Here is a 56391-nt window from a genome sequence, read left to right as displayed (position 1 = left end):
CAGGGTAGGCTCCTTGCCTCAAAAGCGATCAGATGGGGACTTCGGCGGCGAGCGTTTCACGCAGCGCCTCGACAAAACGCATGAACGACGGCAGCGAACCGGCGACGCTTTGGTACTTCTCGCGGCCGATCTGGCCATCGAGCGTCACGAGCAAGCCCGCGGCTCGCGCGAGTTCGAGGATGTCGTCGGCGGCGGTCGTCTTCGTTTCTTGTTCGGCTTGGGTGGACATGGCGGCGCTCCAGTAAGGCGTTGCGTGGCGAGCCGGGCGATGGTGGGTGGCAGGTTGCCGGCTGCACGGATGCGGTATCCGATGTCTCCAGTATTGGTCGCGCCGCGAGCGCTGCAAATAAGACCCGGCCGAAGTTCGCGTAGGCGAGCGGGTATCGCTGTCGGCATTTGCCTACAAAGCGGTGGCATGTTGCCTCTCATGGGCTGGGCTGTCATGGGCTGGGGCGCGTGGCCGATGTTCGTCATCTTCGCCTTTCGGCGGCGCGCTTACGTTGATCGGCATCAATGCGTCCGCGCGGCGCTGAGCGATCCTATCGACATGGCCCAGCACCGGCGCATGTTCGGCAGCGATCAACGGCCGAGGCTATTTCACCCAAGACGACGGAGCGTGCCGATGAAGTCCGACGATGAACTGCGGCAAGACATAGTGGAGGAACTGCAATGGGATCCCGCCGTTGACGAACGCGGTATCGCGGTCGTCGTTCACGACCGGCTGGCGACGTTGAGCGGTACCGTACCGAGCTACGCGCACAAACTCGCCGCCGAAAAAGCGGTGCAGCGCGTGAGCGGCGTGCGGGCATTCATCGTGCAGCTTCAGATCGCACCGCCGGCCCTGCACACAGATACCGACAATGCCATCTCCACTTCCGCCAAGACCGTGCTCGATGCCACCGACGGTTTGCCCCCCGGCGCCATCCACGTGACGTGCGATCGCGGCTGCCTGACGCTGACGGGCGAGCTGGAGTGGGGCCATCAGCGGCGCGCGGCGGAAATCGCGGTGGGGCGTTTGCGCGGTGTCGTCGGTATCGCGAACCGAATCGAAGTCCGTTCCGAGGCAAACGGGGCCGATATCAAGGCAAAGATCCAGGGGGCACTGAAGCGCCGCGCGCGCGCCGATGCGCGCCGCATGCAAATCGAAGTACGCGACGGTGTCGTGACGCTCTCGGGTTCCGTTCATTCGCTCGCCGAGAAACGCGCGGCCGAAGGCGTCGCTTGGCGACGCGCGGCGTACGCGAGGTGATCGACCGGCTGACGGTCGATTGAGCAAACATCCGCAACACGGAGAGTAACGATGATTCCCACTCGATCCCGAACGATGGCGTCAAGCCTATGCGCCATGGCTGCCATGCTGTTCGCCGCAACGGGATTCGCCCAGACCGATACAACGCCGGCCGAACCGACCGTGCTGATGCAGCACGGCATTCGGTACGTCAGCGGGGGGATCGGCCAGGACGAGGCGGCTGCGATGAAGAAGATGGCTGAGCAGTACAGCCTGCGCGTCATGGTGGCGGGTCAGGGCGGCGAGTATTTGTCCGACGTCGACGTGACGATTGCCTCGGCGGCCGGAAAGCAGATCTTTGCCGCGCGCACCGATGGACCGTTCTTGCTCGTGCGCTTGCCGGCCGGCCATTACCGCGTCAGCGCGACCAACGGCCAAGCGACGGCGACGCACGCGGTCGTCGTGCCGCCGCGCGGAACCGCCCGGCTCGACCTGCACCTGAAGCAGCCTTGACTCGAAGCAACGCAAACGCGGTCTCCCGTCGGTATCCGGCGGGCAATGCTCGATGAATGCAACCGACTATAAGGAGCAACACATGTATCACAACATCATGCTAGCCGTGGACGGCAGCGCATCGTCCAAGCGCGCCATCGAGGAAGCGCTGCGCATCGCCGCGCTTGCGCATGCAAAAGTTCATGCGGTCTACGTCGTCGACAAGTCGGCGCTATTCAACTATGGGGGATATTGCGATCCGCAAGCGTTGCTCGATGCGCTGCGCGGCGACGGTCGTTCCGCGCTGGGCCAGGTGCACGCGGCGCTCGTGGCGGCTGGGGTTCAGGGGGACGAGGAAATCATCGAAACGGACAACCTTTCCGACGACGTCGCCACGTGCCTCCAACGCCATTCGGAACGGCTCGGCGCCGACCTCGTGGTCATGGGCACGCACGGCCGGCGCGGCGTGCCGAGGCTCGTGCTCGGCAGCGTCTCGGAGCGATTCCTGCGGTTCTCGACGTGCCCCGTCATGCTCGTGCGCGCAGAAGCCGAGACCGAAGCCGAGCGCCCGGCATAAGGTCGATCCGTCAACCGATCAATCGACCGCGATCAACCCATCAACGCAAGGACGTGGCTGTGCTTCGAAATGCGGTTTGCAACCCGTAATCGAAGCCCAGCACGATCAGCGAGCACAGCAGGCCCATCGCGAGATTGGTGAGGCGGTGTTCGAGATCGGGATGGCGGCCGAGCCATGCGACGGCGAGAAAGGCGGCCTCGGCGACGACTTGCACGGCGAACATCGCGATCATCAGCAAATACTCATAGCCCATCGCGTTGAAGTTGGAAAAATCGACGCCGTGCAAGGCGATCCAATAGCCGACGCGATACACCTCGTACACGACGAACAGCAATGGAAATACATAGCTGGCGACGTAGGTGGGCTTCGTTGCATGCCGCAACTCGGGATGAAAATGGTGGATCTGCTGCATCGCGACCTCCTTCGGTGACGATCTCACTGTAGGTTAGTGCCGTTTTCGCGCTTTTGATATGTATCAATCCGCGCGGGGCGGTGCCGCGTACAGTGGATGTGGGTTTATCCCGGGTTTGTCCCTTCTCAGCCGCCATGGACCGCAAAAACGATTGGATCAGCACATTGCTTACGGTCAGCTTGCTCGTGCTGATTGCATTTCAATTGCTGACCTTGCGCGCCCCGGCGCAGCCGGTCGATTACAGCGACTTCCGTCGATTGGTCGCCGCGCGTCAAGTGGACGACCTCGAAATCACGCCGACGCAAATTACCGGCAGCGTCCGGATGCCGGGCGCCGGCGCGTTGCTGGCGGCGTCGGCGGCGAAGGCGCTCCAAGCGCAAGGCGCACCGTGGCGTTTCACGACGACCCGCGTGACCGACGATCGTTTGACCGACGCGCTCGCACAGTCGGGCATCCGCTACCGCGGTGCGAGCGACAGCACCTGGATGGGCACGGTGCTGTCGTGGATCGTGCCCGTGATGGCGTTCTTCTTCGTCTGGAGTTTGCTGATGCGGCGCGGGGGCGGCGGCGCCATGCAAGATTTCATGGGAGTGGGCAAGAGCAAGCCGCGCGTCTACGTACAAAAGGAGACGGGGATCACGTTCGACGATATCGCAGGCATCGACGAGGCTAAAGCCGAATTGCGGCAGATCGTCGAGTTCTTGCGCAACGCCGAGCGTTATCGCCGGCTCGGCGGGAAGATACCGAAGGGCGTGCTCATCGTCGGCGCACCGGGCACCGGCAAGACGCTGCTCGCAAAGGCCGTGGCCGGCGAGGCGTCGGTGCCGTTCTTTTCGATCAGCGGATCGGCGTTCGTCGAGATGTTCGTCGGCGTCGGCGCGGCGCGCGTGCGCGATCTGTTCCAGCAGGCCCAGCAGAAGGCGCCGTGTATCGTTTTCATCGACGAGCTGGATGCGCTGGGCAAGGTACGCGGCGCCGGTGTCAGTTCGGGCAACGACGAGCGCGAGCAGACCTTGAATCAATTGCTCGTCGAGATGGACGGCTTTCAGCCGAACTCGGGCGTGATCATCATGGCGGCGACGAACCGCCCGGAGATTCTCGACCCCGCGCTGCTTCGGCCGGGGCGCTTCGACCGCCATATCGCGATCGATCGTCCCGACTTGACCGGCCGCCGGCAAATCCTCGCGGTCCACGTCAAACACGTCAAGCTGGCGCCCGGCGTCGATTTGGCCGAGCTAGCCTCCCGTACGCCCGGCTTCGTCGGCGCCGATTTGGCGAATGTCGTCAACGAAGCCGCCTTGCACGCCGCCGAGCTCGAAAAGCCGGCCGTGGACATGTCGGACTTCGACGAGGCGATCGATCGGGCGATGGCCGGCATGGAACGCAAGAGCCGGGTCATGAACGCGCAAGAGAAGGTCATCATCGCGCATCACGAGGCGGGGCATGCGCTCGTCGCGCAAAGCCGAACCCATTGCGATCCCGTCAAGAAGGTGTCGATCATCCCGCGCGGCGTGGCCGCGCTCGGCTATACGCAGCAGGTGCCGACCGAAGACCGGTACGTGCTGCGCAAGAGCGAGTTGCTCGATCGGCTCGATGTGCTGCTCGGCGGCCGCGTGGCTGAAGAGATCGTATTCGGCGACGTCTCGACGGGCGCCGAAAACGACCTCGACCGTGCCACGGCGATGGCTCGCCATATGGTGGAGCGCTACGGCATGAGCGAACGCTTGGGTCTCACGACCCTCGGATCGACGACCTATCCCGTTCCGGGCGACGGCACCCACTACAGCGAAAGCACGGCGCGGCTCGTGGACGAGGAAGTCAGACGGTTGCTGCGCGAGGCGCATGAGCGCGTCGAGCGGACCTTGCGCGAGCGGCGCGAGCCGCTCGAACGGATTGCGCGCCGGCTGCTCGAGTGCGAGGTGCTCGATCATGAAACGCTCGTGCGGTTGATCGATGGCGAACTGCCCACCGAGTGCCCAGCACCCGTGACGGCATCCCTGACCGCCCCGCATTGATCTCGAAGGCCATTCGATAGTAAAACGAAAGGCAGGCGCAAGACGCCCGCGTTTCATTTGCTCAAGGCTGGGACGGCGCTTAGGCGCGGCGGCTGGCCAGATCGACGAGCGCGCCCCGCAGTTGCACGAACTCGCTCGCTTTATCGAGGAAGAGCTTTGCACCCAACTCCAGGCACGTCTTGCGCATCTGGGCATAGGCGGAATTACTCAGCACGATCACGGCGATCTGCGGTCGATGCTCTCGCACCCACTTCAGAATCGTCAGGCCGCTGGTGCCCGCTTTCAATTGCAAGTCGATGATGACGACGGCGGGGTCGTTCGCTTCGATCGCGGCCACGGCGATCGAAGGCTCCTCCGCTTCGGCTACGATATAGGCGCCGGGGACGGTCCGAACGAGGTCGCACAAGCGTTCGCGGATCGGCGCATAGTCCTCTACAAGCAGTACCTTCATGTCAACAACCATCTGTTCGGGTTCACGCTTGCAGTGTCCGTGAATCCCCGGTCCGTGAAAATCAGCCGTGGATTTGATTCGTGTCCGTCTTCGTCGGGGCGTGTCGGATAAGGCTTACAAGCCTACCCGGGCAAACGTTTGCATCGCCCATAGCAGCAATCGCCCGCGAGCGCTAGACTGACGTTTCGTTCGAGCATTCCCAACGCGGGGGCGGTCCGTGACTAGTCAGCCGACACCATCGAAAGGCCAGGGTGACGTACCGTTGCTCAGCCTTGTCACGCCCGAAGAGCGTTATCGGGTAATGATCGAGAGCATCAAGGATTACGCGATCTTTTTGCTCGACGTAAAGGGCCGCATCGCGACGTGGAACGCGGGTGCCGAGCGGATCAAGGGTTACCGCGCCGAGGAAATCATCGGACGTCATTTCTCGGTGTTTTATCCCGAGGACGTCGTGGCGCGCGGCTACCCGGCCGAGGAATTGCGGCGCGCGGCCGAGCTGGGCCGGTGGGAGGACGAGGGCTGGCGCGTGCGCAAGGACGGCTCGCGCTTTTGGGCCAACGTCGTCATCACGGCGCTGCGCGACAAGGCGGGCGAATTGCTCGGCTTCGCCAAAATCACACGCGATCTGACCGAGCGCCGGCGCAACGAGGAGCAATTGCGTCAGAGCGAAGAGCGCATGCGGCGCCTCATGGACGCGGTCGAAGACGCGATCTTCATGCTCAATCCGCAGGGGCAAGTCACGAGCTGGAATGGCGGCGCCACGCGCTTGCTCGGCTTTCATGCAACCGAAATCATCGGCCGGCACTTTTCGCGGTTTTATCCCATCGAGGGTATTTCGGCGGGCGAACCCGAGCGCGAATTGGCAGATGCCGCGGCGTACGGCCGTATCGAACGCGAGGGTTGGCGCCTGCGCAAGGACGGCTCGCGGTTTTGCGCGAACGTCGTCGTGACGGCGGTCTACGGCATGTCGGGCGATCTGATGGGATACGCGAAAGTCGTGCGCGACATCACCGAGCGCAATCAATTGCGTCAGTTGCAATATGCAAGCGAACTGGCGGCGCGAATCGAAGCCACGCGCGAAGACGAGAAAAAGCGTATCGCGCGCGAATTGCACGACGATCTCGGGCAACAACTGACGGCGCTGAAAATGGACCTGACGGCGCTCGCCTCCTCCGACGCGCCGCGCGACGAGGACGAGTGCAATGCATTGCGTCTGCGGGCCGAGGCGATGCGCGAAGCCGTCGATCATGCCATCGCCTCGGTCAGAAGGCTCGCCGCGGGGCTGCGGCCGGCCGTGCTCGACGACCTGGGCTTGCTGCCGGCGCTCGAGTGGCTCGTCGACGATTTCCGCCAGCGCACGCGGTTGAACATCGAGATCGTCAGCAATGCCGAGGACGTCGTATTCAACGATGCGGGGTCCACGGCGATCTTCCGCATCGTGCAGGAGGCCTTGACGAACGTCGTGCGGCACGCGCACCGGGCAACGATGGTGCAAATCGAATTGATCTGCACCGCAACCATGTGCGATGTCGCGATCTCCGATAACGGCTCGGGTATCGAAACGACCCTCGATGCGCAGGAGGGGCGCCCGAGTCCGTCGGGCCTCGCCGGGATTCGCGACCGCGTGCGCCGGCTCGGCGGCACGGTCGTGATCGGCAGCGTGGCCGGCGGCGGCTTCGGGATTCGGTTATCGGTGCCACGTGAAACGGTCGAGGTACCCGGGCTGAGTTGATATATATCAAGCAGGCGCCGCGCCTCCCGGCGCACTCTCCAATCAGGAGCCGACGCAATCAGTCGCCGGTGCCGTTCATGGAGAAGGTCGATGAAAGTCGAGGAATTCCGCAGTCCTCATACCGTTCATATACCGATGACACGAACAGTCAGGGATGCCGCCAAGCAAATGCGCGATCAGCACGTGGGCGCGCTCATCGTCACCGAGAACGGGCCACCGCTCGGACGCATCGTCGGCATCGTCACCGATCGCGACATCGTCATGAAGGCCGTCGTGCTTGGCGAAGAACCCGACGATCTGCTCGTCGCCGACATCATGCAGACGCACGTCCTTTCCATCGAGGGCAGCGCCGATATTGCCGATGCCTTGCAAACGATGGCGAGCCACGGGGTGCGGCGCCTTGCCGTGACGGGCTTGGCGGGCGAGTTGATCGGCGTCTTGTCGCTCGACGACGTGCTCGATGCGATGGCGCGCGAGTGGGCGTTGGTGGCGGCGGTCGTACGAGCCGAAGGCCTGCGCGAACGCACCGGCAGCGTGCAATCCGTGCTGCCGGCGGCGTGAGAAGCGGGGGCGCCGGCTCAACCGGCGCCCAGGACCGCACGGTCAAAACTCGTAGTTCACCGAAAGGTCGAACACGCCCGATGCGCGCGTTTGCGTGATGGGACTGTGCGCGGCCGAACCGACGAGTTGCTGGAAGGCCCCGTCGGCGCTGACGATCCAATGCTTGCGTATCGTCAGCGAGGCCGAGACGCCGAAGCCCACGGAGCGGATCCCGGGCGAGGCGTCGTATTGCCGATAACCGGTACGCGCCGACTGCCCCGCATTCACGCCGAACCAGCTATTCATATAGCGCGAATCGGCGATGGTCATCGTGGGACCGGCGAACCAAGCGAACGTCTCCGAACTGCCCGGCATCGGCATATAGGCGCCCAGGTCGCCGATCCATCCGTTGTCGCCGCCGAAACTGCGCCGCACGTCGGCGCGCAGTACGAGCGGAAATGATTTCGACAGGGCATATTCGCCGAGCAGCCTTAGGCTTGGCGCGGGATTGATATTGCCCATTCCGTGCAAATGCCCGAGGTCGTCCGCCTCACGCCGCCCCAAATTGTAAGCCGCGCCGATGCCCACGCGCCAATTCGGTCCCGTGAGAACGTTCATGCCGATGCCTTCCCCCGTCGATAGAAAGAAGCGGTCGCGATAACGGATGTCGATACTGGGACCGGCCAGCGCATGATAGCGATCCGAGCCGTCGTAAAGCGGTTGAAATGCGGCGGACGGACCGACGCGAATCCGCCAGGTGGGTAGCTTCGGCTCGAACATCTGCTCGAGCAGAATGCCCGGCGAGTATTGCCATTCGGCGAGGGGCGAAGGCGTCTGCGCGTGCGCCGGGGCCAGTACCGCGAAAAGCGCGCCGGCGAGGGCCAGGCGCGATGCCGCAAATGAGGTCGACATAGGTCTTTTTTCCTTGTTCGATATTGCTATCGATGTCGGTATCGGTACCGAGACCGTTAGAGGACGTCCAGCAAATCGTGCCAGACCTCGGAGCAAAGTGCATGCCCTTTTTTTGTTGCGGGATGCATGCGCGGGAGCGCATTTTGCATCGTTTGGCGATTGCGTCGAGACCAACCCGGGGAGAGAAGGACGTGACTGAGCGCGAGAATGCCCAGCCGAGCGACGATGTCGTGCTCTGGCGCACGATCCGGCCGGCGATGGCCGACCATCGCCGCGTGCTCGTCGTGGACGACTACCGCGACGCGGCCGAAGCGTTGCAACTTTTGCTCGACGCCGACGGTTTCGAATGCCGTGCGACGAGCGATCCGCTCGAAGCCTGCGCGATTGCGCGCGAGTGGCAACCGTTCGCCGTGCTGCTCGATATCGCCATGCCCGGCCTCGACGGTTTGGAGGTCGCCCGCCGCTTGCGCGCCGATCCCGCGACGACGCATATGTTGCTGATCGCCTGCACGGGCTACGCGTCGTCCCAGGACCGCGCCCGTGCCCGGGCGGTGGGGTTCGACGCGCACTGCGCGAAGCCGCTGACGCCGCAATTGATATTGCGGGTGCTCGAATTCGCGAGCGAGGGCCCGCATCGCATCGCCGACGATCTCGGCGATGTCTATGACGGCGCGTCCGGCCCCTCGCTTTGAGCGCTGCACCGCGCGCTTGCCAGCGGAAACGGGGCGTGCTCCAATTCCGGCGGTCGGCCAACCGGGGAGGGGACTGTGAGGCATTCGTTGCGTGCATGCGTCGCCGCCGCCGGCGCAATCGTATCCCTAGTCGTATCGTTATCCATCCATGCGCAAACCACGCGCGCCAATCATGGCAACGACCCGTTCTTCCAGATATCCGCCGCCATAGCGAATTGTCCGGTGCCATTGGGTCCTTTACAGACAGAGCAGGAATGGCTGGCCGATTCGCATTACAGAATCGAGCGCGGCAATAGCTGTTGGTGGGAGGGACGTTGTAGATTGCCGAACAGCTATCTTTACGACAAGGGCATCGAGGAGGCCGTCAAACGCCGGCTCTCCAACATCGAACCGGCGACGCACTGGCGCGAGCAGACCACGCTATGGCTCATGCTGCAGAGAAGGTTTATCTACGTGCAAGGCTGCGTCGCGCCCGGCTTCGATAGGCAAGCCTTTTTTTCGGAACTCGCGAAGACGGCCGAGGTGGAGCGCGTGATCGACGATACGACGCTCGATCCCACCGGCGACGCGTTGCCTTATCGCACCCTCGCCGCACCCGATAAGCCGGCTTATCCGCACGACGGCGGTTAATCGGCTATGCGACGAGCCTAGCGCTTGTGCGCAGTCGCGGCCCGCACGCGCTTGTAGCGCCTCATGAGCGGCGTGGCCGACATCCCATGCACGATGACGGACGCGGCCACCACGGCCAGCGCGTAGGGCGCGAGCGGCGTGAGCTCGCGCCTTGGCCCATGTTCGAGCGCGTACGCCAAGTAGTAGACGGTGCCGATACCGCGGATGCCGAACCAACTCATCATGTGCCGCTGGAAACCGCGAGCACGCGAACCGAGCAGCGAAAGCTCGACCGCGAGCGGGCGCACGAGCACGAACAGTGCGAGCACGAGCGCGGCGCTGCGCCAGGTGACGATCGGAGCGGGCAGCGTGCTGATTAAATTGCCGACGATGATCATCATCGCCATTTCGGCAATGCGTTCGAGTTCGACCGTAAAGCCCAAGACCGATTCGGCCATGTAAGCGTGCGCTTTGTCGGGGTGAGCCGCTGTCGCGGCGATGTCGGAAGAGTCGATGGACCCGATCGCATCTTGCGGCGAGCGTTCGCCCGTCGCGCGATGCTCGACGCGCCGCATCGCCACGCCGGCCGCGAACACGGCGAGAAAGCCGAACGTGTGCAGCCATTGCGCGATGCCGTAAGACAGTTCGATGAGCCCCAGCGCGAAGAAGCCCTCGAGTCCCAGCGCCTGCCCATGGCGCGTGCGCAGCCAGGCGACTGCGTGCGTGGTCGCAAAGCCCAGCAATGCGCCGATGCCGAGCGCTCCGCCCAGTCCCCACAGCGTGCCGATCGTCAAGCTCCGCGCCGGCAGCGCCGCGGCGCCCGAGCCACCGGCCGCGCATAACGCGAGCGCCAGCAGCATGAAAGGCAGTGCGACGCCGTCGTTCAACCCGCCCTCCCCGGAGAGGGAGAAGCGCACGAGATCGAGGTCGTTGGCGTCGCGCACTTGTACGTCGTGAGCGAGCACGGGATCGGTGGGCGAGAGCATCGCGGCCAGTACCCACGCCGGTCCCCAGGCAAGCCCCAGGCCCCAGCGGCATGCGAGCGCGAGCAAGGGTACGGTGACGATCATCGCGAGGAACCCGAGGCGCACCGGCAGCGACCAGAGCGACGCAAAGATCGGAGCGCGCAAGCGTAGGCCGATCGCGAAGAGCGATGCGAGCACGGCGACTTCGCTGAGCAGCCGAACGAGCGCGGTATCGTTCGCGATGTCGAGCGAGAGCATGCCGGCGCCGGGTGGACCGAGCAAGTAGCCGGCCGCGAGATAGAGCATGGCGCCTGTCAATGGCAGGCGCTTGAACAACGAACTCGCGATACCCATGCCGACGAACATGCCGCCGACGATGAGGAACCAGAGGGTCTCTCCCATATCGTCCCGATTGCGCCGGGCGTCAGCGTGGACGGCCGAACGCTTCGCGCAGTTTTCCCTTGGCGGCCTCCAGTACCGCGCGGCGCGATTTGGGCAGGTTCTTGCCCGCCCGGTTGATGTAGAAATTGAGCATCGACATGGCCGATTGGTACGGCGTGCCGCGCCGTCGCTTGCTCGCGAGCGACGAACGTTTGAGCGATTGCGCGATGTCCTCGGCGTTGCCGGATTTGAAGATGCCGCCCTCGAGATCGAGCGCGTCGCTCTTTTGCATGACTTCATGGGACCAGCGGCGCGGCTCGCGGCCGCCGCCGGCATGCGCGCGTGCTCGTTCGTGGTGGGCTCGGCTTTGCGCATGGCGCTGGCGCGGCGGGTGAGCGCCGCGGCGCCGCGTCGAAGAGTGAGTCGATGAGGAAGGCATCGGTTCTAGTCCGTTCGAAATGGGCTTGTGCCGTCGTGGCGACGCCCCGGTTCGACGCAATGCGCATGCCATGGACGAACGTCGCGCCACTCGCTTGGCATGAATGATGCGTCCCTTGCGACGCGCCACGAGCGGGATGCCGTATTGGCTCGCTCGCGGGCGGAGCCGTGTTTCGTAAATACAATTCGATGGAGAAAACCCATGGCGAATCAACCGTTTTTGTCGGACGTCCAGGCCATTCGCAAGCGTGCGCGCGAGCATATCGAAGAAGGGGCCGTGACCGCCGGCTATCAGGCCGATCGCGCAACGGTTTTGAAGTTGCTCAACGATGCGCTCGCCACCGAAATCGTGTGCACCTTGCGCTACCGCCGCCACTATTTCATGGCGAAGGGCATTCACTCAAAGGGTGTCGCGGACGAGTTTCTCGAACACTCGAACGAAGAGCAATCGCACGCCGACCAACTGGCCGAACGCATCGTGCAACTCGGGGGAGAACCGAACTTCTCGCCCGACGGTCTGCTCACACGCAGCCACGCCGAATACGTCGAGGGCACTTCCCTCGTCGATATGATCAAGGAAGACCTCGTTGCCGAACGCGTTGCGATCGACAGCTATCGCGAGATCATTGCGTTCCTCGGCGAGAAGGACCCCACGTCGCGCCGTTTGATGGAAAGCATCCTCGAAGTGGAAGAGGAGCATGCCGACGATATGTCCGATTTGCTGGCTGGTCTGCCAGAAGAGATCAAGCGCTAAGCGCCCGGCGCGATCGATCGGTTAGGCACCGCAATTGCTGCGGTGCATGCAGTTCTTCACTTCATCTAGAGGAGCTGCGCCGATGACTACCAAGACTAAAACGCTGGAAGGTTGCAAAGTCGCCATGCTGGCGATGGACGGCTTCGAAGAGGCCGAACTCGTTGAGCCGAAGCGCGCGCTCTCGGAAGCCGGCGCCCTCGTGCACGTGATTTCGAAAAAACCCGGGCAGATTCAGGGCTTTCGTCATACCGAGCGGGCCGGCATGGTGACGGTCGATGCGACGTTCGATCAAGTGCGCCCCGAGCAGTACGATGCCGTCGTGTTGCCCGGTGGCGTCGTCAATGGCGATGCGATCCGGACCGTGCCCGAGGCGCAGGCGTTCGTGCGGGCGCTCGACGAAGCGCACAAGCCCGTTGCCGTGATTTGTCATGGCGGATGGCTGCCGATCTCGGCCGGTATCGTCAAGGGCCACACGATGACGAGCTGGCCCAGCTTGCAAGACGACCTGCGCAATGCGGGCGCGACCTGGGTCGACGAGGAAGTCGTCGAAGACGGCAATTTCATCACGAGCCGCAAGCCCGACGATATTCCCGCCTTCAATCAAAAACTCATCGCGCGGCTCGAACATCGAGGCGCCGCGCAATGAGCGCTCGCGTGCGGGCCAGGCAGCGGAGCGATCGGTAGAGGTGCCTATGCGCGTGACCTTTCCTGACGACGATCCCGTTTTCGACGGCGCGCAAATGGTCGTGCGATTCGTTGCGGCGGTCGATGACGTGCCGGTGTCTTGCGCGATTACGGCCGAGGCGCTCGAGGATCATTTCGGCGCAGGCTCGACGTTGGAGGCGGAACTGTTGCGTGCCTACGCGCGGGGCCGCGACCGCATTCGCGCCGTTTGCACGCGTGCGATCGAGGAGAGCCGCGGCGCGGCTGTGGTGCTGCGCAGCGGCTTGTTCCGTATCGCGTCGGCATCGAACGGACCGGTGCTGAACGAGTGAAATAAGGAGGACATCTCATGTCGTTGATCGTCGCGGGTCGTTTTACGACGTTCGCCGATGCCGAGGCCGCGGCCAATCGGCTATTCGCGGCCGGCTTCGTGCAGGAGGACGTCACGCTGTTCTTCGTCAATCCGCGCGGACAGCACGCGCGTTTTCCGATCGGCGGCGACCGCTATGCGGACCCGCAAGCGGCGCGCGCCTCGAAAGGCGCGGGTAAAGGCGGCGCGATCGGCGCGGTAATCGGGGCGGTGATCGGCGTTGCGCTGTTCAGTGCGTTTTCGTCGCCGTTCCTCGTCCTCGTCATCGCGGCCGGCGTGGGCGCCTATATCGGTTCGCTCGCCGGCGCCATGTCGCACACGCGCGGGGGCGGCAAGCGAGCCGAAAGCGAGGTGCCTCACGAATCTCGCGACTCGGGCGTGCTCGTCGCCGTTCATGTCTCGCCCGACAATCAGCATGAGGCCGCGCGGGTGCTGCGCGAGGCGGGCAGTTTGGAAGTCGAGCGCGCTCATGGGCGCTGGCAGCACGGGCGCTGGGCCGACTTCGATCCGACCAAGGATGTCGAACCGATCCAAAGCGCGTCGAGCGCCGGCGATTCCGCGACGCCGGCCGAGGTACGCGCGAACCGTTAAACCTCCGACCTAATGGGCATAGTCATTGCAGTATGAAGCGAGCGTTGCCTCGAATGAATCACAACGCTAAGTGCCTGCCGCGGTGAACCAGCGCGGCGGCGACGCCTAAGCCGGCGCGCCGGCATTCATCAGGAGGACCTCATGCTTCGATATGCAGTCATTTTCTTTATCATCGCGCTCATTGCGGCCGTCTTCGGTTTCACCGGCATCGCCGCCGGCGCCGCGGAGATCGCGAAGATTCTGTTCTTCATCTTCCTCGTGATCTTCCTCGCGACGCTCTTGATCGGCGTATTCAGGTGACGCTCCAAGAGAAATAGCGACAGTTGCCGTGCAGGGATTACGAGCGGGTTGCAAGGAATGCCGATCCGTTGCGATCCCTGCATCGGCACTCCATCAGCATGGCGGATAAGCTCGAAACCTATCGACGAAAACGGCGCTTCGACGAAACACCGGAGCCTTCGGGTGCACGGAGCGCCGGCAAGGCAGCGGGCGAACGAGCCGAGCCCGCGCTGTCGTATCTCATCCAAGAGCATCACGCTCGGCACTTGCATTACGATTTCCGGCTCGAACTCGACGGCACGCTCAAGTCGTGGGCGATTCCGAAAGGTCCTTGCCTCGACCCGGCTGTGAAGCGGCTCGCGGTGCACGTGGAGGATCATCCGCTCGAGTACGGAACGTTCGAAGGCGAGATCCCGCAGGGTAATTACGGCGCGGGTACCGTCATCGTTTGGGATCGCGGCACGTGGGAGCCGGACGGCGGCGTCGCGCAGGCCCGCAAAGCGTACGAGGCCGGAAAGCTCAAGTTCACGCTGCATGGCAGGAAACTGAAAGGGGGATGGGCGCTCGTGCGCAGTCGCATGCGCGGCAGCGGCGACAAAGAACAATGGCTGCTGATCAAGGAGCGCGACGACGAGGCGCGCCCGGAAGCCAACTACGACGTGCTTGAGCAGCGGCCCGGAAGCGCATTGGAGAACGATGCGGCGAGTCGAGGTCGAGCCGCGAAGGGCGCTAAGCGATCTAAGCCAGCTATGCCAGCTAAGCCAGCGCCGCCCCCTGAGGCCGGCGAGCCGCGCGCGGATCGGCCCGACATCGTGGCGACGCGCACGTCGCAATCGCTGCGCGAGCTCGCGGCGTCTCCTTCGATCGAGGGTGCCGCGAAGGCACGTCTGCCGCAGACTTTGAAGCCGCAATTGGCCACATTGGTCGACGAGGTGCCGCGAGCCGGGGAGTGGTCGTACGAGGTCAAGTTCGACGGCTATCGCGTGCTGGCGCGTATCGACCATGGCGAGCCGGACCAGCCTGTGCGGATTTTCACGCGCAGCGGCCTCGATTGGACGGAAAAGTTCAAGCGTCAGGCCGACGCGTTCGGCGCATTGGATCTCGACACGGCATGGGTCGACGGCGAAGCAGTGGTGCTCGACGAGCGCGGCGTGCCGAGCTTTCAATCGCTCCAAAACGCGTTCGATGCGAATCGTCCGCAAGACATCGTCGTATTCGCCTTCGATCTGCCTTATCTGAACGGATACGACTTGCGCAATGTGCCGCTCGTGCAGCGCAGGGCATTGCTGCGCGCGGTACTCGAAGGGGCCGCCGACGGCACGCTGCGTTTTTCCGCCGATTTCGCGCTCGACCCGCACTCGTTGCTCGATAGCGCTTGCGAAATGGCGCTCGAGGGAATCGTGGGCAAGCGCATCGATAGCCCCTACGTCTCGACGCGAAGCGGCGCATGGATCAAACTGCGTTGCAGGCGCAGACAGGAATTCGTGATCGGCGGCTATTCGGAACCGAGCGGCAGCCGCACCGGGTTCGGCGCGCTGCTGCTCGGCGTCTAGGATGCGCAGGGCAAGCTGCATTACGCCGGCCGTGTCGGCACGGGCTTCGACACCGCCACGCTGCGTTCGATCAAGCACGAACTCGACGCGAGAGAAACGGCGCGTTCGCCATTTGCCGAGCCGCCGAGCGAGCGTAGCCGGACGAAGGTCCATTGGGTTCGGCCCGAACTCGTGGCCGAGTGCAATTTCGCCGAGTGGACGAGCGAGCGTATCGTTCGCCAAGCATCGTTCATTAGTTTGCGGCGCGATAAGCCCGCGCGAGAAATCGGGCGGGAAAAACCCGGCAAACCCGCTGCCGAAGGCGAGGGCACGCCGGCGAAAGCGAGCCGTGCAAAGCAGGCGGGCAAGATAGGCAAAACGACGAAAGCGACCGTAGCCGGCGAGGCGAAAATGAAACGCAAGCAGCAGGATGCCGAGCCCTTGAAGGAGGGCGAGCGTGTGGCGGGCGTGCGTATCTCGCATCCGGCGCGCATCATCGACAAATCGATCGGGTTCGAAAAGGGCGATTTGGTTCGCTACTTCGAGCGCATTGCACCGTGGCTGTTGCCGCACGTCAAGGACCGGCCGGTCGCGCTGGTGCGCGCCCCCGAGGGGATCGAGGGCGAGCTTTTTTTCCAAAAGCATGCCAACCGCTTATCGATACCGTTCGTGACTTCGCACGAGGGTCTGGATCCCGGCCATCCGCCGTTGATTACGCTCGATAGCGCGCAGGCACTGATCGGCGCCGCGCAAATGGGTACGGTCGAATTGCACACCTGGAACGCGGTGGCGTCCAACATCGAAAAGCCGGACCGCATCGTATTCGACCTCGACCCGGACCCTGCGCTCGGCTGGGAGCGCATGATCGAAGCTGCGCAGTTGACGCGCGAACTGCTGACGGAGCTTGGACTGCGCTCATGGTGCAAGACGAGCGGCGGGAAAGGGTTGCATGTCGTCGTGCCGCTCGCGCGGCATGCCGGATGGGACGACGTCAAGGCGTTTGCGCAGGCCGCCGCGCAACACATGGCCGCCACGCTGCCCGATCGCTTCAGCGCGAAGATGGGCGCGCAAAACCGCCGCGGCCGAATCTTCGTCGACTATCTGCGCAACAACCGCGGATCGAGTACGGTCGCGGCGTTTTCGCCGCGCGCCCGCCCGTCGATGGGCGTGTCGGTGCCGATCGCGTGGGACGAGCTGCCCGATACGACGGGCGGCGCGCAGTGGACCGTCGAGAACGTCCATGAACGGCTCCAATCGTTGGGCGCCGATCCTTGGGCCGACTATGCCGGTACGAAGCAGCGTATTACGCGCGAGATGCGGGAACGGCTCGGCCTAAACGGGAAATGACCCCGGCTTTCTAGCGCCGACAGGCGTGCTTCTTGCGCGACATCGGGTCTCCGGAACCGACTCGATTGGAGGCACAGATGGCGCAAACGGTGGGCGACTTCATCGTCGAAAGATTGCATGAGTGGGGCGTGCGGCGCATGTTCGGCTACCCCGGCGACGGCATCAACGGACTGTTCGGCGCGCTGCGGCGCGCGGGCGGCAAGATCGAATTCGTGCAGGCGCGTCACGAGGAAATGGCCGCATTCATGGCGAGCGCGCATGCGAAGTTTACGGGCGAATTGGGCGTGTGCGTGGCCACTTCGGGCCCCGGTGCGGCTCACCTGGTGACGGGCCTCTACGATGCCCGGCTCGATCATATGCCCGTGCTGGCGATCTGCGGACAGCAGGCGCGTTCGGCATTGGGCTCGCACTATCAGCAGGAAGTCGACATCGTGTCGATGCTCAAGGATGTCGCCGGATCCTACGTGGAGCAAGCGAGCGTGCCGTCACAAGTGCGGCATATGGTCGATCGCGCGGTGCGTATCGCACTCTCGCAACGTCGCGTGACGGCGATCGTGCTGCCGAACGACTTACAGGAACTCGAATACTCGCCGCCGCCGCGCAAACACGGCACGGCCCATTCGGGCGTGGGCTACTCGCGCCCGCGCGTCATGCCTGAACCCGCCGATCTCGCGCGCGCCGCGGAAGTGCTCAACGCGGGCAAACACGTGGCGATCCTAGTGGGCGCTGGTGCGCTGCACGCCACCGATGAAGTCATCGCGGTTGCCGAACGATTGAAGGCCGGCGTGGCGAAGGCCCTGCTCGGCAAAGCCGTGGTTCCCGACGAATATCCTTGGGTCACGGGCTCGATCGGCTTGCTTGGCACGAAGCCGAGCTGGGAGTTGATGACGCATTGCGATACGTTGCTGATGATCGGCTCGGGCTTTCCTTATTCGGAATTTCTGCCGAAGGAAGGCGATGCGCGCGGCGTGCAGATCGACCTCGGCGCCGACATGTTGAGCCTGCGCTATCCGATGGAGGTCAATCTCGTCGGCGATAGCGCGGAAACGCTGCGGGCGCTGCTGCCGCTGCTCGATCAAAAGACCGACGACGCATGGCGCAAGCGGATCGAGGGCTGGACTTCGGAATGGTGGGACACGCTCGACAAGCGCGCGAAGGAACCCGCGAAGCGCGGCGTCAATCCGCAGAGAATCTTTACCGAACTTTCGCCGAAGCTCTCGTCGGATTTCATTTTGACGAGCGACTCGGGCTCGTGCGCCAATTGGTATGCGCGCGACATCAAGATCCGGCGCGGGATGATGTGCTCGCTGTCGGGCGGACTGGCATCGATGGGCGCGGCAGTGCCGTATGCGATCGCCGCGAAGTTCGCCCATCCCGACCGGCCCGTCATCGCGATGGTAGGCGACGGAGCGATGCAGATGAACAACATGGCCGAACTCATTACGGTCGCCAAATACTGGCAGCAATGGAAGGACGGCCGGTGGATCTGCATGGTGATGAACAACGAAGACCTGAACCAAGTGACGTGGGAGCAGCGCGTCATGGAGGGCGATCCGAAATTCGAGGCTTCGCAAGACCTGCCGAACGTACCGTTTCACCGGTTTGCCGAATTGATCGGTCTCAAAGGGATTTACGTGGATACGCCCGAGGCGATCGGGCCGGCTTGGGACGAGGCGCTAGCGGCCGGGCGGCCGGTCGTGCTCGAAGTGAAGACCGATCCGGAGGTGCCGCCGCTGCCGCCGCACGTCACGCTCGTGCAAGCGCGCAAATTTATGCGGACGTTGATGGAAGGGGATCCGGAGGAGGGCAGCGTGATCGTCAACACGGCCAGGCAAGTGATGGCCTCGGTGTTGCCGGGTAAGAAGGATTCCTAACGTCCCGGACATGCGCGCCGCCGAATTGGCAACGCTTGGGTAGCGCGTCAGAAGGAAAGTGTGAGCGTGCCTTGGACGCTATAGTCTTGCGCATGTCCGGCGAATTGCCCGCGATAGCTGATGCCGAGCGTGGCCGCCCGGGTCAACGCGAAGTCCACGCCCGCGTCGACGCTCGCCGCATCCCGAGCGATCGGCACGCCCGCGACCGTGAAGGGGCTGCCGCCCGCGAACGCCAGCGTGGCGAGCGGCGTCGTGTTGCCGAAGCCATGACGCCAGCCGAGTTCGCCACGCACGGTGGTTTTCCAGCCGCGGAGCCGATAGACCTTGGCGCCCCTGAGGCCGAGCGCGCCGAAGACGAGACGGGTATCGCTGCCCGCGCTCGTGAGTGCGGCGGTGCTGCCGGTCTCGGTGAAATCGGCGGTACGAACGCCGATCGAAGCGAGATCGACGAACGGTTCGAGCGAAACGGAATGGGAGGCCAAGCGGTAACCGAGTTCGCCGAACCCTTGCAGCGTCGATGCGCCGTAATGCCCGCTCAGTTGCTGCGAAAAGCCGGGGAACGCTACCGTGCGATGCGTATCGACGTCGTGCCGGGTATAGGCGACCCCGAAGCGCAGGCCCAGCGCCCCCCATTGCGAGCCGCCGTAAGCCGCTAGATGACCGTCCACGCTTGCGCCCGACGAATCGCGCGGGCCTGCCTCGAAGCGCGAATGGCCGGCGCCCGCCAGGACGCCGAAGCGCCAGGTGCGCATCGCCGGGAGGTCGGCGCCAATGAACAGGCCGCCGAGCGACCGTTCGAAGGTCGTCGCATTGCCGTCGCCGTTCCATTGATTCCATGCGCCGAAGCCTTGCGCCCAGAAACCGAGGCGACCGAGCTCCGCGCGCACGGGCGCATCGTCCGTCGCCATCTCGGCCGACGTAGCCACGCTCGAATCGGCTTCGGCGGCCAAGGACGAACGCACGCGCGCGAGAGCCGCATCGCGCGGCGCGCGGCTGTCATCGATCATCATGCTCTTTTGCGAGGCGTAGACCTCGCCGGAAATCGCATCGAGGGCAGCACGCGCACTCACCGCGTCAGGCTCGGATGCGATCGCGTCATAGAGCGCGTTGCCTTGGCCTAGGCTTTGCACGCCGCTGCCCGCCGCGCACTGGTTGCGGGTTTGCGCGGCGCTGCAAAACGATGCGCCGTTGCGCGTGCTGTCGAGGTAGACGTGATTGGCATCGTAGGCGAGCGAGAGATCGACGAAGGGCAGGTCCCGCGTGAGCGAATCGAATGCGCCGGTAACGCCGCCTTTTGCGGAAACGATGGTCCATTGACTGCCCGGCGTAAAGATACCGGGTCCCATCAGCACCCGGACGGTGCCCCCGTTGATCGTCGCACGGCCGCTCGCCGAGACGAGGTCGCTGCCTCGATCGGGCAGGATGTCGGCGGCGTAGATCGAGCCGGGATCGAACGTGATGTCGCCGTTGACATGCAGCGTGCCGGGCGAATGGCCGGGGGCGACGGTGCCGCCGGAGGCGATCGTCGTGGTCCCGACGACGCCCGTCCCGGCGAGCGTGCCGCCCGAGTGTACCGCCATCGTGCCGCCGAGCGTGCCGTCCACCGCGAGCGTCCCGGCCGAGACAATGGTCGTACCGGAAAACGCCGAGGAGTTGCCGGCGAGGTCGGTCGAGCCGGAGCCGATTTGCTCGATCGAGCCGGCGCCTTTGACCTTGCCGTCGAACACCACGGCATCGGAGCGATTGAACGCGAGCGTACCGTTATCTGCGACGTTGCCCGAGATCGACCCCGAAGTACCTCCGTTGCCCAGTTGCAGCGTGCCCGCGGAGATCGTCGTACCGCCTTGATAATGGTTATCGCCGGTCAGCACGACTGTGCCGCCTCCTGCCTGCGTGACGCTGCCCGAACCGCCGATGGTGCCGCCGAGCGTCCAAGTATCGGCGCGATCGAGCACGAGGTGGCTGTCGTTGTCGATATTGCCTTGGACCGAACCTGCCGTGCCTCCGTTGCCGAGTTGCAGCGTGCCCTCCAAGATCTGCGTGCCGCCGGTATATGCGTTGTTTGCCTCGAACATTAGGGTGCCGGCGCCGCTCTTTTGCAGCCCTCCCGCGCCGCGGACGGTACCGCTCAAGACGAGATCGGCGTCGGTCTTGAACTGTGCGTTACCGGCGCCGAGCGTGACGCTGCGCGCGGATGTGACGGCGGCGGTGGTTTGGAGCGTGCCGCCGTCGACGACGAGGGCACCGGAGGCTGCGCCTAAGTTGGCGTCCGATGAGATCGATACGGTGCCGCCCGTGACGAACGTACCGCCCGCGTAGGTGTTTTGACCGGCGAGGACGAGGGTGCCCGAGTCGGTTTTCTCCAAACCTCCCGCGCCGGTGAGCGGCGCTGCGATCGTCGCCGTAAGCGTACGGCTCAGCGCGCCGCCGCCTGTGCCGACGCGAATGAGGGTCTTCGCGTCGCCGAGCGCGATCGCGGCGCCCTCGAGGCGGTAACCGTCCGCGGCGAACTGCATGCCGTCGATCGAAATGGCGCCGGCGCCGGCGTCGACCTGCACGGTACCCGCGTGCGCCGCGAAGATCGCGAATTGGCCGTTTTTCCAATTGGCGTTGACCGAACCGTCGGACGTGGTCCAATTGTTGTTGGCCGCATCCCAGGTGCCGCTGCCGCCATCGACGGCCCCGTTGTTGTGAGTGGCGGCCGCGCCTCCGTCCCAGTAGTTGACCGAGGCCCCGCCGGTGCTCACGAGGTCGACTTCATGCGCGATCGACGTTTGCACCGACAGATCGCTCGCATTGATGCCGGCCGGGATGCCGCCGATCGACAGACCGTTATTCGTTAGTACGCCCGAGTAGTCGAACAAGCGATAGAGGCCCTTGCCGAACCCGCCGAGGTCGATGACATCGAGCGTGCCCGCGAGCGTGAGATTACCGGCCACGTTGAAGACGCCCGCCGAGTGGTCCGGCTGACCGAGTGCGATCGCCACGGTCGAGCTGTTCGACAGTGTGAGGTTGCCGCCGAACGTCAGCACGTCGCCTTGCCGCCCGGCGAGTGTGCTCGATCCTATGGCGACGTTGCCCGCGAGCGTGCCGGTGCCTTGCAGCGTACCGCCGTTGACGGCGACGTTGCCGCCAAGTATGCCGTCGACCGCGAGCGTCCCGGCCTCGACGGTGGTTGAGCCGGTGAACGCGGCGCTATTGCCCGTTAGCGCGACCATGCCGGAGCCTTTTTGGACGACGTTGCCCGCGCCGCTGATCGAGCCCGCGTAGTTGAAGGTATTGCCGTCGTTGAATTGGAGTGTGCCGTGGTTCGTGATGGCGCTCGTGAACGGCTCGTCGAAGCCGTCGCCGATCGCCAGCGTCCCGGCCGCGATCGTGGTGGTACCCGAATAGGTGCCCGAGCCGGTCAGCGTCAGCGTGCCGGAGCCGCTCTTGGTCAAGCCGCCGACGCCGGAGATCGTCCCGGATAAGCTCAACGGAGCGTCGGTTTGCACCGTACCGCTGCTTGCCCCGAGCGTGATGTCGCGCGCCGAGTCGAACGCCGTCGTGCTCTCGAGCGTGCCGCTGTTCAAGACGAGTGCGCCGGTCCCGAGATTGGCGTCGGCGGATACGGCGAGCACGCCGCCGTCGACGAGCGTGTCGCCTTGATAGGCGTTCACACCGGAGAAGACCTGCGTGCCCCCCGCGATGGTCACGCCACCGTTGCCCGATATAGTGCCCGCGTAGTTGCCGGCATCGGCGAACGTGCCGCCGCCCTGAGCGTGCGCGATGACGAGTGTCTTATCGCCCAACACGACGGTGCCGGTGGAGGCGCCTGAGAGACTTTGCACCGTTGCGCCGTCGGCCGCGATCCCTGCGACATCGAGCGTGCTATCGACGTGCACGTCGCTCGCGCGTGACAGATCGCCGTCGGCGCCTAGCGCGAGCGCGCCTTGCTCGATTGCCCATGAGTGGCTGTCGCTGACACTGCCTGTCACCGTCCACGTGCCGGCGCCGGTCTTTCGGTATTGCGCGAAGCCTTGATATTGCTCCCGGTTGGTCGTGTTATCGAGTGCGGTGACGATCTTGCCGAGGTCGAAGTTGCCGTCGGACGAGCCGCCCAGTGCGAGCGTGTTGCCGGTGCCGAGCGCGAGCACCTTTCCATGTACGACGTACCCGGCTTGCAGTTCGAACAGATTGCCGTTGCCGTTCAATTCGACGGAGATACCGCCCGGCGCCGTTTGCGATCGGTCGGACAGCAACCATCCTCCTTCGATGTCGCCGCCGCTGCCGTTGACGATCGTATTGCCGTTGCCATGCACTTGCAGGCCGACCGCGAGCGGTGCGGTGCCGGCCGAGCCGCCCGGGTTGACGAAGCCTTGATTCAAGAAGGTGTTGTTGCTGCCGTAGATGTCGATCGCATCGCCGCCGCGCCCGTCGGGAACGCCGCCTAGCCCCGGTGCGCCGTTGCCGCCGCCGAATCCGTTGTTGTAGCCTTGGCTGGCGTTCGCAATCGTCGCCGCGCTGCTCTCCACGACGATGCCGACACCGCCGCTGCCGCCCGACTGACCGCCTTCGCCTCCTTTGATCTCGGCGTTGGTCGTGCTCAGCGTCAGCGTCTTGCCTTGGAAAAATAAGCCCACGCCGCCCCCGCCGCCGCCCGTGCCCGATACGCCGTCGCCCCCGGCGCCTCCTGTGATGTAGATGCCGTCATCGATGAGCGTGTCGCCGGCAAAGACGAGCGCGGCCCCGCCGCCGCCCGCTCCCGCGGCCGTGCCGGTGCCTCCCAAGCCGCCGGCCAAACGAACGCTGTTCCCTGCCGTCAACGTCAAGTTGCCGGAAGTCACCACCTTCGCGGGACCGCCGCCGCCGCCGCCGATACTGGCTGCGCCCGCTACGCCATTGCCGCCGCTCAACGTGCCGCCGGCTGGGCTTTGTCCGGCCGCGCCGCCGCAGCCCGTGCCCCGCGGAGCGGTCTCGCAGTTCGTCGCCCCCGCGCCATTGCCGCCTTGCGCAAACGTGCCCGCGGCACCCGGAGTGGGCCCCGTACTTCCTCCGGCGCCACCACCGTTGCCGCCTCCGCCGTTCCCGCCGCTACCCGACGCGGCTCGCGCGCCGGCGCCGCCGCCGGCATCGACGACCTGCGCCGAGCACGGTTGGAGACAGGCCGAGGCGATCGCCCCGACGGCCGACAGCGCCATCACCCAGGTACTCAAGCGGGATCGCCGCCGGCTCCCGTGTACGGGCCCCACGTCCCTCGGGCTCATGACACGTGCCAACGCGGGGTCACGAAAAGTGCTCTCGTCTGCAATGGTCATCGTCGGGTCGCGGCTCGTTGTTGGAATGCGGTGGCGATTCGTCTCGCCCGCGCTCGCGGGCTATTTCATCGAGTCGTGCGTCGCTTTGATTGGGCGAATTATCGGTAATTGGCAAATATATAAACAACAAAAAGATGATCGTTTGATCGAAGTTTGATCTTTGATCTCACTATTTAAGTGGATGGCGATCGATGTCGCGATCTGGAGGGCTGTGCGCACGTATTGGAGAAAGTGGCGGGGCGCCATTGGGATTGATTTTCATTAATTGGGATGAGTTAAAAATTCAGTCGAATTTTATTTGACAGTCGTATTGCAGGCCGACAAGATTCAAAACGCAAAAAGCAGTGCAACGACGGTGCGATAGCGAGACGAGGCGGGGGTGGTTCATTCCCGCTAACCCGGTTGTGCCTTAATCACGGAGACGTGCATCATGTCGCGAGATGACGAAAGACATGTGTTGGCAGGCGGTGGCGGCACGATCGCGATCAGCCCCGGCGCGGCCACGAAGATCTACCCGCACCAAGGGCGTTATATCGTTGCGACGGTGAAGATGACGAGCCCCAATACGATTCCTGCCGGCGCGACAATAGATTTCTCGGGCAACGGCGCGGGGCCTAGCCAGCACTTCGAGCCCCTGTCTTATGAGCCGGATTGGACCGCGGTTCCGATCGATATCGCCGTTGGAGACAACACGACGGGGACGGCTAGGCTATGTATTCGTCACATGCCAGGCGACACGACGAACTCGATCGTCGTCAAAGCGAGGGCAGGGGCCGGCTGGGTGACGAAACCGGACGACGCCCCCACCGTCACCTACACGGTGCTGGCGACAGAGCCGGACGTGGCATGCACGGGACCCTCGCAAGTGCTGCTCCCTATTGCGAACGCAGACAATCTGACACCGAGCTCGACCCAGTACACCACTGCGTTCACGTGCAAAGTCACGGACGGGGGTGTGCCGGTGAAGGGCTACGTGATCGAGTGGCACGAGGCGGCCCGGGACTCGCTCGGACTCTTTAGCGTCCTGATGAACGCATACGTTTCGCCGACCGCGACGTATCAAGACAGTTTGCAGCAATCCAATAGCGGTTTGCTCGTCGACGACCGCGTCCAAGGCGGCTATTTCGTGCGGATGGAAACCGACGACACGGGGTCCGCCAATCTCTATTTGGTAGGCAAATCCACCCAGGGCGCAACGGCGGCGGGTATCCGCGCACTCTACAACTTCACGACCAGTGACGAGCATGCCAGGTCGTTTCTCGTGGTCGATCCAAAGCTAACGGCCCTCTCGGAACGCGCGCCGGAGGTGGAAGGGGTCGTGGGGAAAATACTGGACTACACGAAATTGCAAGACCCGCCCAATGTCGGCGTCTATATTCCGAGCTATTCGAATCCGCGCCCGAACGACCTCATTTACCTGCTCGTGAACGGACGGATCGCCGCGGGGCCGTTCTACAGTCCGATGCCGGACGGCGGACAGTGGAACGCTTCGTTCCTCGAGAGCCTTGGCTATAGCGATACGGGTGATCATGCGAACCAGCAAAACGAAGTGCTCTTTATCGTCTTCAACAGCGAATCTGGCGTCGTCAAGCCCAGTCTGATCAACGAATTTGCCGGCCGCGGCGATAACCAGTCGGGCCCCGCCATCCCCACCGGCGGTACGCTCGACGAAGCCGAACTGTACCCGCTCAAACACGTGATCAACGCTCAAACGCTGAATGGCCAGGTCGCGTTCAAGGTCGGGCTCAAGCAATCGAACTGGACCGCGAAAGCAGACGATCTATTGACCGCGACGGCAGTCTTAACCGGCTTTCAAGTCAATTCCGACGCCGCGCGCATGCCGGCTCGGATATCGGCCAATCCCATCAAGCTGGCGGACGAAGACATATCGAAAGGGTATGCCGTGTTGTCGTTTCCAAGCTCCGACCCATTCCGGGGCTGGGACACGATGGCCGACTATCCGTACACGAAAGGCCATTGCTATTTCGTGTACCAGGTGCAAAGGGCGGGTGCGCCGCTCCTGAGCTCCCGCGTGTGTAAGACCAGGCTGAATACGGCCGATATGAGCTAGCGCTTTGCGAACCGTGCGCGGCGAGAAACTCGGGCGCGGCGCAAAGAGGCGAAGATCGCACGATGACCGACGACAATGAAGGTGCGCCGTTGCGCGACGATATCGAACTGGACCCGCCGGCGCTTCCGCAAGCGGTAGGGGAAGACGGGCAATGGATCATTCGCGTGGACGACCTTTCTCCGGGCGACAAAATCGTCGTCCAGGTGCGGGACGGTCAACGTAACTGGCATCCGACACCTGGCGATACTCTGCGGGGATGCTTGAACGAGAGGCTCTCGGAAAACGTCGTTTATATCGATACGAATAACATAGGCGATGGTGCGTGGGACACGAAATTCGATCCCGCGGCGACGCCGGACGGCACGTATCAGGCCGCTTACGTGAAGACGAACGAAGTTGGCGATCCGGTTCGATCGCAGTCCGTAGCGGTGGTAATCTCCGGCTCCTCGGCGCCTTCTTATGGATTGACGCTCGCTTCGCTGACATCGGGCGGCGAACCGGCGGACGGCAATGCGAAAAATGCCGCCCAGGCCGTCGTCACCCAAAGCGGCCACGGACTTGCCCGGCCGATGACGGTGCGTTTCGTTTTCTTGGACGGCTCGGCCCGCTTCGATACGAGCGGGCCTGATGTCCAATCCGGATCGGACGAACATACGCTTGATGTGCTTACACATAAGGATGCGCAAGGCCGAGATATTGCCGAAGCACGGTTCTCCGATACGATCGCCGAGACAGTGACTGTCCAGGCGTGCGTGTACCGGCAACCGGGCGGCTCATCACGAACTCAGGACTTCGTCTTCAAGCCCGTATCGACTCGACGCTATATCGTCACGATCACCGATCGGCCTTCGTCGCTGTCCGATGGGGGATCAGGACGCGTATCGGGTACCGTGGTGGATGCGATGAGCCAGACCGTTGTCAACGGTACCTGTCATGCCGAATACGTTTGGCCCGTCGGCGGTGACGACAGCGCGCCCGTCACGAACGGGACGTTTCATGTCGACGTCTATGGCGAGTACGCGAGCGGGAGGCAGGCGCGACGCGGCGCCGTGACGGTGCGATACGGCGATGGTCACGATCAAGCGGGTATCTATGTCTTCCCCTTGCCGCCGATTTAAAGCGGGCCATCGTTAGCGGCTCAACGCCTCATGCCTCATGCGCTTAGGCGGAGGCGGCGTGGTCCCTGCGCCGCGCTAGCAGAGCGAATACGCCGAGACCGAGTGCCGCCAGCGCACCGAGGGCGGCACCGCGATGCGTGTCGAGCCAAAGCGACGCGCAGGTCGATTTCGCCTCGTGACTGAAAGAACCGCGCAACCGATGCATGCCGGGCACGGGATGCCACAGATCGACCGGCTGCTCGGGATCGGTTGCGCTATCGCGTTGCTGGGCGCGGAACGCACGTTTGGCCAGGTAGCGGTCGAGATAGCCCGGAGCGATTTTGTTGGCCGCGATCGCTTTGATCGAAGACAAGCCGACATGCAATTCCCGCCGAGGATGCTTTGCTGCCCAAACGATCGCGCGCGCGGCGACTTCCGGTTCGTACACGGGGGCGACCGGACGCGGCGCACCGGGCATGCGGCTGGCCGCCCAGTCGAATTGCGGCGTATTGAGCGCTGGCATCTGCACCATGGTCACGCGGACATCGCTTTTGTCGTGCAAAAGCTCGCAGCGCAGCGCGTCGGTGAAGCCGCGGATGGCATACTTGGCGCCGCAGTAGGCGGCTTGCAAGGGAATGGCGCGATAGGCGAGGGCCGAGCCCACTTGCACGATGACGCCCTTATCGCGTTCGCTCATGCGCTTGAGCGCGGCCATCGTGCCCCACACGTAGCCGAGGTACGTGACTTCGGTGATACGCGCGAATTCGGCGGGCGCCGTCCGCGAGACCGGGGCAAACATCGTCACCATCGCATTGTTGACCCAGACGTCGATAGGACCGAGTTCGCGCTCGACGCGATCGGCCGCGGCCTCCACAGCTTGCGCGGAACTCATATCGGTGACGATCGGCAATGCGCGCACGCCATAGCCGCTTGCAATGTCGGCGACTTCGGCGAGCGCTTGTTCGTCGCGCGCGAGTAGCGCGACGTCGGCGCCTTGGCGGGCGAAGGCGAGTGCGGCCGCGCGGCCCACGCCCGCGCTGGCTCCGGTGACGACGACGATGTTCGGCAGGCGGCGCGAACGCACCATGGCGGTCTCCGAAAAAGGAACGAAAGGACGCCGTGCTCCGGCCGCTCTGCGCCGCGGGCCCGGCGCCTGCTTCCTTGCATAGGCCGTGCCGGGTCCGGGAGGAACGCTTTGCGCGTTGCGGCATCCGCCTTGCTCGGCGATACGCTCAAGGGCCGCGTTTGCATGGGCGCCGCGCCATCAACCTCTCGTCTTTCCACCATGGGTCGGTACTGCCTGTCATGAGCGCTCTCTTGCTGTCTCGCGTGCAGTTTGCGTGGGTTATCGCACTGCATATCTTGCTGCCGGCTTTCACGGTCGGCCTTTCTTGTTACATCGCCACGCTTGAAGTGCTGTGGTGGGCAACCGGGCGCGATGTCTATCGGCGGCTGTCGTCGTTTTGGATTCGCATTTTCGCGGTGTCGTTCGGTATGGGTGTCGTATCGGGCATCGTGATGCCGTTTCAATTCGGCACGAATTGGAGCCGATTCGTGGCGGCCACGTCGAGCGCGATCGGTTCGTTGATGGCGTATGAAGTGCTGACCGCGTTCTTTCTCGAATCGGCGTTTCTCGGCGTGCTGCTCTTCGGCCGCAAGCTCGTACCGCAGTGGGCGCACGTGCTGTCCGCGATGTTCGTCGCGCTCGGTACGTTGATGTCTTCGTTCTGGATTTTGGCCGTCAACAGTTGGATGCAAACGCCTCGCGGCTATCGCATCGTCGATGGCAAGTTCGTGCCGGACAGCATGCTCGCGATTATTTTCAATCCGTCGTTTCCGTATCGCCTGGCCCATACCGTCACGGCCTTTCTGGTGACTACCGCATTCGTGATCTTGGGCGTCGGGGCGCACTACTTGTTGAAAGGGCGCTCGCGCGAAGAGGGGCGCGTGATGGTAAAGATGGCGCTTTGGTTTCTCGTGGCGATGGTGCCGGCTCAGATCGCGATCGGCGACGAGCACGGACGCAATACGCTCGAATACCAGCCGGCGAAGCTTGCCGCGATGGAAGGGCTCTGGGATACCGGCCGGCGTGTGCCTGCGAACTTGTTCTCCATTCCCGACGATGAGCAAGAGCGCAATCATTTCGAAATCTCCATTCCCGTACTCGGGAGCATCTATCTGACGCACGATCCGAATGGGCTCGTACATGGATTGAAGGACTGGCCGCGTGCGGACCGGCCGAACGTGCCGATCGTATTCTTCGCGTTTCATCTCATGGTTGGGGTCGCGATGCTGATGCTCGCGATCGTGATCGGCGGGCTCGTGCTTTGGCCGAAGCGAAGGCTCTATGACAGTGCGCGTTGGCTCGCAGTCTGCCGCATCGCGAGCCCGCTCGGTTTCATCGCCGTACTAGCGGGCTGGACGACGACCGAGGCGGGCCGTCAACCGTGGACCGTTTACGGATTGATGCGCACGGCCGATTCGGTGAGTCCCTCGCTGACGACCGGCGACGTATCGCTGTCGCTCGCGTTATACGTGATCAGCTATCTGTTTATTTTCGGCTGCGGCGGCGTGCTGATCGCGCGGCTGCTGCGCCTGGGACCGGACGGCAAGCAACCGGCGCCGGCCACGATCAATCGCCGCGCGGCGCGGCCGCTGTCCGCCGTGCAGCATGTCGACGATGCGGCGGAACCGACAGGAATGCCGGGCACGAACGGAGGCAAGAATGACGCAGCTTGACTTGGTGCCGCTGTGGGCGGCGATTCTAGGCTTTGCGGTCCTGATGTATATCCTGCTGGACGGTTTCGACCTGGGCGTCGGCATTTTATTTTTGCTGCGGAAGAACGAGGCCGATCGCGACGTCATGATGGCGTCCGTCTCGCCGGTTTGGGATTTCAACGAGACGTGGCTCGTGCTGGGGGGCGGGGGGCTGTTGGCGGTGTTTCCGGGGGCGTTCGCGATCATCGTGCCGGCGGTGTACTTTCCGGTGCTGTTGATGCTGCTGGGGTTGATCTTTCGGGGCGTCGCCTTCGAGTTTCGAGCGGTGCCCGGCGCGAACCGGCGGCTCTGGAATATCGCATTCGCCTGCGGCTCGATCCTCGCGAGCTTCGCGCAGGGCGTGATACTGGGGATGTTCGTGCAAGGGTTCAACGAGGCCGGCGGGCAGTTCGTCGGGACGAGTTGGGACTGGGTGCGGCCGTTCCCTATCTTTGCCGGTTTCGGGCTTATCGCGGGGTATGCGTTGCAGGGCGCCACGTGGCTCATCATGAAGACGCAAGGGCGGCTGCAAATTTGGGCGCGGCGCGTCGCGCAGCGCGTGATGGTGCTCGTATTCGTCTTCATCGGCGTAGTGAGCATCGTGACGCCGCTGTTTAGTCCACGCATTGCCGAGCGCTGGTTTACCTGGCCGAATCTTGCGTTTTTCGCGCCGGTGCCGCTCGTGACGCTGCTGCTCGCGGGCTTGCTCGTGCGCGGGGCGGGACGGGGGCGCGAGGTATTGCCGTTCGTGTGTTCCGTGGGGCTTTTCTTTTTATCGTTCTCGGGGCTCGTGATCAGCCTTTGGCCCATGATTGCGCCGCCGTCGGTCACGCTATGGCAAGCCGCGGCGGCGCCGGTGTCGCATGAGTTCTTGATGATCGGTACGGCGTTCGTTTTGCCGATTTTGCTGATCTATGTCGTCTGGTCGTACTGGGTGTTTCGCGGGAAGGCCAGCGAACATGGGGGGTATGGGCATGAGTGAGGGGAATGGTGCATAGACCTCCGCTATCGCCGCGCCGCTTGGGCGCGGCCGTCCGTTCACCCGTGTGAGAATCCGTTGCCGGTGCGCTCCAACGTAAACACTTGCTCGGCCCGTGTCCCATTACGTTCGGGGATATCCACCGTACCGTGATATGCCACGCGCCATCCCTCTCGCGTCGCGACGATCGGCAAGTTGCCTCCCACGCGGCTGTCCAAGTCGACGAGGCCGTCGGGATGCACGGGAATATTGTTTTCAAGTGTCGCGTTCGAGTTGATGATGTTGTCGCGCCACATCGACGCTTCGCGCTTCGCTTCCAAACCCTTCCCATCCGTATCCACCGTATTGTCCGACGCAGCCATGCCCGCGTTATCGACCGAGACGGTCCGCGCGTTCGCGCGGGCGACGGGGTCGGGGCTATCGGCGTCCTTCATCCCATGTTCGATCGCGGGCAACGGCGCCGGATCTTTTGCGGCGACCGCTTCGGCTGACGTCGCGCGTTTGGTCTTGCCGAACTCCTTTCCCTGCGTCTTTGCATCGGGCATCTGGCCGCCGGCGGCCGGCGTCTTCGCCGGGCTCTTCGCCGCGATTTCATTTTGCTGAGCTTGCGTCGGATTGTTCTGCGCGTTCTCTGCCATCGCTGATCTCCGGAATGATTGAACCGAACCTACGATCAATCGCGCAACGAGCGTGCCATCTCCCGAGCCAATGAAAGCCTATAGTTCCCCGCGAGCGCGCAGCGCCGCAATGCGGTCGGCGGTACGGCAAGCAATGGCTTGTATCGTCAGCGAGGGATTGACCCCGCCCACCGTCGGGAAGACGGACCCGTCGCAGACCCACAGATTCGGAATGTCCCAGCTACGGCAATCGGCATTGACGACGCTCGTGCGCGGATCGTCTCCCATCCGGGCGGTGCCGTTCAAATGGCACGTATCGTCTTCTTGGCGCCATACATCCCTTGCACCCGCCGCCTCCAGCGCCGTGCTCATGAAATCGAGCGCGTGCTCGACGAGCCGCTTGTCGTTGTCGCAGGGCGAATACGTGACGCGCGCGATGGGCAGGCCGTAGGCATCTTTCTCGTCGGCGAGCGTGACGCGATTCATCTCCTGCGGCAGCGATTCGCCGACGATTTTCAACCCCGCTTGGTGGTTGTACTTTTCCATTTCGTCGTGCAACGCATCGCCCCAAAGCCCGCGGCCCGTTTGCACGGCAGCCCACGCGTTAGGCAACGGGCCTTGGCTCATGTAACAGTAGCCGCCATGAAAATCCTTGCCCTCGTCTGTATAGTTCCAATGCTCCGTCATCGCGAGCGAGGGCGGCCCCTTGTACCATCGAACCTCCTCGTCCATCGTTCCCCACACGGCCTGATTGGCCTGGGCCATCAAGTTTTTACCGACGAGGCCCGACCGATTCGCGAGTCCCTCGGGGAAGCGCGGGGTGGCCGACATGAGCAGCAAGCGCGGCGTCTCGATCGCATATCCCGCCACGACGACGTGGCGCGCTCGCTGAAATTGCCAACGTCCTTCGCGGAAATATTCGACTCCTATCACGCGGTCGTTATCGTCGACGGCGATGCGCCCCACCATGGACAAATCGCGAATCTCTGCTCCGGCTTTTACCGCGCGCGGGATCCAGGTGACGAGCGCGCTCTGCTTGGCGTTCGTTGCGCAACCGGACACACAGAAGCCGCGGTAGACGCAAGGATGCGCTTTGCCGCGAGGCGCTGAAATCGTGGCGAGCGGCGTGGGACACCAGGGGATACCGAGCGCTTCGCAGCCGCGCGCCAGCACGAGCGCCGCGGCATTCAACTCGTGAGCCCGGTATGGATAACGAGGACGGTGCGGGCCCCAAGGGTAGTTGACAGGCCCCGAGATCTTGAGGGCATCTTCGACGTATGCGTAGTAGCGCCACATCTCGCGCCAATCGATCGGCCAGTCGGCTCCATAGCCGAGCGTGGAACGCGACTTGAACCACTCGGGCCGAAACCGCAGCGACACCATCGCGAAATGGACGGTGCTGCCGCCCACTGCCTTCCCGCTGTTATTGCTGCCGAGTTTGAGCGGTTGCGCGCCGTCGCAGATCCGTTCGTCGGTCCAGTAAAGCTTCGCTTGATGCGCTTCGTCGGAGGCGAATTCCTCGAGCGGCCTCCACCAAGCGCCCGCATCGAACGCGACGACACGGAAGCCGTGTTCCGCCAAGCGGCAGGCCAACGTGCCGCCGCCCGCGCCCGTGCCGACGATCGCAAAATCGATAGGCTCGTCTTGCGGATATTCGCGCATCGGCACCCACCCGCCTACCGTGAAGACGTCGGGTGCCCGTCCGTTTTTGCCGCGGGGCGTTTGGAAAGCATCATCGCGCACGGCGATTCTCCTCGAGCGCGCGCGCTTCGTTTCCGGGCGTCGCTTCCGCCGCCTCCCATGGATCGCGGCGATTCGCCTGCATCCGTACGTAGCCGCGCGGATTGGCGGGACCGCCGAAGCCGATCTCGTTCCACGATCGCGGATGCGAGTAATAGGCATTGGAGACGTCATGCAATGCGCGCAGTTTGAAAAAGACGCCGCAGGGCATGCCTTCCCAAGACGCATCCTTCAGTTCGCCTCGCTGCATTTTCGTGACCAGTTCGCGTTGGCGGATCTCGTCGATATCCGCGAAGCCGGCCCCGTAGGCGAGGCGGCTTTCGGCGTCGAGCGCGGCGAGGCCGATGCGCCAAGCCTCCCGAAGCGGCGGCATACGCGCATCGCGATAACCCTCGCGTTCGTCCTTGGCCAGCTTTGCGTCCACGAACGCGGCGACGGGCACCAACGGTTCGCGCCAACGAGGTATTCCGCCCTGAGCGCGGGTGTCGTCGCGCCGATACGCGCGGGGCACGAGCACGGCGCACAACGCGGATAACGTCCGCCATTGAACGTCGTTGCAATAACGCGGCACGTTCCGTGTGGCGAGACGTTCGTCGATGACGGTGCGAGTGACTTCGTCCCATGATGGCGTATCGCGCTTGAGCAGGACGTCGTAACCGGGATAGCGTGATGCGTTCGATTGGCTCATCGTTCGGTATCTCGTAGACGCAACGCCGCGAGGCCGGCTGTTGCAAGTGCGGTGAAGCTGGGCGGCGCGGGAAGCGGCGGCCCATTGAGCACGTTTTGCGACCAATTGCGCCAGCCGCCGCGTTGACGCGCCACGCCGCGCGCGTGAAACGCCACGCCGATCGCGCCGAGCATGGCGGTCGCGCGCAGCCAGACGCGCGTCCACCAATTGGCCCGTGGCGGGGCGAGGGCGGCACGCGCGAGCAACGCGGCGGCGGTCGGCGGAATCACCAAGGGAGCGTACATCGCGCGATGCTGGAAGGCGCCGCGGAAGTGAAGCAAAGCGACTTCGCCGATCGTGCCGGCCATGCCGACGGCCGCCAATACGGCGAGTGCCTGTCCCGCGGGCATGCCCAATAGCCTCGGATCGTGACCGGGCTCGTCGCGCAGCCGCTCTCCGACGGCGCCGAGCGCGCCCGACAGCAGCAGTGCAACGGGCGCACCGAGCGGCGCGCCGTAGAACAAGTTGTGCCAACTGAATCCGCCCGGCCGCTTGGTCACGTTGTAGAGGTGAAAGCCCGTTCCGGCGATACCCACGCCGGCAGCGGCCAGATAGATGGCATTGCGGATGGGATGGCGACTGCCGACGTGATCGGTGCCCCCATGCACCCCGGCGGCGAGCGAGAGCGTGCCGACGACGAGCGGCGTGTACATCGCACGGTTTTCGAACGAGCCGCGATAGTGTTCGATCGCGGAATCCGCGAGGGCCGACCAGGCGAGCAACGCGGAACTCCGATTGAATGCGCGCGCGGCATGAATATGCGCGTCGATTGGCGGTGCGTTAGCGAGTAGGCGCAGCGCTCGCGTGGGTAGCGCGCCCGGCGCGGGGCCGCGCATGGCAGCGGATTTCATCACGGTTGCCGCCACGGCGGCGCCGGCGGCGACCCCTAATGCCGAGACGAGAGCGCTGGCCATGCGATTCATCGATATTTGCCTCCGTTCATAGGGCGAAACGCGCGGCGTCGGCTCGCTTGAACTCCAAGCCGCAACCGGGGCGCGAAAGATCCGGTGCAATCGTGCCGTGGTCGGGCTTCGGCGCACCGTCGAAGAGCATCGACTCGATGCGGACATGATCGTGAAACCACTCGATATGGCGCAGGCAAGGCGCGGCGGCGGCCAAGTGGCGGTGCAAGGCGGGCGCGCAGTGCGCCGACAAAGGCATATGCCACGCATCGCAGAGCTGCGCGGCTTGCATGAAACCCGTCACGCCGCCGCAGCGCGTGGCGTCGGCTTGCAAAACGTCGAGCGCTTGCGCGTCGAGCAAACGGCGAAAGTCGTCGCTCGTATAGGCGTACTCGCCGGCGGCGATATCCATCGTGGCCGGCGCCGCATCGCGCACGCGTCGCATCCCGTCGAGGTCATCGGACGAAACGGGCTCCTCGAACCATGCCACGCCGTGTTCGGCGAATCGCTCGGCGCACCGCAGCGCGCCGTTCACGGTCAGCGCGCCATTCGCGTCGACGAACAAGGCGGCGTCGCCGATCGCCTCGCGTGCCGCCGCGACGCGTTGCGGATCGTGCTCGGGGTGCGAGCCGACCTTCATCTTCACCGCGCGACAGCCGTCCTCGTTCACCCAGCGCGCCAGTTGTTCGCGCAGCCGCATGTCGTCGTAACTCGTGAAGCCGCCGCTGCCATAGATCTGCACGCGCTCGCGCGCCATGCCGCCGAGCAGTTGCACGAGCGGCGCGTCGAGCAGCCGCGCGTTCAAGTCCCACAGCGCGAAGTCCAACGCCGAAATCGCGGTAGCCGCCAGTCCCGAGCGGCCGATGTTCCGCACGCGCCGCCATAACTGCTGTGTCAATGCGCGGATGCGACCGGCGTGCCGATGCAACAGCACGTCGGAGAGCGTGTCGCGAATCAGGGCGACGGCGCTGGCATCCGTGTAGGTGTAGCCGAGCCCCACGCGCCCACCTGCCTCGATCTCGACGACGACGAGCGTTGTCGAATTCCATTCGAACGTGCCGTCCGCCTCGGGTGCATCCGTTGGGATTTTGTAGGCATGGGCGTGCACGCTAGCGATCGGCGTGGCGTCGAGCGTGTCGCTCAAAACCGGCGGGGAAGTGCCGAGGCGGGCCTCGGCATGGTTCGAAGGATGGTCCGACGCAGACCTCATCGTCATGCGAGTCCTATTGGATCGAATAGGAAGGAGCGAGCGACGATCCGCATGGGTCGTTCCTCGCGGTACCGTTTGCTGCGGATCATCGAGCAAGCGTTATGCCGCGCTCTCCCATCCCCCGCCTAGCGCCTTGTATAGCGCGACGAGATCGGTGGCGACCTGCGTTTGCGCTTGTACGAATTGGGCCTGCACTTGCGACAGTTGCTGCTGCGCATCGAGTACCGTCAAAAAGCTGACGAATCCTTTCGCATAGCGTTCCTTGGCGAGATCGAATGCGCTGCGCTGCGTATCGACGGCCGTTGCGAGCGCATCGCGGTGCGTGAGGTCGCTGCGATAAACGGCGAGCGCGTTATCGACGTCGCGCAGGGCGACGAGCACGGCGCGGCGATAGGCGAGCGCGGCCTCGGCCTGGCGCGCGTCGGCCATATGCAAGTTGGCCACGAGTGCGCCGCCTTCGAAGATCGGCAATGAAACGGCCGGGCCGAAGGAATAGAACAGATGCGACCAGCGAGCCAAATCCGATGCGTTCGTCGCGCGCGTGCCGATCTGGCCCGTCAGCGTAATGTCGGGATAAAACTGCGCCACGGCTACCCCCACGGTTGCCGTCGCGGCATGCAATTGCGCCTCGGCCTGACGGATATCGGGGCGGCGCCGTGCGAGCGTGGACGGCAGCCCAATGGCGACGCGAGGCGGCAATTCCGGCAACGGCGCATGCTGCATCAACTGTGCGTCGAGCGCACCGGGTTCCGCACCGATCAGTAATGCCAACCCGTTCGCCGCTTGGGCGATTTGCCCATCGAACGGCGCAATGTTCGCTTCGGCCTGCGCGAGCGCCGCCGCGGCTTGCTTCACATCGAGCGTGCTCGCCAGCCCGACGGCAGCCTGGCTCTTGGTCAACGCCAGCGTGTCGCGCGCGTCGTTCGCGAGACGCTCGGCAATGTCGCGCGACGCCTGCGCCCCGCGCAATTGCAGGTACGTTTGCGCCACCTCCGCCTCGAGCGAGAGCAACGCGTCGTTGCGGCTTTCGCGAGCGGCATCGACGTCGGCCGACGCCGCTTCCACCGAGCGGCGCACGCGGCCGAACAAATCGAGCTCCCACGAGGCGTCGAATCCCGCTTGCCACAAGTTGATCGGCGAGGTGAGTTGCCCGAGCGTATCGTTCGCTCGCTGCTGCAACACGGGCCCCGAGCCGGGGGCGATGGCGTTGAGCGGAGAATCGGGCGCGCCCAATCGATCGACGCCGCTATACACGCCGTTCGATTGCAGCAACCCTTTGAGGCCGAGTTGTTCGCGTTGATAACTGGCGGTCGCGCGAAGATTCGGCAACCCTTGCGCCGCCGTCGATTGCATTTGCGTTCGGGCCTCGACGATACGCAGCACCGCCTGTTTCAGATCGAGATTGCCCGCGCGCGCTTGATCGATCAGCGCGTCGAGCGTGCTGTCGTGAAAGCTGCGCCACCAACGCGGATCGGGATCGCTATCGACGACCATGGCCGGTCCTTCGGACGCATGCGCCGCGCTCGCGCCGCCGGAAACTCGTGCCGGGTCTGGTGCGAGCGCGTGCCAGTTCGACGGCAGATGGGCCTGGGGCGGATGATAGTCGGGGCCGACGCTGCATCCGGCCGCCGAGGATGCGAGCAAGCAGGCGATGAGCCGTGCGGGTACCCCGGCACGGTTCGAAGTGAACTTAGACCTTCCCATCTCAATGCCCTCCCGCGCCGCCGGCCGCCTTCACCGGGGAGAAGAAGAACATCAGCGGTACGCATAAGGCGCACATGATGGCCAGCATCGCGAAGACATCGATATAGGCGAGGATGGCGGCCTGCGAAACGAAGGTCTGATACATGAGTCCGTTCGCCGTCTGCAGCGCTTGGGCGTGCGGCTGACCCATCAGCGACGAGATCGTGGCCGCGCGCTCGTTCAGCGCGTCGGTAAAGTTCTGCGAGAGCGGTGTCATATGGGACGCCAAATGCGCCATGCGCGCTTGTGCGCGTTCCTGAACGAGCGCCGTCGAAACGGAAATGCCGATCGAACCCGCGACGTTGCGGAACATCGTGAACAGCGCCGACGCATCGTTGTTGAGCTCGCGCGGTACGCTGAGGTAGGCGAGCGCCGTGGTCGGCACGAATAGGAAACCGATGGCGATCGATTGCGCGCTGCGCATCAGCGTCAAAGTCTTATAGTCGACGTTGGGCGTGAGCCAATGCGCGTAAGCCAGCGCGGCCGCGAGGAGGGCGAAGCCGAGGCCGATGAAGAACCGCGTCTCGATGTGCGGCATGAGCTTGCTGATGATCGGGATTTCGAGCGTGATCAGCAGCGCCCCGGGCGACAAAACGAGCCCGGCCAGCGTGGCCGTGTAGCCGAGCCGCTGTTGCGCGAGTTGGGGAATCAAGACCGAACTGCCATACAAGACCATGGCGAATGCGGCCATTGCGATGCAGCCCAGCGCGAAATTGCGGTCTTTCAATGGACCGAGACTCACGACCGGTTTGCGCGCGTAAGCCAACCAGACGGCGGCGCCCACGAGCCCCACCACGGCGAGCGCTGCGAATATCTGAATGAAACGCGAGGAGAACCAGTCCTCGTCTTCGCCGCGATCGAGCATGACTTGCAGGCAGCCTAGACCGATGGCGAGCAGGCCGATGCCGATGTAGTCGATGGAGAGCTTTTCGTTCGTGGTGCCGGCCCAGGGCGGATCGTCGACGAGTTGTTGAACGCCGAGCGTCGTGATGATGCCGAATGGAACGTTCAGCAAAAATACCCAGCGCCACGAAAAATGATCGGTGATCCATCCGCCGAGCGTAGGCCCGAGCACGGGCGCGACGACGATCGCGATCGCCGAGATCGAGAATGCGCGCGAGCGCTGGGCGGGCGGAAACGTGTCGAGGATGATCGATTGCTGGTTCGGTTGCAGCCCCCCGCCGAAAAAGCCTTGGGCCACGCGAAAGACGATGAGCTCGCCGAGATTGGTCGCGATGCCGCACAGGAACGAGCAGACCGTGAAAGCGGCGATACAAAGCAGGAAATAGCGTTTGCGCCCGAGCATCCGCGCAAAAAACGCGGAGATCGGCAGGACGATCCCGTTCGCGACGAGATAGGAGGTGAGCGTCCATGTCGCCTGATCGTAACTGGCCGACATCGTGCCCGCGATGTGGGGCAGCGCGACGTTGACGATGGTCGTATCGAGCACTTCCATGAACGCGGCCAAGGTCACGACGATCGCGATCAGCCAGGGATTCGCTTTGGGTTGCCAGTTTTGGTTGGGCATGGCTCGATCGGGGGGCGCGTTACTTGAGATAGACGGTCGGTTCGACAGAGAGGCCCAGCGGCAACGGATGATCGGCCGGCATCCCGCTGTCGATGACGATCTTAACGGGTACGCGTTGCACGATCTTCACGAAATTGCCGGTCGCGTTTTCGGCGGGGAATGCCGAGAAGCGCGAACCGCTGCCTTGCTGAATGCTGTCGACGTGGCCATGCAATTTAAGGCTCGGGTAAGCATCGACATCGATGGATACCTTATCGCCTGGGCGCATTTGATCGAGCTGCGACTCCTTGTAATTGGCGACGACCCAAATCTGCGGCGTGACGATTGAAAAAAGCGATGCACCCGGTTGTAAGTATGTGCCCAATTGCACGTTGCGGCGCGTGATCCATCCGTCGGACGGCGCACGCACTTCGCACCACGCGAGGTTCAATTGCGCCTGTTCGAGTTGGGCGCGCGCTTGATCGACCTGCTGCCGGCGCTCTTGCACGGCTGCCAGCGCTTGCCGGATTTGCTGCGAGACGAGCGCGGCCGTGGCAAGCTGAGCCTGCGCCTGCTTGACCGAGGCGCGCGCGGATGCCGCCCGCGCGTCGGCCGCATCGATGTTCTGCTGCGAGGTGGCTCGGATATCGACGTTGTGTTCCCGGTTATATGCGGCTTGCGCTTGCCGAAGATCGGCGCGGGCCGAATCCGTTTGGGCCTGTGCCTGCCGGTATTCGGCGGGATAGCGGACGCGCGCGATATCGAGTTGCACTTGAGCCGATTGCAATTGCGCAATGGCGAGACCGAGTTGAGCCTGCGCCTCGTGTACTTGGGCCGCGTATTCGCGCGGGTCGATTTGGACGAGCAATTGCCCCTTATGGACGTAGACGTTGTCGTTGACCGCAAGATTGACCACGTATCCGGCCACTTTCGGCGCGATTGCCACGGCATTGCCGTCCGTATAGGCGTCGTCGGTGCTTTCTTGATTGCGCGTCATGAACCACCAGACAAAAGCGACGATCGCAAGCAATAGGACGACGACCGCCAATATGATCAGCGGCTTTTTGCTGCGCGACTTGTGACCGTTCTGATCGTTTTCGCCGTGCTTCGCGTCGTCTTTGCCGTCATTTCGATCATTGCTTTGCTTCTCGCTGGTTGCTTGATTGCCGCCGTCATGCGCGCGAGCGGCGCGCGAATCGTCGCGCTTGGATTCGTCGGTTTCGGACATGGGAGGGTCGCCAACTCGGAACTCCCCGACCGTACGCAATGAGCGTTCCTGTCAATTAGACGCCGGCTACGAATCGAATCGATTCCTTGCAGCGCCGACAGGTTGATGACGAGATGTAAACCGAATCGATCGAGGTAGCCGCTTGGCATGGGCTTTGCGCCGACATGCTCGTTCCACGCAAAAGGGGAGGGCAAGTCATGTCAACCGGAAACGGCAATACCAGTCGCGAACCCAGTCACGAGGAAAAGCGCATCGATCATGGCGTGGACGAGACGTTTCCCGCCAGCGATCCGCCCGCGGTCGGCGGCGCGACGCGAATCGATCCGAAGCAAACGCCGAAGCCGGGAGAGGGCGGCGCGAGCGAAGACGGCGGCGGCAGCGACGATTCTCCGGGGAAGGGCAGCGCGAGCGGCAAGGCCAATCCAACCGGAGATAGCGACAACGGGATGAGCGGTATCGCGGGATGAGCGCGCGATAAATGAGCGCCGCACCGCTTCAGTATCTGCTGCATGCGGCCGGCCCCGCATCCGCGCCGACCTATCGGCTCGGATGGGTGTTGATCGCGCTCGTAATGGCCGTCATCGTCATCATCGCCGCGCTCCTGATCGGCGCAATGACCCGCCGTCGCACACCGCCGCCCGCCGGTACGTCCGCTTCGCTGCCGCCCGATGCGGGCGGCTTGAATTGGATCGTCATCGGTACGGGGGTATCGAGCGTCGCGCTATTCGGCGCGCTCGTCTACGCGATGGCGACGCTCGACTCCGTGGCGGCCCCGCCGCGAGAGACCGGGCTGACGATCGAGGTGACGGCCTACGATTGGTGGTGGAAGGTCGATTATCCCGACGCCATCGATCCGTCGCGCTCGTTCGTCACCGCCAACGAGATTCACATTCCGGTCGGCGTTCCCGTACGAGTCGAATTGCGGAGCGCCGATGTCATTCATACGTTTTGGGCCCCGAGGCTCGCGGGCAAAACCGAGATGATCCCCGGACAAACGAACGTTCAATGGATCGAGGCCGATACGCCCGGAATTTATCGCGGTCAATGCTCGCAGTTTTGCGGTTCGCAGCACGCGCATATGGCATTCGAAGTCGTTGCCGAGCCGCAGGCTCGATTCGATGCATGGCGCGATGCGCAGCTTCGCGTCGCGCAACCGGTGAATTCGCCCGACGTCCGCACGGGCCAGCGCGTGTTCGCCGATCGGTGCGCGGGATGTCATTCGGTGCGCGGCACGCCGGCCGACGGCATGCAGGCGCCCGATCTCACGCACTTGGCTTCGCGCCGCTTGATCGCGGCGGGCCAAATGACGAACACCGCCGAGCATCGGCTCGATTGGATCGAGCACGCGCAGCGCATCAAGCCCGACTCCCTGATGCCGTCGATTGCGCTGTCGGCCGCCGATGCGGCCGCGCTCGACGCCTACCTCTCCACCTTGCATTGAGCCACGAGACATGTCGCGCACGCCTATCTCCGCATTGCCCGGCGATCCGCCGGGAACGGTTCGCCTCGAACGGCCTCTGCGGCGCGGCGTGCTGGACGAACGAGGCAAGGCGCGGCTGCTCGAGATGTGGGAGACGCGCCCCGGTTGGCGAGGCTGGCTTTCCACCGTCGATCATAAGACGATCGGTTTGCGCTACCTCGTGACGGCGTTTTTGTTTCTCGTGCTCGGCGGTGTCGAGGCGCTGATCATGCGCGTTCAACTCGCTCGACCCAATGCGCACGTGCTGACGCCGGAACAATACGATCAACTGTTCACGATGCACGGCGTGACGATGATTTTTCTTTACGCGCTGCCCGTGCTGTCGGGTTTTTCGAACTACCTTTGGCCGCTCGTGCTGGGCGGGCGCGACATGGCGTTTCCACGGCTCAACGCGTTGTCGTACTGGGTCTTTTTATTCGCCGGTATTTTTCTATATGCGAGTTTTCCGCTCGGTCAAGGCGCCGACGCCGGCTGGTTCAATTACGTTCCGCTCTCCAGCCTCACCTACGATCCCGGGCCGAACATCGATGTCTACGCGCTCGGAATGATTTTGCTCGGCGTGTCGACCTCGGTCGGCGCGGCGAACTTCGTCGTGACGCTCTTGCGGATGCGCGCACCCGGCATGTCGATCGATCGCATTCCGGTGCTGGTCTGGGGCACTCTCACGATCTCCGTCGGCAATCTATTCGCGGTGCCCTCGGTGAGCCTGGCCTTTCTGCTGTTGTGGCTCGACCGGCGAATCGGCACGCACTTTTTCGATGTGACGGGCGGGGGCGGGCGGGCCTTGCTTTGGCAGCATTTGTTCTGGGTCTTCGCGCATCCTTGGGTCTATGTCGTCGTGCTGCCGGCGATGGGCATCGTTTCCGATGCGCTGCCGGTGTTCTGCCGGCGCCCGCTCGTCGGTTACGGCCCCGTTGCGATTTCGACCGTGGCGACGATGGTGATCGGCTTCGTCGTCTGGATTCATCATATGTTCGCGACGGGTATCCCGCCGCTCGCCCTGGCGTTCTTCGGTTCGGCCAGCATGATCATCTCGATCCCGAGCGCGGTCGCGACCTTCGCCTGGATCGCCACGATCTGGCTAGGCCGTCCGGTGTGGCGCGTCCCGTTCTTCTTTTTCGCGGGTTTCGTGCTGCTGTTCGTGATCGGCGGCGTATCGGGCGTGATGACGGCGGCCGTGCCGCTCGACTGGCAATTGACCGATACCTACTTCGTCGTCGCGCATCTGCATTACGTGCTGATCGGCATCAACGTTTTTCCCGTCGTGGGCGGCACGTATTTCTGGTTTCCGAAATTCACGGGCCGCATGATGAGCGAACGGGTCGGCAAGATCGCATTCTGGTTGATGTTCGTCGGCTTCAATCTCGGTTTCTTTCCGATGCATATCGCGGGGCTGCTGGGCATGCCGCGCAGAATCTATACGTACGCCTCCGACATGGGATGGAATTCGGTGAACATGCTCTCGTCGATCGGCTCGTTCGTATTCGCTCTCGGGATTCTCGTTTTCCTCGCCGACATCCTGTATAGCTTGAAGCGCGGCCCCGTCGCGGGGAACAATCCTTGGGATGCGCCTTCGCTCGAATGGTCCGTCTCCTCGCCGCCCCCGCCGTACAACTTCGCCGTGCTGCCGATCGTTGCGAGCCGTCATCCTCTATGGGAAGCGCGCATGCAAGAGGAAGCGGACAAGCCCGCCGCCGCTCGCTCGCATCTCGATGAGGGCTATCTGCTCACGCAAGGGCGCGAGGCGTTGGGGACGACGGCGCTGAGCGGCAAGCCCCACGTCATTCTGAAGATGCCGGAGGATTCGTACGCGCCGTTCTTCTTGGCTTTGTTTTCGGCCCTGCTGTTCGCCGCGCTTGGGATGCGATGGTGGGGGGCGTCCTTGGCGATGACGCTGGCATGCGGCCTCGCGATCGCGGTTTGGCTATGGCCCCGGCGCGCATTGATCCAGCGCGAACCGCAGCCGGTCGAGGAGGCGTGAGATGAGCGACGACGCTCAAGCCGTCCTGCTGCATCCCGCCGAGACGTTGCCCGTCGGCAGCGCGGGCGAGCGCGCGAGCGGCATGCTCGGCTGCATCATGCTGATCGCGACCGAAGCTTCGTTATTCGGCTACCTGATCTTTGCGTATTTGTATCTGGCCGTGCAGCAAACGGCGCACTGGCCGCCGGAAGGGCTGCCTAGACTCGGGCTGTCCTCGGTCAACACGGCGATTCTCCTCTCCAGCAGCGTGTTCGCCTGGTTATGCGAACGCTTCGTGCGGCGCCGGCGCAAGCGCTGGGCGAGCGCGTCGATGGCGGTTGCCGTCGTGCTCGGCATCGTCTTCGTCGGCATTCAACTGCACGAGTGGCACGACCATCCGTACGGCCCGACCTCGCATTTGTACGGATCGCTCTATTTCACGATCACGGCTTTCCATTTGGCGCACGTGCTCGTCGGTATCGTCGTCCTCGTGCTTCTAGGCTGCTGGACGGCGCTCGGCTATTTCGACGAACGCCGTCATGCCGCGCTCACGATCGGCAGCCTTTATTGGCACTTCGTCGACGTGGTGTGGCTGTTCATTTTCACGACGCTTTATTTGACGCCCTATTGGTTCTAGCGAAATGCAAGCGGATCGCGCGGGCCACGACGGGCCCATTTCGGTACTGGCGCTGACGGCCGGCGTGTTGGCGACGCCGGCGGCCTGGCTGATTCAAATTTGCGCGGGCGAGACGGTGATTGCCTACACGTGTTTTCCTCACAACGTGCCGTTGCGTATTCCCCTGGCCCCGGCCATCGGCTGGAGCGTGGCCGGGATGAGCGGCCTGATGCTGTTCGTCGGCGTCTTCGGTACGTGGCTCGCTTGGCGCAATTGGCGGCGGCTCACGCGGGCGCGGCGAAGCCAAACGCCCGAAGCGACCGATACGAGGGTGGAAGGCGAGGCGTTCGTGGCGCGAATGGGGCTGATGGCCAGCGTGCTGTTTCTGTTCGCGCTCGTTGCAACCGATATCGCCACCGGGCTCGTTTCGGCATGTACCTGACGCCACGAACCATGAAGAGGGGACTATGGCTTTCGGCTTGAGCGTTCGTGCGCTCGGACGCGGCTTCGCATGGTACGCCGTGGCATGCGCGTTGGCCTTTGCGCCGGCGTGCCGCGCGAGCGATGCGGCCGGCGCCGCGGACTCGGCGCTCATCGCGAAGGGGGCATATCTCGCCAAGCTGGGCGACTGCGCGGGCTGCCATACGAACGCGCCGACGGGCCAGCCGCCCAAACCTTCGCCGGCTTTCGCGGGCGGCCTGCCGATGGGTTCGCCCTTCGGCACCATTTGGACGAGCAACATCACGCCGGATCCTGTCTATGGGATCGGCCGTTTCAGTTACGAAGACTTCGAACGCGCCGTGCGCGACGGCATCGCGCCGGGCGGTAAGCATCTGTATCCGGCCATGCCGTTTCCGTCGCTCTCGAAGATCAGCGACGACGATATGCACGCGCTCTACGCCTATTTCATGCATGGGGTGAAGCCGGTTGCCGCGGCGGTACCGAAAACGAAGTTGCCGTTTCCCTTCAATCAGCGCTGGGGCTTGGCGGTCTGGGCCGAACTGTTCGCGCCGCATGAGCGCTTTTCGCCACGCACCGATCGAAGCGTCGAGTGGAACCGAGGTGCGTATCTCGTGCAGGGGCTGGGCCACTGCGGGGCGTGTCACACGCCACGAGGCCCTGCCTACGAGGAAAGAGGACTCAGCGACGGCGACCGGCGCTACTTGACGGGCGGCACCAACGACAACTGGTTTGCGCCGAATCTCACGGGCGATCCCGATTCGGGGCTCGGCGGAGTATCGGCCGAGGATATCGCCGCCTTCCTGAAGCACGGTCACGGCGCATCGCTGACCGCGTTCGGCAGCATGGTCGAAGTCGTCGAGGACAGCGGCCAATACATGACCGACGACGACCTCCACGCGATCGCCACCTACTTGAAATCGCTGCCGCCCCGGCAAGCGAGCGGGCACGTGGAGGCCGACCCGGCGCGGGGCAATGCGACCGTCAACGTCCTGCGCACCGGCTCGATCGAATATCCGGGCGCGGGCCTCTACAACGCGTTCTGCGCGCGTTGCCATCATGCCGACGGCCGTGGCGAGCCCGGCAAATACCCGCGGCTTGCGGGCAATCCGGTCGTCGTCGCGCCGCAGGCGACCTCGCTGATTCGTTTGCTGATCGACGGCGGCCGAAGTCCCGAAACCAACGATGGACCCAAGCCCCAGCGTATGCCTTCGTTTCTCGGCAAGCTAAACGATACGGAGATGGCGCGCGTGCTGACGTTCGTCCGCAATGCGTGGGGCAACGAGGCGCAGCCCGTCGCGCCACGCGAGGTCGAAAAGTTGCGCGAAAAGCTGCGGCGTTAAGGCATGCGCATTGCGAGTGATACGACTCCTGCGCCGACTATCGAGCGGCGTGCCCCGGGCCGCAATGGCCGTTGTATTTTAAGGAGGTGATTCCATGAAATTATGCATCGCGCATCGGACACTGATCGCATCGGCCCTCGTCGCCGCCCTCGGTTTGTCGACGGCCCCTTCGTTCGCGCAGTCGGGCGGCAATTCGAACGGACCGGGAACGCCGGGCGCGCAGCAACCGCCGGGAAGCGAGGGCGCCAACGGTTCGGCCGGCGCATCGACGAACACTCCCGGCATGACGGCGTCACCGTCGACGGACGACGCCTCGGGCAGCGATGCGACCCAGACGAAGCACAAGCATAAGAAGCATCACCATCGCCATCATCGCGGCGCGACCGCGGCAAGCAATCCGGAAGCGGCTTCTTCGACGAAGCCCTGACCGGCGATGCGCTAAAGGCGCGGCGGCCGCTCACCCGGGGCGGCCGCTGCGTTTTAAAGCCGTACGGCGAACTTCACGACGCGTTTCGCGACGAATCGGCTACAGCTTGACGCCGCCCGCTTCGGGCGCGTCCGGATCAAGGTCGTCGCGCGCGGCATCGTAATCGGACTCGTACTCGTCGTCAGCGCCTAGGCTGCGCCAATACGGCTCGCGCCCGTAGTATTGGTGCACGGAGGTCGCCCACGTGGCGTCCGCCATCGAAGGCCAGTGCTGCTTGTCGAACCCGGGTGCATTCTTGATGAGTTCGGACGAGAGCGACACCAGGAAGCATTTACGCGTCGTGTCCAGCGTCAGTGCATTCCAGGGGATGGCGAGCAGCTTGTCGCCGATGCCCAAAAAGCCGCCGCTCGACATAACGACATAGGCGATGCGGCCCGCTTGAACGTCGAGCATGATCTCCTTGACCTTGCCGACTTCCTCGCCGTCCGTGCTGAGAATCTTGTCGCCGTCCAATGTGCTTGCGGCCATGACGTCCGGACCTGGGCCCGACGCCGTTTCGGTACCCTTGCCGACGATGCGTGCGCCTTGCGGGGTCCCCGTGGTCGAGGTGCTGTGGGTGCGCATAGCGTATCTCCTTTCGAATACGGTTGAGCGTTGGCGGCGGTGGCGGTTGAACCCTTACTCCCACCTATCGCCGCGCTTAACAGCGACTTATGGGCAAGCAACGGCCGTTCCACGCGCATGCGTTGCCCTCGGCCGCCTAGCCGCTCTTGCCGCTGTTGTCCATGCCGGCTCCGCTGCGCCACACCGCCTTGCCGGCTTCCGATAGTTCGCCGCAACTGTGTGTGGCATCGGCCTGCGTGCCTTCGACGGCCATCTCGCCGCCGGGCTGTTCCAGGGAGCGCGGCTTTTCTCCCTTACGCGCGGCGATGCGCTCGTCGTGCGATTGTCCTGCGTGAACGTTCATCATCGTCCTCCTTCGAGATAAGGACTACTGGGTCTGCGGGTAACGGGCGATGTCGCATCGCCCGTGCCGGAGCGGTGCCTCGCCAAGGAGGCAAGCGTAGGCGCGGGCATTGCTCGACTTCGAGAGGTTCGATTCAAATGAGGGAGATCGACATGAGCACGCTGGATCCAGACAATTTTCCGCAAAGCGGCGAGTCCGAGACGAGCGGGCGCGAAACCGGGGCATTGGGGCCGAGCGACTCGTCCGATAGCGGCAGCGATATCGCCGGCGCGAAGCGGCACGATTTCGACAAAGACACCGAGCTCGACGAACACGCGTTGGAGCTTGGCGATGCCGAGCTTGCAAGCGACACGGACCGAGCCGGCACCGGCGAGCGCTCGTCCGCCGACGGCGATTCCACGTTGACCGAGGATGCCGACATCGAGCCCGATCATATCGAAACGCCGAACTTGCCCGACGCCGACTTAGAACCTTGAGCACAGGCGCGAGCGGGCCGCGGTTCGCGGCGCTCAGTGCGCGGCGCCGGCCTCGCTCGCGTTGCTGACGGCGGCCGGAACCGCCCGGTCGATATCGACGGCGTTCGGGTAGAGCAGCAACAACGCTCGCAAGACGCCGTTGGTCCAGCCGAACCCGTCTTGCAACGGATACTCGCCGCCTCCGGCCGCTTCGTGCCCGGCGTTGCGGCCAATATCGTATTTCTCGACGAGCTTGCCGGTGCGCGCGTAGTAATCGACGTTGGTTCGGATCCAGCGCGTCGCGATGGTACGCGCGAGCGCGCTTTCCCCATAACGCCGCAGCCCGACGACCGCAAGGTACTGCAGCGGTGCCCAACCGTTCGGTTCGTCCCACTGTTGGCCGGTGTGGACCTCGGTCGTCGCTATGCCGCCGGGCCGCAGCAAACCCCGCTTGATGGATTGCGCCACGGCGATCGCCTGTTGCCGCGACGCCACGCCCGCGAACAACGGATAGGCGGTGGCGGCCGTCAATCGGCCGTGCGATTTGCCGCGCACGAAATCGTAGTCGGCGAACGCGCCGATGCGCGGATCCCACAACCAATGGCGAATCGCTTCGGCGCGCGCCGTGGCCCGTGCGTTGAAGTTCTCCGCGCGCGAGGCGTCGCCTTGCAGCCGATAGGCCTTCGCTAGCGTCCGCTCGAGGCCGTAGAGCAAGGCGTTGAGGTCGACGGGAACGAGCGAAGTGACGTCGATCGTGGCGAGCGTACGGTCGTCGGCAAACCAGCGCGAACTGAAGTCCCATCCGGTTTCGCCACCCGCGCGCAGATCGCGCCACAGCTCGCCCGGCTCGCGCTGGGGCATCGAGCGCGCCGTGAGCACGTCCTCGCGATACGACTCGTCGCGCGGCGCGGCGCGCTCGTCCCAGTAGCGATTGAGCACGGTACCGTCGGTCAGCCGGACGACGTGACGCGTCGCCTGACCCGGCGCCAACGATGCCGCGCCGCTCATCCAGTAGTCGTACTCGGCTTTGAGTTCGGGCAAGTATTGCAGATAGATGCTCTCGCCTTCGTGCTCGGCGAGCAGCCCCACCATTTGCGAAAAAAACGGCGGCTGCGAACGGCTCAGGTAATAGGTCCGGTTGCCGTTGGGAATGTGGCCGTAACGGTCGATCAGCGCGGCGAAGTTCTTGAGCTCGTCATCGGCGAGATCGTGCCGGCCGCTGGCGACGAGGCCGAGCATAATGAAATATGAATCCCAGTAATAGACTTCGTCGAAGCGCCCGCCCGGCACCACGTAAGGCGCGGGCAGCGGCAAGAGCGACGACCAGGGGTTCGGCGCCGTGTCGGGGTCGCGGGTGAGGACATTCCAGAGCGTATCGATATGCTGCACGACCGTTTGCTTCGGATCCGACGCATAGGGGCGCGTTTCGCGTGAAGGCGTCTCGAAGTGCGCCGCGACGAACTTGCGCAAGTCGAAGCCAGTTTGCTGGCGCGCCGCATGATAGGCCGCGACGATCTTCTCGGGCGGCTCCTTCGGGATCATGTCGGCGAACGTCTTGCTGTCCGGGAACAGGCGAGCCAGTTCGACGTCGCGGTACAGATCGCCAAGGCTTTCCGACGGTGGCGCGGCGACGGAGGAGGCCGGCGCGGGTGGGCTCGCCGGAATCTCGCTTGCGGCTTGAGCAGGCTCGCCGGCCGCCACTGTTCCGATCGGCTCGAATCCCGGTTTGGCGGCACCGCAGGTTGCGGCGACAAGCAAGGCAGCGGCGAGCGCGGCACGCGCGGGGGCAAAGCGCATAGGGCTGATCCTTTCGTAATGGATATAGGTGCCGATGCCGCGCGGCCGGGGCGCGCGCCGGTGCGCCCGGCTCGCGGGATCGACGCGGGCGGCGGTGCAAGCGACATGCCGGAGCGCATACGAGCGCGCCGCGCGCGAAAAACCTCCGGCGCACGGCGCGACTCGGACCGGCTGCGAGGCGAGAGGCGTACCGGTCGGCGTGGATGGGCCGTCAGCGCGATGCAAGCCGCGCTCGGCCGTATGGTTCGATAACGTTGCCGCGGCGGCGCGCTTTACTGCAAATGCTGTCCGCCATTGATGGAGATGTTCGCGCCCGTGACGAAAGCGGCTTCTTGCGAGCAGAGGTAGGCCACGAGCGCCGCGACTTCCTCGGGTTGCCCGAGGCGGCCGACGGGGATTTCCGGCAGGATCTTCGATTGCATGATCTCATCGGGGACGGCGGTGACCATGCGCGTCGCGATAAAGCCCGGGGAGACGGTGTTGACGGTCACGCCCTTGCGCGCGACTTCGAGCGCGAGCGATTTCGTGAACCCGTGCATCCCCGCCTTGGCCGCGGCGTAGTTCGTTTGCCCGAAGCCGCCTTTGCAGCCGATGACCGACGAGATATTGACGATGCGCCCCCAGCCGCGCGCCGTCATGTCTTCGTACCACTGCTTAGTCATGTTGAAGACCGAGTCGAGGTTCGTGCGCAACACCGCGTCCCATCCCCCCTTGTCGAGCTTCTTGAAGCTCGAATCGCGCGTGATGCCCGCGTTGTTGACCAGGATGTCGATCGGGCCGATCTCGGCTTTGATCTGAGCCGCGCAGCGTTCGCACGAATCGTAGTCGGCCACGTCGACGGGATACGCTCTGAACTGCCGGCCGGACGCTTCCATTTTTGCGAGCCAGTCGTCGGCGCCGGTGTTGCTCGGCGAATAGGTGACGACGACGGCATGGCCGACATCGTGCAATCTGATGCTGATCGCTTCGCCGATGCCGCCCATGCCGCCGGTGACGAGGGCAAGTCTTTTGGTCATCTTCGATTCTCCTTCGATGCGCGTTTGACGAAGTGAAACGTAAGGCGGCGCGATGTGCCGCTCACTGCCATCTCGCCGCGTTGCGAGAACCCCCTCCCGCCCTTACCGCAGGCGCGAGCAGGCTTCGAGAATCGAGTTGCCGTTTTCGGTGATGCGCGGTCGCGGCATCCCGACTTCTTCGGCGGGTTGCTCGAGCGCGATCAAATGGCGCTCGAGCAAAGTGCTCAGCTCGGCGCGGTCGCCGATTTGGTCGGGGGCGTCCCTAACCAACATCAATGTGGCGAGTTCGTGTGGGCTCAGCATGCTGCTCTCCAATGGAACAAAGATAGTCGATCGATCTCGGGATCAGTAGTGGGACGTGGTACCGGTTGCGCCGGTCGTCCCGCATCAATTACTTCGTCGGCGAAAAGCGCTGAGTAAAACCGGAAAGAACTCCGGGCCATAAATCAAAAAAACTGGGCGATCGGAATGGCTATTCATATGACGCTATAAAACGTTTTCGAAGAATAATTTTTTCTATGGAACACGAAAGGTACTAATTACCCGCCGCAGGCACGCATCCTGCGTCGATCCGGTAATTGTTTCGAATGCCCGACTGGTTGGGTGGCACCGGGTCCTGATTCGTGGTTGGCGCAATACTAATACCGTCTTCGCCAGTTCGCAATATGGAAGAGCGGCCTTTGTCTATCGCCCCATTTGTTTTGATGGGTGGAAATGAAATCCTCCTTTTCATTGGCTTTCGGAAATGTTCGCTTACCGTTAATGCGAATCGATTTAATTCGTTCGTCACAATCGTGTGTATCCACATTTCGGGTCCCAAGGGGCGGCCGGCCCGGTATTTGCTCGCCCGCAGCTAACGGCGGCGCGGGCCAGCCGCGCCCATTCACGGAGGACCATGCCCATGCAAGAGAGCCAAGAACCGAACCGTCCTGGAGATGAAGCGCCGCCCGACGCACCGGGCGTCGGCGAGAGTCCGTGCCGCGTGTGCCGGGGAACCGGAATGGTGGAGGGGCAGCCCTGCACGATTTGCGGCGGCACGGGCCGCGTGTTGCAGGGTATCGGCGGAGGGTGAGGCGAGCCTCGCCCGCGTCGGCAATGGGCGGGCGCCGGCCGCGCCCGTGGGGTCGCGGCCGGCGCTTCGAGCCTCGGCGATACTTACTTAGTGGTGCCCGCTGCGATCGGGCGTGGTTCCGGATGCAGCGCCCGTGGTTTCGACTCGCTCCATGTTCGAATCCCAGTATGGCGAAGTGCGGTAGTAATCATGCAGCTCGCTTGCCCAGGCGACATCGGCCATGGCAGGCCAGTGATCCTTGTCGAAGCCCGGAGCGTTCTTGACGGCCTCGCTCGTCACCGAAAGCAAGAAGCACTTGCGGTCCGTGTCCAAAGTCAGAGCGCTCCACGGGATCGCCAACAGCTTGTCGCCGATGCCGAGAAAGCCGCCGCTCGACATGACGGCGTAGGCAATCCGCCCGGTGTAGACGTCCAACATGATTTCCTTGATCTTGCCGACATCCTCGCCGTCGGAACTCATGACCTTGTCGCCGTCCAGCGTGCTTGCCGCCATGACGTAGGGGCCTGGGCCTTCTGCCGTCTGACTGCCTTTGCCGACGATGCGGGTCTCGCCGCGACTGCCGATCGGATCGGGTGAAATGCTCATGATGTCCTCCTTTGATGACGGTCTATGACTGTGGGTCGACGTCGCTTCTCGCGCTCGCCCGGCGCCTACTGCACTTGCGCGATCGCCTTGGACACGGCAGCGGGGCTGTCGTAGTTCTTATCGGGAAGGCGGTCGAGCAGTTCGACGATTTCGCGGTCCGCGTGGTGGCTGCGCGCGGTCTCGGCCAGGTGCTCCCGCGTGGTCGGGTAGTCGACGCCCGCCAGTGCTTTCTGGACGGCGACCGGCGACGGTTGGCCGGGGTGTCGATGGTCTTGGGAGTGGGCCGGATGCTGGGCCATACATGCCTCCTTCGTTGCGGTTGAACACACCCGGAATCAAGCAACGAGCGTTCCTTGTATCGATGCATCCGCTGGTGGCTCGCGGCGGCTGGAGGGCCGCTGTATAGGGGTGGCGCAATAGCGGAGTAAGGCTGCGGCGCGCGCTTTCGTAAAACCTGCACCGGTGATGCAGCTATTGCAGCGGGGCCCCATGGGTATGGGCGTTGCTCGTTCCGCTTGTTCCGTTGCAACCCTCGAAGAGGACGTTTGGAATGCACTCAGACCCCGCACTCGACAAGCTTTGTATCGATACGATTCGCACGTTGTCGATGGATGCCGTGCAAAAGGCCAATTCCGGTCACGCCGGCGCGCCGATGGCGTTGGCACCGGTCGTCTATCAGCTTTGGCAACGTCATTTGCGCTACGACCCGAGCGAACCGCTTTGGCCCAATCGAGATCGCTTCGTTTTATCGGTCGGCCACGCGTCGATGCTGCTCTATTCGATCCTGCATTTGGCCGGCGTCAAAGCGGTGGACGACGCGGGATGCGCGACGCAGGCGCCGGCGGTATCGCTCGACGATATTCGCCGTTTCCGCCAACTCGACAGTAAAACGCCCGGGCATCCGGAGTACCGCATGACGACCGGCGTGGAGACGACCACGGGCCCGCTCGGACAGGGACTCGGCAATAGCGTCGGAATGGCCATCGCCTCTCGTTGGTACGCCGCGCGATATAACCGCGAAGGGTTCGACCTATTCGACTACCGCGTCTACGCATTGGCCGGGGACGGCGATTTGATGGAAGGTATCTCGCATGAAGCCGCTTCGCTAGCGGGACATTTGCGTCTGTCCAATCTCACGTGGATCTACGACAGCAACCGCGTGACGATCGAAGGGCAGACCGATCTCGCCTATAGCGACGACGTGGAGGCGCGCTTCAGAGGATATGGCTGGCATACGTTGACCGTGGAAGACGCCAACGATCTCGATGCCGTCGATGCCGCGCTGACCGATGCGGCTCGCATGACCGACGCGCCGACGCTGATCGTCGTGAAAAGCGTCATCGGCTGGGGCGCTCCGCACAAGCAGGGTACCTCGGCTGCGCATAGCGATGCGCTGGGCGAAGAGGAAGTCGCGCTGGCCAAGCGCGCTTACGGCTGGCCCGAGGAAAAGCAGTTCTATGTCCCGCCCCATGTTCACGAACGGTTCGCCGAAGGCGTCGGGGCGCGTGGCGCCCAAGCGCGGCAAGCGTGGCACGCGGCGCTCGCGCAATACGCACGGCAGTACCCGGAGCTGGCGCGCGAATTGGATCTGATCGAAACTCACGCGCTGCCCGACGGTTGGGACGCCGAGTTGCCGACGTTCGATGCCGATCCGAAGGGCGAGGCGACGCGCGCGTCGTCGGGCGAGGTCCTCAACGCGATCGCACCACGCGTGCCCTGGATTCTCGGGGGCGCCGCCGATCTCGCCCCCTCGACGAAAACCTTGCTGAAATTCGACGGCGCGGGCAGTTTCTCGGCGGACGACCGGCAAGGGCGGAATTTGCATTTCGGGGTGCGCGAGCACGCGATGGGCGCCGTCGCGAATGGACTCGCGTTGTCGAACTTAAGACCCTACACGGGCACGTTCTTGATCTTCAGCGACTACATGAAGCCGCCGCTTCGGCTTGCGGCGCTCATGGAGGTTCCGGTCGTGTTCGTCTTCACGCACGACTCCATCGGGCTCGGCGAAGACGGTCCGACCCATCAACCGGTGGAGCAGCTCGCTTCGCTTCGGGCTGTCCCGGGTCTGACGGTGCTGCGGCCGGCGGATGCCAACGAGGTGACCGAAGCCTGGCGCATGGCGCTATCGGCGCACCGGCGTCCGACCGCACTGGTGCTGTCGCGTCAACCGCTGCCGACGCTCGATCGCAAGCGCTACGCCGACGCGCAAGGGGTACGGCGCGGCGCCTACGTGCTTGCCGACCCGCCGAACGGGGAGGCTCCGGCGGTCTTGCTGCTCGCCACGGGAAGCGAGGTCCACGTATGCATGCAGGCGTACGAACGCCTAACGCAAGAAGGCGTGGCCGCGCGCGTGGTATCGATGCCGTCCTGGGACGTATTCGAACTGCAAGATCAAGCGTACAAAGACTCCGTGCTCCCTCCCGATGTCGATGCGCGCGTTGCCGTCGAGCAGGGAGCGTCGCTCGGGTGGGATCGATACGTGGGGCACAGGGGCGAGACGATCGCGATGCATACGTTCGGCGCCTCGGCGCCGATGCGCGACCTGCAAAGCAAATTCGGGTTCACGCCCGACCACGTCTATGAAGCGGCAAAACGGCAGATCGCGCGTGTGATATCGTCTTCAGGACCGCCGGGCGGAAATTGACGGTTGAACACCGACCGGGCTACCGGCGTGTTCGCCCTGAATTCTTTTTTATCGATCGGGTGCCGACGGCGAGGACACCGCGCCTAGCGTCGAGGACATGTTGCCGTCGGCGTTCGTCGCCAGGTCGCCGAGCGACACGATGCCGACCAAGTGCTTTTCGTGGTCGACCACCGGTAGCCGGCGAATCTGCTGCTCGGCCATCTTGCGCTGCACGTCTTGCACGTCGTCGTCGTCGAAGCACCAGGCGATGGGGCCGCTCGCGATGCTCTGCACGGGCGAGTTGGGGTCCATGCCGGCCGAGACCGCGCGCACGACGATATCGCGGTCGGTGACGATGCCGACGAGCTTGTGCCCGTCGCACACCGGCAACGCGCCCACGTTGAGCTCGTCCATCATTTTTGCCGCGGCTTGCATGGTGGCGTTCGGCGCCAGCGTGGCGGCGTCGCGCGTCATTACTTCGGAAACTCTCGTCATAACGACTCTCCTTCGCTGAATGCGGGCGCCGATGGGCCGGCGGATAGGTCGCGTTCGCGACCCATCGGCGACGCGCGCTACGGGTTATTGCTGCCCGTTGGGCGTTTGCCCCTCTTGCTGAGGCGAATACCCGCCCGTGCTATTGGACGGGCTTTGGTTCATATTGCGTGATTTGCTGTAGCGGCCCGAGGTCCGGCCCGATTCCGATCCGGTAGCGCCGGGGCTGCCGTAGCCGCCGCTGGAATTCGCGCCGTTCATGCCCGGCTGAACGCCCGGCTGCTCGAGCGTGTTGCCGCTCGGCGCCACGCCCGTCCCGCCGCGCGTTCCGCCGCCCGCACCGCCCGCCGCACCCGCGGTCCCGCCGCCC

At 64.0% G+C, this 56391-nt stretch carries 51 protein-coding genes and 3 pseudogenes; 29 read left to right on the top strand and 25 right to left on the bottom strand.

Features of this window, described 5'->3' with window-relative positions:
- Positions 1-28: 28 nt before the first annotated feature.
- On the bottom strand, positions 29-229 hold the full coding sequence (locus DXT59_RS15175) for a hypothetical protein (protein WP_116137708.1): 201 nt from the start codon (positions 227-229) through the stop codon (positions 29-31).
- Between the two features lie 393 nt (positions 230-622).
- Here DXT59_RS15175 and DXT59_RS15170 point away from each other — a divergent pair, with 393 nt between their 5' ends.
- From DXT59_RS15170 to DXT59_RS15160, 3 genes are all read left to right on the top strand, one after another.
- Positions 623-1249: a BON domain-containing protein gene (locus tag DXT59_RS15170; protein ID WP_240324523.1), complete on the top strand. Its 627-nt coding sequence runs from the start codon at positions 623-625 to the stop codon at positions 1247-1249.
- Between the two features lie 51 nt (positions 1250-1300).
- Positions 1301-1741, top strand: a complete 441-nt coding sequence (locus DXT59_RS15165) for a carboxypeptidase-like regulatory domain-containing protein (RefSeq protein WP_162878095.1) — start codon at positions 1301-1303, stop codon at positions 1739-1741.
- 82 nt (positions 1742-1823) lie between these two features.
- Positions 1824-2297 carry a universal stress protein gene (locus DXT59_RS15160; RefSeq protein WP_116137706.1) on the top strand — a complete coding sequence of 158 codons (474 nt, stop codon included), beginning with the start codon at positions 1824-1826 and terminating at the stop codon, positions 2295-2297.
- A 40-nt stretch (positions 2298-2337) separates the two neighbouring features.
- Here the strand turns inward: DXT59_RS15160 and DXT59_RS15155 are convergent, their stop codons facing one another.
- Positions 2338-2709, bottom strand: coding sequence for a hypothetical protein (locus tag DXT59_RS15155; RefSeq protein WP_116137705.1), 372 nt, complete (start codon positions 2707-2709; stop codon positions 2338-2340).
- A gap of 134 nt (positions 2710-2843) precedes the next feature.
- Between DXT59_RS15155 and ftsH the strand changes: the two are divergent.
- Positions 2844-4688 (top strand): annotated as a pseudogene (gene ftsH, locus DXT59_RS15150) (ATP-dependent zinc metalloprotease FtsH); the annotation flags it as partial.
- Between the two features lie 115 nt (positions 4689-4803).
- Here the strand turns inward: ftsH and DXT59_RS15145 are convergent.
- On the bottom strand, positions 4804-5175 hold the full coding sequence (locus DXT59_RS15145; RefSeq protein WP_162878094.1) for a response regulator transcription factor: 372 nt from the start codon (positions 5173-5175) through the stop codon (positions 4804-4806).
- Positions 5176-5392: 217 nt separating this feature from the next.
- Between DXT59_RS15145 and DXT59_RS15140 the strand changes: the two genes are divergently transcribed.
- Positions 5393-6907, top strand: a complete 1515-nt coding sequence (locus DXT59_RS15140; RefSeq protein ID WP_240324522.1) for a PAS domain-containing sensor histidine kinase — start codon at positions 5393-5395, stop codon at positions 6905-6907.
- A 90-nt stretch (positions 6908-6997) separates the two neighbouring features.
- On the top strand, positions 6998-7468 hold the full coding sequence (locus DXT59_RS15135) for a CBS domain-containing protein (RefSeq protein WP_116137702.1): 471 nt from the start codon (positions 6998-7000) through the stop codon (positions 7466-7468).
- A gap of 42 nt (positions 7469-7510) precedes the next feature.
- On the opposite strand, the gene DXT59_RS15130 is transcribed toward DXT59_RS15135, so the two are convergent.
- Positions 7511-8359 (bottom strand): MipA/OmpV family protein, encoded by an 849-nt coding sequence (locus DXT59_RS15130; RefSeq protein ID WP_116137701.1) that lies wholly within the window; start codon positions 8357-8359, stop codon positions 7511-7513.
- A 257-nt stretch (positions 8360-8616) separates the two neighbouring features.
- Between DXT59_RS15130 and DXT59_RS15125 the strand changes: the two genes are divergently transcribed.
- Positions 8617-9051, top strand: a complete 435-nt coding sequence (locus DXT59_RS15125; RefSeq protein ID WP_205417433.1) for a response regulator — start codon at positions 8617-8619, stop codon at positions 9049-9051.
- Between the two features lie 117 nt (positions 9052-9168).
- The gene (locus tag DXT59_RS15120; RefSeq protein WP_240324525.1) at positions 9169-9681 is read left to right on the top strand and encodes a hypothetical protein; all 513 of its coding nucleotides are present in this window, start codon (positions 9169-9171) and stop codon (positions 9679-9681) included.
- A 17-nt stretch (positions 9682-9698) separates the two neighbouring features.
- Here DXT59_RS15120 and DXT59_RS15115 read toward each other — a convergent pair whose 3' ends face one another.
- Both DXT59_RS15115 and DXT59_RS15110 read right to left on the bottom strand, forming a co-directional pair.
- Complete coding sequence (locus DXT59_RS15115) at positions 9699-11027, bottom strand: cation:proton antiporter (protein WP_116137699.1); 1329 nt, start codon at positions 11025-11027, stop codon at positions 9699-9701.
- A 22-nt stretch (positions 11028-11049) separates the two neighbouring features.
- Positions 11050-11445: a DUF3175 domain-containing protein gene (locus DXT59_RS15110; protein ID WP_116137698.1), complete on the bottom strand. Its 396-nt coding sequence runs from the start codon at positions 11443-11445 to the stop codon at positions 11050-11052.
- Positions 11446-11646: 201 nt separating this feature from the next.
- Between DXT59_RS15110 and DXT59_RS15105 the strand changes: the two genes are divergently transcribed.
- The 7 genes and pseudogenes from DXT59_RS15105 (at position 11647) to DXT59_RS15075 (ending at position 18854) form a co-directional block, all read left to right on the top strand.
- Entirely contained in the window at positions 11647-12198 is a 552-nt protein-coding gene (locus DXT59_RS15105; RefSeq protein ID WP_116137697.1) for a ferritin-like domain-containing protein, read from the top strand.
- Between the two features lie 82 nt (positions 12199-12280).
- A complete protein-coding gene (locus DXT59_RS15100) occupies positions 12281-12844 on the top strand; it encodes a type 1 glutamine amidotransferase domain-containing protein (RefSeq protein WP_116137696.1) in 564 nt (187 codons plus the stop codon).
- 46 nt (positions 12845-12890) lie between these two features.
- Complete coding sequence (locus DXT59_RS15095) at positions 12891-13193, top strand: DUF1488 family protein (RefSeq protein WP_116137695.1); 303 nt, start codon at positions 12891-12893, stop codon at positions 13191-13193.
- Positions 13194-13210: 17 nt separating this feature from the next.
- A complete protein-coding gene (locus tag DXT59_RS15090; protein WP_116137694.1) occupies positions 13211-13822 on the top strand; it encodes a hypothetical protein in 612 nt (203 codons plus the stop codon).
- A 141-nt stretch (positions 13823-13963) separates the two neighbouring features.
- The gene (locus DXT59_RS15085; RefSeq protein WP_102647309.1) at positions 13964-14122 is read left to right on the top strand and encodes a DUF1328 domain-containing protein; all 159 of its coding nucleotides are present in this window, start codon (positions 13964-13966) and stop codon (positions 14120-14122) included.
- A 98-nt stretch (positions 14123-14220) separates the two neighbouring features.
- Positions 14221-16980: pseudogene (gene ligD, locus DXT59_RS15080) on the top strand (DNA ligase D).
- Positions 16981-17057: 77 nt separating this feature from the next.
- On the top strand, positions 17058-18854 hold the full coding sequence (locus tag DXT59_RS15075) for a thiamine pyrophosphate-requiring protein (protein ID WP_116137693.1): 1797 nt from the start codon (positions 17058-17060) through the stop codon (positions 18852-18854).
- 47 nt (positions 18855-18901) lie between these two features.
- Here the strand turns inward: DXT59_RS15075 and DXT59_RS30640 are convergent, their stop codons facing one another.
- Positions 18902-24049, bottom strand: a complete 5148-nt coding sequence (locus DXT59_RS30640) for an autotransporter domain-containing protein (protein WP_205417432.1) — start codon at positions 24047-24049, stop codon at positions 18902-18904.
- A gap of 532 nt (positions 24050-24581) precedes the next feature.
- Between DXT59_RS30640 and DXT59_RS15035 the strand changes: the two genes are divergently transcribed.
- Together DXT59_RS15035 and DXT59_RS15030 are read left to right on the top strand one after the other, a co-directional pair.
- Positions 24582-26222, top strand: a complete 1641-nt coding sequence (locus tag DXT59_RS15035) for a hypothetical protein (protein ID WP_116137692.1) — start codon at positions 24582-24584, stop codon at positions 26220-26222.
- A gap of 62 nt (positions 26223-26284) precedes the next feature.
- Positions 26285-27340 carry a hypothetical protein gene (locus DXT59_RS15030; RefSeq protein WP_116137691.1) on the top strand — a complete coding sequence of 352 codons (1056 nt, stop codon included), beginning with the start codon at positions 26285-26287 and terminating at the stop codon, positions 27338-27340.
- Positions 27341-27383: 43 nt separating this feature from the next.
- Here the strand turns inward: DXT59_RS15030 and DXT59_RS15025 are convergent, their stop codons facing one another.
- A complete protein-coding gene (locus tag DXT59_RS15025; protein ID WP_116137690.1) occupies positions 27384-28406 on the bottom strand; it encodes an SDR family oxidoreductase in 1023 nt (340 codons plus the stop codon).
- A 218-nt stretch (positions 28407-28624) separates the two neighbouring features.
- Between DXT59_RS15025 and DXT59_RS15020 the strand changes: the two genes are divergently transcribed.
- Positions 28625-30058, top strand: coding sequence for a cytochrome ubiquinol oxidase subunit I (locus DXT59_RS15020; protein WP_162878092.1), 1434 nt, complete (start codon positions 28625-28627; stop codon positions 30056-30058).
- The gene (gene cydB / locus DXT59_RS15015; protein WP_116137689.1) at positions 30045-31058 is read left to right on the top strand and encodes a cytochrome d ubiquinol oxidase subunit II; all 1014 of its coding nucleotides are present in this window, start codon (positions 30045-30047) and stop codon (positions 31056-31058) included. The genes DXT59_RS15020 and cydB overlap by 14 nt, the downstream gene beginning before the upstream one ends.
- Positions 31059-31114: 56 nt before the next feature.
- Here cydB and DXT59_RS15010 read toward each other — a convergent pair whose 3' ends face one another.
- The 8 genes from DXT59_RS15010 to DXT59_RS14975 all read right to left on the bottom strand — a co-directional run bounded on the left by DXT59_RS15010 (position 31115) and on the right by DXT59_RS14975 (position 40729).
- Positions 31115-31693, bottom strand: coding sequence for a DUF3005 domain-containing protein (locus tag DXT59_RS15010; RefSeq protein ID WP_116137688.1), 579 nt, complete (start codon positions 31691-31693; stop codon positions 31115-31117).
- Between the two features lie 78 nt (positions 31694-31771).
- Entirely contained in the window at positions 31772-33415 is a 1644-nt protein-coding gene (locus DXT59_RS15005) for a GMC family oxidoreductase (protein ID WP_116137687.1), read from the bottom strand.
- Complete coding sequence (locus tag DXT59_RS15000) at positions 33405-34100, bottom strand: gluconate 2-dehydrogenase subunit 3 family protein (protein ID WP_116137686.1); 696 nt, start codon at positions 34098-34100, stop codon at positions 33405-33407. The genes DXT59_RS15005 and DXT59_RS15000 overlap by 11 nt, the downstream gene beginning before the upstream one ends.
- Positions 34097-35053, bottom strand: coding sequence for a hypothetical protein (locus DXT59_RS14995; RefSeq protein WP_420823392.1), 957 nt, complete (start codon positions 35051-35053; stop codon positions 34097-34099). The genes DXT59_RS15000 and DXT59_RS14995 overlap by 4 nt, the downstream gene beginning before the upstream one ends.
- Before the next feature lie 25 nt (positions 35054-35078).
- Positions 35079-36251 (bottom strand): enolase C-terminal domain-like protein, encoded by a 1173-nt coding sequence (locus DXT59_RS14990; RefSeq protein WP_116137716.1) that lies wholly within the window; start codon positions 36249-36251, stop codon positions 35079-35081.
- A gap of 99 nt (positions 36252-36350) precedes the next feature.
- Positions 36351-37955 (bottom strand): efflux transporter outer membrane subunit, encoded by a 1605-nt coding sequence (locus DXT59_RS14985; protein WP_116137684.1) that lies wholly within the window; start codon positions 37953-37955, stop codon positions 36351-36353.
- A gap of 1 nt (position 37956) precedes the next feature.
- Complete coding sequence (locus tag DXT59_RS14980) at positions 37957-39522, bottom strand: DHA2 family efflux MFS transporter permease subunit (RefSeq protein ID WP_116137683.1); 1566 nt, start codon at positions 39520-39522, stop codon at positions 37957-37959.
- 19 nt (positions 39523-39541) lie between these two features.
- Complete coding sequence (locus DXT59_RS14975) at positions 39542-40729, bottom strand: HlyD family secretion protein (RefSeq protein WP_116137682.1); 1188 nt, start codon at positions 40727-40729, stop codon at positions 39542-39544.
- A 197-nt stretch (positions 40730-40926) separates the two neighbouring features.
- Between DXT59_RS14975 and DXT59_RS14970 the strand changes: the two genes are divergently transcribed.
- The 7 genes from DXT59_RS14970 to DXT59_RS14940 all read left to right on the top strand — a co-directional run bounded on the left by DXT59_RS14970 (position 40927) and on the right by DXT59_RS14940 (position 47014).
- On the top strand, positions 40927-41196 hold the full coding sequence (locus tag DXT59_RS14970; protein WP_162878090.1) for a hypothetical protein: 270 nt from the start codon (positions 40927-40929) through the stop codon (positions 41194-41196).
- A gap of 11 nt (positions 41197-41207) precedes the next feature.
- The gene (gene coxB / locus DXT59_RS14965) at positions 41208-42170 is read left to right on the top strand and encodes a cytochrome c oxidase subunit II (protein WP_116137680.1); all 963 of its coding nucleotides are present in this window, start codon (positions 41208-41210) and stop codon (positions 42168-42170) included.
- 10 nt (positions 42171-42180) lie between these two features.
- A complete protein-coding gene (gene ctaD / locus DXT59_RS14960) occupies positions 42181-44190 on the top strand; it encodes a cytochrome c oxidase subunit I (protein ID WP_116137679.1) in 2010 nt (669 codons plus the stop codon).
- A 1-nt stretch (position 44191) separates the two neighbouring features.
- The gene (locus tag DXT59_RS14955) at positions 44192-44806 is read left to right on the top strand and encodes a cytochrome c oxidase subunit 3 (protein WP_116137678.1); all 615 of its coding nucleotides are present in this window, start codon (positions 44192-44194) and stop codon (positions 44804-44806) included.
- A gap of 4 nt (positions 44807-44810) precedes the next feature.
- Complete coding sequence (locus DXT59_RS14950) at positions 44811-45227, top strand: hypothetical protein (RefSeq protein WP_116137677.1); 417 nt, start codon at positions 44811-44813, stop codon at positions 45225-45227.
- Between the two features lie 25 nt (positions 45228-45252).
- Entirely contained in the window at positions 45253-46587 is a 1335-nt protein-coding gene (locus tag DXT59_RS14945; protein ID WP_116137676.1) for a c-type cytochrome, read from the top strand.
- A 94-nt stretch (positions 46588-46681) separates the two neighbouring features.
- Positions 46682-47014, top strand: a complete 333-nt coding sequence (locus DXT59_RS14940) for a hypothetical protein (RefSeq protein ID WP_116137675.1) — start codon at positions 46682-46684, stop codon at positions 47012-47014.
- A gap of 99 nt (positions 47015-47113) precedes the next feature.
- On the opposite strand, the gene DXT59_RS14935 is transcribed toward DXT59_RS14940, so the two are convergent.
- Positions 47114-47638: a PRC-barrel domain-containing protein gene (locus DXT59_RS14935; protein WP_116137674.1), complete on the bottom strand. Its 525-nt coding sequence runs from the start codon at positions 47636-47638 to the stop codon at positions 47114-47116.
- 136 nt (positions 47639-47774) lie between these two features.
- The gene (locus tag DXT59_RS14930; RefSeq protein WP_116137673.1) at positions 47775-47984 is read right to left on the bottom strand and encodes a hypothetical protein; all 210 of its coding nucleotides are present in this window, start codon (positions 47982-47984) and stop codon (positions 47775-47777) included.
- Between the two features lie 149 nt (positions 47985-48133).
- Between DXT59_RS14930 and DXT59_RS14925 the strand changes: the two genes are divergently transcribed.
- Positions 48134-48457 carry a chemotaxis protein gene (locus DXT59_RS14925; RefSeq protein ID WP_116137672.1) on the top strand — a complete coding sequence of 108 codons (324 nt, stop codon included), beginning with the start codon at positions 48134-48136 and terminating at the stop codon, positions 48455-48457.
- Positions 48458-48490: 33 nt separating this feature from the next.
- Here DXT59_RS14925 and treF read toward each other — a convergent pair whose 3' ends face one another.
- The 3 genes from treF to DXT59_RS14910 all read right to left on the bottom strand — a co-directional run bounded on the left by treF (position 48491) and on the right by DXT59_RS14910 (position 51552).
- Positions 48491-50233, bottom strand: a complete 1743-nt coding sequence (treF, locus tag DXT59_RS14920; protein ID WP_116137715.1) for an alpha,alpha-trehalase TreF — start codon at positions 50231-50233, stop codon at positions 48491-48493.
- Positions 50234-50505: 272 nt separating this feature from the next.
- Positions 50506-51249: an acetoacetyl-CoA reductase gene (gene phbB / locus DXT59_RS14915; protein ID WP_116137671.1), complete on the bottom strand. Its 744-nt coding sequence runs from the start codon at positions 51247-51249 to the stop codon at positions 50506-50508.
- Between the two features lie 102 nt (positions 51250-51351).
- Positions 51352-51552, bottom strand: a complete 201-nt coding sequence (locus tag DXT59_RS14910; RefSeq protein WP_116137670.1) for a hypothetical protein — start codon at positions 51550-51552, stop codon at positions 51352-51354.
- 598 nt (positions 51553-52150) lie between these two features.
- On the opposite strand from DXT59_RS14910, the gene DXT59_RS30635 reads away from it, so the two are divergent.
- On the top strand, positions 52151-52321 hold the full coding sequence (locus DXT59_RS30635; protein WP_162878091.1) for a hypothetical protein: 171 nt from the start codon (positions 52151-52153) through the stop codon (positions 52319-52321).
- Between the two features lie 87 nt (positions 52322-52408).
- On the opposite strand, the gene DXT59_RS14905 is transcribed toward DXT59_RS30635, so the two are convergent.
- Together DXT59_RS14905 and DXT59_RS14900 are read right to left on the bottom strand one after the other, a co-directional pair.
- Positions 52409-52906 carry a PRC-barrel domain-containing protein gene (locus DXT59_RS14905; RefSeq protein ID WP_116137669.1) on the bottom strand — a complete coding sequence of 166 codons (498 nt, stop codon included), beginning with the start codon at positions 52904-52906 and terminating at the stop codon, positions 52409-52411.
- A 65-nt stretch (positions 52907-52971) separates the two neighbouring features.
- The gene (locus DXT59_RS14900) at positions 52972-53205 is read right to left on the bottom strand and encodes a DUF2795 domain-containing protein (protein WP_116137668.1); all 234 of its coding nucleotides are present in this window, start codon (positions 53203-53205) and stop codon (positions 52972-52974) included.
- Positions 53206-53456: 251 nt separating this feature from the next.
- Here DXT59_RS14900 and tkt point away from each other — a divergent pair, with 251 nt between their 5' ends.
- Complete coding sequence (gene tkt / locus DXT59_RS14895) at positions 53457-55550, top strand: transketolase (RefSeq protein WP_116137667.1); 2094 nt, start codon at positions 53457-53459, stop codon at positions 55548-55550.
- 48 nt (positions 55551-55598) lie between these two features.
- Here tkt and DXT59_RS14890 read toward each other — a convergent pair whose 3' ends face one another.
- Positions 55599-56024, bottom strand: coding sequence for a CBS domain-containing protein (locus DXT59_RS14890; RefSeq protein ID WP_116137666.1), 426 nt, complete (start codon positions 56022-56024; stop codon positions 55599-55601).
- A gap of 84 nt (positions 56025-56108) precedes the next feature.
- Positions 56109-56391, bottom strand: a pseudogene (locus DXT59_RS14885) (hypothetical protein); the annotation flags it as partial.

Source organism: Trinickia diaoshuihuensis, from assembly GCF_003390925.1.
In the GTDB taxonomy this organism is placed as follows: Bacteria; Pseudomonadota; Gammaproteobacteria; order Burkholderiales; family Burkholderiaceae; genus Trinickia; species Trinickia diaoshuihuensis.
This window is presented reverse-complemented; position numbering and strand designations above follow the sequence as displayed.

Excerpts from the sequence above, each read along its gene's own strand:
- DXT59_RS30635 (WP_162878091.1), top strand. The coding sequence starts at position 52,151 with ATGCAAGAGAGCCAAGAACCGAACCGTCCTGGAGATGAAGCGCCGCCC.
- DXT59_RS15115 (WP_116137699.1), bottom strand. The coding sequence starts at position 11,027 with ATGGGAGAGACCCTCTGGTTCCTCATCGTCGGCGGCATGTTCGTCGGC.
- DXT59_RS14945 (WP_116137676.1), top strand. The coding sequence starts at position 45,253 with ATGGCTTTCGGCTTGAGCGTTCGTGCGCTCGGACGCGGCTTCGCATGG.
- DXT59_RS14955 (WP_116137678.1), top strand. The coding sequence starts at position 44,192 with ATGAGCGACGACGCTCAAGCCGTCCTGCTGCATCCCGCCGAGACGTTG.
- DXT59_RS15025 (WP_116137690.1), bottom strand. The coding sequence starts at position 28,406 with ATGGTGCGTTCGCGCCGCCTGCCGAACATCGTCGTCGTCACCGGAGCC.
- DXT59_RS15000 (WP_116137686.1), bottom strand. The coding sequence starts at position 34,100 with ATGAGCCAATCGAACGCATCACGCTATCCCGGTTACGACGTCCTGCTC.
- DXT59_RS14950 (WP_116137677.1), top strand. The coding sequence starts at position 44,811 with ATGCAAGCGGATCGCGCGGGCCACGACGGGCCCATTTCGGTACTGGCG.
- cydB (WP_116137689.1), top strand. The coding sequence starts at position 30,045 with ATGACGCAGCTTGACTTGGTGCCGCTGTGGGCGGCGATTCTAGGCTTT.
- DXT59_RS14910 (WP_116137670.1), bottom strand. The coding sequence starts at position 51,552 with ATGCTGAGCCCACACGAACTCGCCACATTGATGTTGGTTAGGGACGCC.
- DXT59_RS15020 (WP_162878092.1), top strand. The coding sequence starts at position 28,625 with ATGAGCGCTCTCTTGCTGTCTCGCGTGCAGTTTGCGTGGGTTATCGCA.
- ctaD (WP_116137679.1), top strand. The coding sequence starts at position 42,181 with ATGTCGCGCACGCCTATCTCCGCATTGCCCGGCGATCCGCCGGGAACG.
- DXT59_RS14985 (WP_116137684.1), bottom strand. The coding sequence starts at position 37,955 with ATGGGAAGGTCTAAGTTCACTTCGAACCGTGCCGGGGTACCCGCACGG.
- DXT59_RS15095 (WP_116137695.1), top strand. The coding sequence starts at position 12,891 with ATGCGCGTGACCTTTCCTGACGACGATCCCGTTTTCGACGGCGCGCAA.
- coxB (WP_116137680.1), top strand. The coding sequence starts at position 41,208 with ATGAGCGCCGCACCGCTTCAGTATCTGCTGCATGCGGCCGGCCCCGCA.
- DXT59_RS14900 (WP_116137668.1), bottom strand. The coding sequence starts at position 53,205 with ATGGCCCAGCATCCGGCCCACTCCCAAGACCATCGACACCCCGGCCAA.
- DXT59_RS15030 (WP_116137691.1), top strand. The coding sequence starts at position 26,285 with ATGACCGACGACAATGAAGGTGCGCCGTTGCGCGACGATATCGAACTG.
- DXT59_RS14890 (WP_116137666.1), bottom strand. The coding sequence starts at position 56,024 with ATGACGAGAGTTTCCGAAGTAATGACGCGCGACGCCGCCACGCTGGCG.
- DXT59_RS14930 (WP_116137673.1), bottom strand. The coding sequence starts at position 47,984 with ATGATGAACGTTCACGCAGGACAATCGCACGACGAGCGCATCGCCGCG.
- DXT59_RS14925 (WP_116137672.1), top strand. The coding sequence starts at position 48,134 with ATGAGCACGCTGGATCCAGACAATTTTCCGCAAAGCGGCGAGTCCGAG.
- treF (WP_116137715.1), bottom strand. The coding sequence starts at position 50,233 with ATGCGCTTTGCCCCCGCGCGTGCCGCGCTCGCCGCTGCCTTGCTTGTC.
- DXT59_RS14980 (WP_116137683.1), bottom strand. The coding sequence starts at position 39,522 with ATGCCCAACCAAAACTGGCAACCCAAAGCGAATCCCTGGCTGATCGCG.
- DXT59_RS15175 (WP_116137708.1), bottom strand. The coding sequence starts at position 229 with ATGTCCACCCAAGCCGAACAAGAAACGAAGACGACCGCCGCCGACGAC.
- phbB (WP_116137671.1), bottom strand. The coding sequence starts at position 51,249 with ATGACCAAAAGACTTGCCCTCGTCACCGGCGGCATGGGCGGCATCGGC.
- DXT59_RS14940 (WP_116137675.1), top strand. The coding sequence starts at position 46,682 with ATGAAATTATGCATCGCGCATCGGACACTGATCGCATCGGCCCTCGTC.
- DXT59_RS15100 (WP_116137696.1), top strand. The coding sequence starts at position 12,281 with ATGACTACCAAGACTAAAACGCTGGAAGGTTGCAAAGTCGCCATGCTG.
- DXT59_RS14935 (WP_116137674.1), bottom strand. The coding sequence starts at position 47,638 with ATGCGCACCCACAGCACCTCGACCACGGGGACCCCGCAAGGCGCACGC.
- DXT59_RS15090 (WP_116137694.1), top strand. The coding sequence starts at position 13,211 with ATGTCGTTGATCGTCGCGGGTCGTTTTACGACGTTCGCCGATGCCGAG.
- DXT59_RS15170 (WP_240324523.1), top strand. The coding sequence starts at position 623 with ATGAAGTCCGACGATGAACTGCGGCAAGACATAGTGGAGGAACTGCAA.
- tkt (WP_116137667.1), top strand. The coding sequence starts at position 53,457 with ATGCACTCAGACCCCGCACTCGACAAGCTTTGTATCGATACGATTCGC.
- DXT59_RS15125 (WP_205417433.1), top strand. The coding sequence starts at position 8,617 with ATGGCCGACCATCGCCGCGTGCTCGTCGTGGACGACTACCGCGACGCG.
- DXT59_RS15160 (WP_116137706.1), top strand. The coding sequence starts at position 1,824 with ATGTATCACAACATCATGCTAGCCGTGGACGGCAGCGCATCGTCCAAG.
- DXT59_RS15165 (WP_162878095.1), top strand. The coding sequence starts at position 1,301 with ATGATTCCCACTCGATCCCGAACGATGGCGTCAAGCCTATGCGCCATG.
- DXT59_RS14975 (WP_116137682.1), bottom strand. The coding sequence starts at position 40,729 with ATGTCCGAAACCGACGAATCCAAGCGCGACGATTCGCGCGCCGCTCGC.
- DXT59_RS15130 (WP_116137701.1), bottom strand. The coding sequence starts at position 8,359 with ATGTCGACCTCATTTGCGGCATCGCGCCTGGCCCTCGCCGGCGCGCTT.
- DXT59_RS14970 (WP_162878090.1), top strand. The coding sequence starts at position 40,927 with ATGTCAACCGGAAACGGCAATACCAGTCGCGAACCCAGTCACGAGGAA.
- DXT59_RS15085 (WP_102647309.1), top strand. The coding sequence starts at position 13,964 with ATGCTTCGATATGCAGTCATTTTCTTTATCATCGCGCTCATTGCGGCC.
- DXT59_RS15155 (WP_116137705.1), bottom strand. The coding sequence starts at position 2,709 with ATGCAGCAGATCCACCATTTTCATCCCGAGTTGCGGCATGCAACGAAG.
- DXT59_RS14905 (WP_116137669.1), bottom strand. The coding sequence starts at position 52,906 with ATGAGCATTTCACCCGATCCGATCGGCAGTCGCGGCGAGACCCGCATC.
- DXT59_RS15035 (WP_116137692.1), top strand. The coding sequence starts at position 24,582 with ATGTCGCGAGATGACGAAAGACATGTGTTGGCAGGCGGTGGCGGCACG.
- DXT59_RS15105 (WP_116137697.1), top strand. The coding sequence starts at position 11,647 with ATGGCGAATCAACCGTTTTTGTCGGACGTCCAGGCCATTCGCAAGCGT.
- DXT59_RS15145 (WP_162878094.1), bottom strand. The coding sequence starts at position 5,175 with ATGAAGGTACTGCTTGTAGAGGACTATGCGCCGATCCGCGAACGCTTG.
- DXT59_RS14995 (WP_420823392.1), bottom strand. The coding sequence starts at position 35,053 with ATGGCCAGCGCTCTCGTCTCGGCATTAGGGGTCGCCGCCGGCGCCGCC.
- DXT59_RS15010 (WP_116137688.1), bottom strand. The coding sequence starts at position 31,693 with ATGGCAGAGAACGCGCAGAACAATCCGACGCAAGCTCAGCAAAATGAA.
- DXT59_RS15075 (WP_116137693.1), top strand. The coding sequence starts at position 17,058 with ATGGCGCAAACGGTGGGCGACTTCATCGTCGAAAGATTGCATGAGTGG.
- DXT59_RS15110 (WP_116137698.1), bottom strand. The coding sequence starts at position 11,445 with ATGCCTTCCTCATCGACTCACTCTTCGACGCGGCGCCGCGGCGCTCAC.
- DXT59_RS14990 (WP_116137716.1), bottom strand. The coding sequence starts at position 36,251 with ATGAGGTCTGCGTCGGACCATCCTTCGAACCATGCCGAGGCCCGCCTC.
- DXT59_RS15135 (WP_116137702.1), top strand. The coding sequence starts at position 6,998 with ATGAAAGTCGAGGAATTCCGCAGTCCTCATACCGTTCATATACCGATG.